33 protein-coding genes (1 of these 33 running past the window's edge) are annotated in these 57,671 nt (G+C 40.6%); 18 read left to right on the top strand and 15 right to left on the bottom strand.

What is annotated here, in order from left to right; genetic code table 11:
- The 11 genes from AC5JM2_RS36175 to AC5JM2_RS36125 form a co-directional block, all read right to left on the bottom strand.
- Positions 1–3,724 carry the 5' portion of a beta-ketoacyl synthase N-terminal-like domain-containing protein gene (locus AC5JM2_RS36175; RefSeq protein WP_495841092.1) on the bottom strand. 929 nt of this gene lie to the left of the window's left edge, so 3,724 of the gene's 4,653 nt are visible here — the first part of the coding sequence; its start codon is at positions 3,722–3,724; its stop codon lies beyond the left edge, outside the window.
- A complete protein-coding gene (locus AC5JM2_RS36170; protein ID WP_495841089.1) occupies positions 3,721–11,406 on the bottom strand; it encodes an SDR family NAD(P)-dependent oxidoreductase in 7,686 nt (2,561 codons plus the stop codon). The genes AC5JM2_RS36175 and AC5JM2_RS36170 overlap by 4 nt, the downstream gene beginning before the upstream one ends.
- Before the next feature lie 60 nt (positions 11,407–11,466).
- Entirely contained in the window at positions 11,467–17,376 is a 5,910-nt protein-coding gene (locus AC5JM2_RS36165; protein ID WP_495841087.1) for a type I polyketide synthase, read from the bottom strand.
- A gap of 17 nt (positions 17,377–17,393) precedes the next feature.
- The gene (locus AC5JM2_RS36160; RefSeq protein WP_495841085.1) at positions 17,394–23,870 is read right to left on the bottom strand and encodes an SDR family NAD(P)-dependent oxidoreductase; all 6,477 of its coding nucleotides are present in this window, start codon (positions 23,868–23,870) and stop codon (positions 17,394–17,396) included.
- A gap of 12 nt (positions 23,871–23,882) precedes the next feature.
- Positions 23,883–32,960 (bottom strand): SDR family NAD(P)-dependent oxidoreductase, encoded by a 9,078-nt coding sequence (locus AC5JM2_RS36155; protein WP_495841084.1) that lies wholly within the window; start codon positions 32,958–32,960, stop codon positions 23,883–23,885.
- Positions 32,961–33,056: 96 nt separating this feature from the next.
- Positions 33,057–33,782: a ferritin-like domain-containing protein gene (locus AC5JM2_RS36150; protein ID WP_495841082.1), complete on the bottom strand. Its 726-nt coding sequence runs from the start codon at positions 33,780–33,782 to the stop codon at positions 33,057–33,059.
- Positions 33,783–33,823: 41 nt separating this feature from the next.
- Positions 33,824–34,510, bottom strand: coding sequence for a ferritin-like domain-containing protein (locus AC5JM2_RS36145; protein WP_495841080.1), 687 nt, complete (start codon positions 34,508–34,510; stop codon positions 33,824–33,826).
- 17 nt (positions 34,511–34,527) lie between these two features.
- Positions 34,528–35,388: a class I SAM-dependent methyltransferase gene (locus tag AC5JM2_RS36140; RefSeq protein WP_495841078.1), complete on the bottom strand. Its 861-nt coding sequence runs from the start codon at positions 35,386–35,388 to the stop codon at positions 34,528–34,530.
- A gap of 203 nt (positions 35,389–35,591) precedes the next feature.
- Positions 35,592–36,659, bottom strand: a complete 1,068-nt coding sequence (locus AC5JM2_RS36135) for a methyltransferase domain-containing protein (protein ID WP_495841077.1) — start codon at positions 36,657–36,659, stop codon at positions 35,592–35,594.
- A gap of 52 nt (positions 36,660–36,711) precedes the next feature.
- The gene (locus tag AC5JM2_RS36130) at positions 36,712–38,205 is read right to left on the bottom strand and encodes a lipase family protein (protein WP_495841075.1); all 1,494 of its coding nucleotides are present in this window, start codon (positions 38,203–38,205) and stop codon (positions 36,712–36,714) included.
- A 342-nt stretch (positions 38,206–38,547) separates the two neighbouring features.
- Positions 38,548–39,228 (bottom strand): ferritin-like domain-containing protein, encoded by a 681-nt coding sequence (locus AC5JM2_RS36125; protein ID WP_495841073.1) that lies wholly within the window; start codon positions 39,226–39,228, stop codon positions 38,548–38,550.
- 1,415 nt (positions 39,229–40,643) lie between these two features.
- Here AC5JM2_RS36125 and AC5JM2_RS36120 point away from each other — a divergent pair.
- Complete coding sequence (locus AC5JM2_RS36120; protein WP_495841071.1) at positions 40,644–40,991, top strand: hypothetical protein; 348 nt, start codon at positions 40,644–40,646, stop codon at positions 40,989–40,991.
- A 91-nt stretch (positions 40,992–41,082) separates the two neighbouring features.
- Here AC5JM2_RS36120 and xisF read toward each other — a convergent pair whose 3' ends face one another.
- Entirely contained in the window at positions 41,083–42,633 is a 1,551-nt protein-coding gene (gene xisF, locus AC5JM2_RS36115; RefSeq protein WP_495841132.1) for a fdxN element excision recombinase XisF, read from the bottom strand.
- Here xisF and AC5JM2_RS36110 point away from each other — a divergent pair.
- The 14 genes from AC5JM2_RS36110 (at position 42,583) to AC5JM2_RS36045 (ending at position 52,559) form a co-directional block, all read left to right on the top strand.
- Positions 42,583–42,945, top strand: coding sequence for a nitrogenase component 1 (locus AC5JM2_RS36110; protein WP_495841130.1), 363 nt, complete (start codon positions 42,583–42,585; stop codon positions 42,943–42,945). The two genes, xisF and AC5JM2_RS36110, sit on opposite strands and share 51 nt — an antisense overlap.
- Before the next feature lie 213 nt (positions 42,946–43,158).
- Complete coding sequence (locus tag AC5JM2_RS36105) at positions 43,159–43,485, top strand: Mo-dependent nitrogenase C-terminal domain-containing protein (protein WP_495841069.1); 327 nt, start codon at positions 43,159–43,161, stop codon at positions 43,483–43,485.
- A gap of 86 nt (positions 43,486–43,571) precedes the next feature.
- Positions 43,572–44,996: a nitrogenase iron-molybdenum cofactor biosynthesis protein NifE gene (gene nifE / locus AC5JM2_RS36100; RefSeq protein WP_495841067.1), complete on the top strand. Its 1,425-nt coding sequence runs from the start codon at positions 43,572–43,574 to the stop codon at positions 44,994–44,996.
- Complete coding sequence (nifN, locus tag AC5JM2_RS36095) at positions 44,996–46,336, top strand: nitrogenase iron-molybdenum cofactor biosynthesis protein NifN (protein ID WP_495841065.1); 1,341 nt, start codon at positions 44,996–44,998, stop codon at positions 46,334–46,336. Before nifE ends, nifN begins: the two co-directional genes overlap by 1 nt.
- A gap of 105 nt (positions 46,337–46,441) precedes the next feature.
- On the top strand, positions 46,442–46,855 hold the full coding sequence (nifX, locus tag AC5JM2_RS36090; RefSeq protein WP_495841063.1) for a nitrogen fixation protein NifX: 414 nt from the start codon (positions 46,442–46,444) through the stop codon (positions 46,853–46,855).
- A complete protein-coding gene (locus tag AC5JM2_RS36085) occupies positions 46,852–47,328 on the top strand; it encodes a NifX-associated nitrogen fixation protein (protein WP_495841062.1) in 477 nt (158 codons plus the stop codon). Before nifX ends, AC5JM2_RS36085 begins: the two co-directional genes overlap by 4 nt.
- Positions 47,329–47,395: 67 nt before the next feature.
- Positions 47,396–47,617, top strand: a complete 222-nt coding sequence (locus tag AC5JM2_RS36080) for a CCE_0567 family metalloprotein (RefSeq protein ID WP_495841060.1) — start codon at positions 47,396–47,398, stop codon at positions 47,615–47,617.
- Positions 47,614–47,931, top strand: a complete 318-nt coding sequence (gene nifW, locus AC5JM2_RS36075) for a nitrogenase-stabilizing/protective protein NifW (protein WP_495841058.1) — start codon at positions 47,614–47,616, stop codon at positions 47,929–47,931. Before AC5JM2_RS36080 ends, nifW begins: the two co-directional genes overlap by 4 nt.
- Before the next feature lie 10 nt (positions 47,932–47,941).
- Positions 47,942–48,742 carry a HesA/MoeB/ThiF family protein gene (locus tag AC5JM2_RS36070; RefSeq protein ID WP_495841056.1) on the top strand — a complete coding sequence of 267 codons (801 nt, stop codon included), beginning with the start codon at positions 47,942–47,944 and terminating at the stop codon, positions 48,740–48,742.
- 377 nt (positions 48,743–49,119) lie between these two features.
- Positions 49,120–49,491, top strand: coding sequence for a HesB/IscA family protein (locus AC5JM2_RS36065; RefSeq protein ID WP_495841054.1), 372 nt, complete (start codon positions 49,120–49,122; stop codon positions 49,489–49,491).
- Between the two features lie 95 nt (positions 49,492–49,586).
- Positions 49,587–49,886, top strand: a complete 300-nt coding sequence (locus tag AC5JM2_RS36060) for a 2Fe-2S iron-sulfur cluster-binding protein (protein ID WP_169266024.1) — start codon at positions 49,587–49,589, stop codon at positions 49,884–49,886.
- Between the two features lie 188 nt (positions 49,887–50,074).
- Positions 50,075–50,326 (top strand): FeoA family protein, encoded by a 252-nt coding sequence (locus tag AC5JM2_RS36055; protein ID WP_495841052.1) that lies wholly within the window; start codon positions 50,075–50,077, stop codon positions 50,324–50,326.
- Between the two features lie 23 nt (positions 50,327–50,349).
- A complete protein-coding gene (locus tag AC5JM2_RS36050; RefSeq protein WP_495841050.1) occupies positions 50,350–51,294 on the top strand; it encodes a heme o synthase in 945 nt (314 codons plus the stop codon).
- A gap of 608 nt (positions 51,295–51,902) precedes the next feature.
- A complete protein-coding gene (locus tag AC5JM2_RS36045) occupies positions 51,903–52,559 on the top strand; it encodes a class I SAM-dependent methyltransferase (protein WP_495841048.1) in 657 nt (218 codons plus the stop codon).
- A gap of 177 nt (positions 52,560–52,736) precedes the next feature.
- Here the strand turns inward: AC5JM2_RS36045 and AC5JM2_RS36040 are convergent, their stop codons facing one another.
- Positions 52,737–53,426, bottom strand: a complete 690-nt coding sequence (locus AC5JM2_RS36040) for a DUF4142 domain-containing protein (protein WP_495841046.1) — start codon at positions 53,424–53,426, stop codon at positions 52,737–52,739.
- A 1,257-nt stretch (positions 53,427–54,683) separates the two neighbouring features.
- On the opposite strand from AC5JM2_RS36040, the gene AC5JM2_RS36035 reads away from it, so the two are divergent.
- The gene (locus AC5JM2_RS36035; protein WP_495841044.1) at positions 54,684–55,055 is read left to right on the top strand and encodes a hypothetical protein; all 372 of its coding nucleotides are present in this window, start codon (positions 54,684–54,686) and stop codon (positions 55,053–55,055) included.
- 153 nt (positions 55,056–55,208) lie between these two features.
- Here AC5JM2_RS36035 and psaK read toward each other — a convergent pair whose 3' ends face one another.
- Positions 55,209–55,475: a photosystem I reaction center subunit PsaK gene (gene psaK / locus AC5JM2_RS36030; protein WP_495841042.1), complete on the bottom strand. Its 267-nt coding sequence runs from the start codon at positions 55,473–55,475 to the stop codon at positions 55,209–55,211.
- A 289-nt stretch (positions 55,476–55,764) separates the two neighbouring features.
- Here psaK and AC5JM2_RS36025 point away from each other — a divergent pair, with 289 nt between their 5' ends.
- Positions 55,765–56,205: a SufE family protein gene (locus tag AC5JM2_RS36025; RefSeq protein WP_210616236.1), complete on the top strand. Its 441-nt coding sequence runs from the start codon at positions 55,765–55,767 to the stop codon at positions 56,203–56,205.
- A 105-nt stretch (positions 56,206–56,310) separates the two neighbouring features.
- On the top strand, positions 56,311–57,219 hold the full coding sequence (locus tag AC5JM2_RS36020) for an alpha/beta fold hydrolase (RefSeq protein WP_495841041.1): 909 nt from the start codon (positions 56,311–56,313) through the stop codon (positions 57,217–57,219).
- 2 nt (positions 57,220–57,221) lie between these two features.
- On the opposite strand, the gene AC5JM2_RS36015 is transcribed toward AC5JM2_RS36020, so the two are convergent.
- The gene (locus AC5JM2_RS36015; RefSeq protein WP_495841039.1) at positions 57,222–57,359 is read right to left on the bottom strand and encodes a hypothetical protein; all 138 of its coding nucleotides are present in this window, start codon (positions 57,357–57,359) and stop codon (positions 57,222–57,224) included.
- Positions 57,360–57,671: the final 312 nt, after the last annotated feature.

The following is a 57,671-nucleotide window of genomic DNA, read 5'->3' as shown; positions in this document are numbered from 1 at the left end:
TAAATAAAGCACTGACATCAGTAAATATGTATTCAGTGCGTTCAGGATCTAGATGGGGAAGGAGATAAGCTGTAGTTCCCCCTGTTCCCGCTCCAATTTCTAGGACACGAATTCCATATTCTTGAGGAAATTGTGCTAAAGCTGCACTGAGAGTTTTTTGCAACGAGGTATTCATGACCTGAGAAAAAGGTGCATCCTGGTACAGTTTAGTAGCAATACTTAAATCTGCTTGAGGAAATAAACTTTGTAAAGGTTCGCATTCCCCCCGCAAGACTGCCACTAAATTAGAACCGCACCGTTCTATAACTGTTAATTCTGCTTCAGCATTTGGACTTTTTTCTAATAAACTCTGGTACAATTTTTGAGGTTGAGGAATTTCTGGCTTTTGGACAACTTCCCATTCTCGATTAACTGAGACAACGACATTAATTTCAGATAACATTTCTAACAATCTGAGCAATAATCTTTGATGGCGCTCGACTATTCCTAATTCTTCTGCTATTTGAATTGGCAAAAATCGCTTTCCTACCTCAAAGTTCCATCCCAAATCGTAAAAAGCTCGTACTACATAATCAGTTGTCAAAACTTCCAACTGCTCTAAAACCTGCCAATACACTTCTAAATCTGGTTGAGCCATTAAAGCATCTAATTGCGGTTGCAGGCTATCCCTGAGGATTACTGGGGTAGTCAGAAGGTAAGAGACAAACTTGAATTTGGGAATTTCTCGTTGATGTTGCTCAATTAAAACTTTAATAATCTCACCGATTAATGGCTGTTCTTGACTGGTAAATTTTCCGGTTTGATACAGAGTATTAGCTAGTTTTTCTGCATCACCTTTAGTTAAAAATTCGGTAATTTGTGAATTTGAACTTTTATGCGCCTGGTTATGAGCAGCCCAGAATCGTTTTCGTTGCCAAGGATAGGTAGGTAGTGAAATATGTTGCCTTTGATAATTTTGATCAAAGTCATGCCAATCTACAGTTATTCCATTAATATATAAAATACCTAAACTATCAAGAATTTGCTGCCATTCTCCTACACCCGAACGCAAACTTGGCAGCCACAATCCGGTATTTTCTGGTAAACAGTGACGAGCCATTCCTAAGAGAGTTGATTTTGCTCCAATTTCTATAAAAATGTCAATGCCTTCCCGCGCCAAAGTCGCTATACCTGCTGCAAATTTAACAGGTTTTTGGATGTGGTTACACCAATATTCTGGGGTAGCGATTTCGTCACCAATTTCGTTTCCAGTTACATTAGAAACTAACCTAACTTGAGGAGGATAAAATAAAATTTGAGCAGCAAATTCCCGAAACTCTGACACCATTGGAGTCATTAATGGAGAATGAAAAGCATGGTAAACGTTTAAAGGTTGGGTTCTAATCCCGTCAGTTTCTAGAGAAGCAACGATTTTAGTTAGAAATTCGGTTTTCCCGGAAATAACTATATTTTCAGAACCATTAATCGCTGCAATCGCAACTGAATTACCATAAGGAGTGATCGCATTTGCTACCTGATCCTCACTAGCAAAAACTACCACCATTCCTCCCTCAAGTGGTAACTCTTGCATTAATCTTGATCTGCAAGCAATCAATCGCAAACCATCAGCTAAACTAAATACCCCGGCTACAGTAGCAGCAACATACTCACCGACACTATGACCGATTACCCAACTTGGTTTAATTCCCCAAGATTCCCATAACTTAAAGAGGGCATATTCCAAAGCAAATAAAGCAGGTTGAGTATAAGCAGTTTGGTCAATTAATTTAGCATTTTTCTCAGAAGTAGGATAAAGAACTTCTAGCAATGGCACATCTAGTAAGGGTTGTAAAATTTCTGCACATTGCTCTAGAGCTTGGCGAAATGTGGGCTGAGTATCGTAAAGTTCTTTACCCATACCAACATATTGAGAACCTTGTCCAGTGAACAAAAAAGCAATATTATCAGATAATTTAGGCTCCAATTTATCTGATAATATTTCTGCTGCTTTAACAGCTAATTGTTGTTGCAACTCTTGAGTAGAAGCGGCAATTAAACTATAGCGGTACTCAAAATGAGATCGCCCTGTATTAGCAGTAAAGCAAATATCTCCTATAGGTAAATCCGCATACCTTTGCAAAAAGCGATCATATTCTTCAGTTAATTGCTGCAATGCTTGGGGAGTTTTTGCCGATAAAGTTAAGATATGTAACGGACGCTCTTGTAGAGAAGCGGAATTTGAGCCAGCGCCGTGCGGGGGTTCCCCAACGCCAGACGCCTGCGGAGGGAAACCCTCCTTCAACGCTGGCTCCCGTTGAGGCGTCTGGCGTCGCCTTTCAACCTTTGGTGCTTCAGCTAAGACAATATGAGCGTTAGTACCGCTCAAACCAAAAGAACTTAATCCTGCTAACCTAGGCTTTTCACCTTTCGACCAAGGGATTGTTTGAGTGGGAATTAATATTGGTAATTTATCCCACTTAAGATGAGGATTGAGTTGCTGGAAATGTAAATGTGGGGGAATTTCTTCATGTTGCAAAGCCAAAATAACTTTAATTAAACCAGCAATTCCGGCGGCGGCTTCTAAGTGACCGATATTAGTTTTAACTGAACCAACGATTAAAGGTTGTTCAAGCTGGCGAGCTTCGCCAAACACATCCCGTAAAGCATCCAACTCGATTGGATCTCCTAAAGCAGTACCAGTACCATGAGCTTCCAAATAACTAATCTCTGCTGGTTGCACTTTAGCACCAGCTAAAGCTTCCCGAATTAAGGCAATTTGGGCTAATTGATTGGGAACAGTCAGTCCGCTACTCGATCCATCATGATTAATAGCTGACCCTTGAATCGTTGCCAAAATCAGATCGCGTTCTTTAATGGCATCCGAGAGGCGTTTGAGCACCACCACCCCACACCCTTCACCCCTAGCCATACCGTTAGCTGCTGCATCAAAAGTTTTGCAGCGTCCGTCTGGAGCCAGAGCTTTTAAGCGACATAGCCCGATTGTGCTTAAGGGTGAGAGCATGAGGTTAACTCCCCCTGCTAAAGCTAAATTGCATTCTCGATTTCGCAAGCTTTGACAGGCGAGATGAACACCAACCAGAGAACTAGAACAAGCGGTATCTAACTGAATTGCTGGGCCTTGCAGACCTAGCAAGTAAGCAATTCGACCAACAGCAATACTACGAGTGATGCCTAAATACGAGTAAGCATCTGAATCGGGGCTTGGGCGATCGCCAGCATTAACCGTAAGTTGGGCATAGTCATCAGTACATAGCCCCATAAATATTCCTGTTTGGCTGCCTTTTAATTGTTTTGGCGCGATCGCCCCTTGTTCTAATGCCTCCCAACAAACCTCTAACAGCAGCCTTTGTTGGGGGTCTATTCTAGCAACTTCGCGGGGAGAAATCCCAAAAAATTGGGCATCGAATTCGTCTACTCGATCAATGAAGCCAGCCTCACGCACGTACATTTTGCCGCCAGCATTAGGATCGGGATCGTAGTAAGCATTAATATCCCACCGATCAGCAGGTACTTCTTTAATTGCGTCTACTCCCTGCCGCAATAACTGCCAAAATCCTTCTGGACTATTAGCTCCCCCAGGAAATCGGCAACTCATGCCCACAATCGCAATCGGTTCGGTTTGTGCGGCTTCGATTTCGCTGAGTTTAGCTTTCATTTCCCTCAGTTCAATCAATGCCTTTTTCATCAATGCAGCTGAATCGATTTGGTCTAAATTGGGCTTCATTGATTTTTCCCCTCTTCGAGCGCCTGTAATTCTTGTGCCAACAGATTGATAATTTCTCTTTCCGAAAGTGCTGCTAATTCAGCTAATTGGTCTGCTTCTGTTTTGTTTTGCTGAGATTGATCGCTTGCCTTTTGAGCTAATTGAATGCCCACTACTTCTGCTGCTAAATACTCGGTTAGTGCGGCAATTGTTGGGTATTTAAAAATAATGGTGGAAGATAGGTTGCATTGTAAACTGATTTGCAAGCGATTTCTTAATTCTATGGAGGTCAGGGAATCCATGCCCATATCGAAAAACCCTTGGTGTGGGTTGATCGCTTTGTTTGATTTTATGCCTAAAACTGTTGCCACTTGAAAGTTAAGGTGTGATTGCAATAATTTTTTCCCTGCCTCTGGGGATGCTTGTTGTAATTGTTCCAGAATCTGGGAAGTTCTCTTTTGACTATCTGTGGCAGTATTGGCAGTGGCTACCCGCAACTCGCTAAAAAATGAAGACTGGCTCCAAGGCTGGCCAAACTGCGACCAGTTGATCGGTACTGCTCCTACTTGTACAGCATCGCTGCACCACAGATCTTCGAGAATATCAAGCATCGCTTGGGGAAGAATGGTACCGATGCCCGTGCCTGCGAAGAGGGATTCAATTTGACGTTGAGCTGCGGCTCCTACTTGAGTTACCGCCCCCCAATTAATGCTCAATCCAGGTAAACCTAGTGATCGCCGATGGTGAGCTAAAGCATCCAAAAAAGCATTCGCTGCCGCATGGTTGGATTGACCAGGATTCCCTATTAAAGCGGCAGCAGCCGAAAAGAGAATAAAAAAGTCTAGGGGCTGGTTTTGGGTTAAGGAGTGCAGATTCCACGCGCCTTCTACTTTAGCTGCCATCACCTTAGCAAACCGTTGCCAAGATAACTGGGGTAGCACTGCATCATCTAGAGTTCCGGCTGCGTGAATAATCCCCCGTAATGGCAGTGAAGGCGGTATTCCCGCTAACACTTTGGTCATTTGTTCAGTCTGGGCAACATCGGCGATCGCTATTTGGATATTGGCTCCTGCTTGCTCTAGTTGATGTAATGCTTTTTGTTGGGATGGTTTCACCCCACTTCGTCCTAAAAGTAATAGATGCTTTGCGCCCTTTTCTACCATCCATTGAGCGACTAGTAAACCTAAACCGCCTAAACCACCAGTAATTAAATAAGTACAGTCTTGATGAAATTTTACAGATTGATCTGATGTATAGCTTGGTATATTAATGATGATTTTACCAATATTTTTAGCTTGCTGCATATAACGGAAAGCACCTTCCACGTCAGTCATCCCAAATGCAGTGTAAGGTAGAGGTTGGAGTTTTCCTAGCTGAAACTCTTCGCATAATTGCTGGCATATTGATCGAGCTAATTCTGGTTGCTCTTGGACTACTTGCATTACATCTACTAGGAAATATGCCACATCAGGTCTGATATTAACTACTTGTGTGAGTGTCCAAGCATCCCGCTTAGAAATTTCTAAAAATCGACCTCCAGGACTCAAAACCTCCAGATTTTTAGCTACAAATCCAGGCGAAGTTAAAGAGTTAAGGATGATATTCACACCTTTGCCATTAGTCATTTCCATTACTTGATCGGCAAAGTCCAGGGTTCGGGAGTTCATAATATGTTTGACTCCCGAAGATTGTACAGCTGCCCATTTACTAGGACTAGCAGTTGCGAAGACTTCTGCACCAGCTTGCAATGCCAACTGTATTGCTGCTTGACCTACTCCTCCGGCAGCTGCGTGAATTAAAACGCGATCGCCTGCCGAGATTTTGCCAAGATGGTACAACGTATAGTAAGCAGTCAGAAAAGCTGAGGGAATAGTAGCAGCAGCTTCAAAGCTTAATCGTTGCGGTTTGGGAATGACCATTGTTGCATCTGTGGTGACGAATTGGCTAAAACTGCCTGGAGTCATCGCCATTACGCTATCTCCCACTTGCAGATCCCTTACCCCAGAGCCTACAGCTACTACCTCACCCGCACATTCTAGCCCTAACTCTCCTACTTCCCCTGGATATAAACCTAAGACACCTAACAAATCCCGAAAATTGAGTCCACTAGCACGAATAGCAATTTCTACTTCACCAGCAGCAGGAACGCGGCGCATCATCGGTTGCAATTGCAAATTTGTGATCGAACCAGGTGCAGTCATAGCTAATTGCCAAGGTTGCCGAGCAAACTTTGGCAAGGGATTTTCTGACTCTTTACGGGTTAATTTTGCTACTTGTCTGATGCCGCCTCGGAAAGCTATTTCTTCCTCTGTTGTGGGATACCAAATTTCTGCTAAAAGATCTTGGGCATTTTGAGCGATACCTTCATCAGCTAAATCTATTCGTATACAATTTAATTCTGGATATTCCAAAGCGATCGCTTTGCCCATTCCCCACAGAGAAGATTGTGCTACTCCCCGCAATGATGGCTTTGAAGAGTCCAAATTTGCCTCTACAGCCTCACGGGTAACTAACCATAAATTTGGTAATTTTTCCCCTGCTATTGCTAATAAAGCTTGCATCAAATGCAAGGTACTCCCACATCCTAAAATCGAAGCTGTTGATAACTCATCTACCCTCATTCCTCCGCTGTTAGCAGCATTTAAACTCCAACAATTAACTATGCCATGTAATTGAGGGCCATCGCGGCTAATTGTTGTCAATAGTTGGTCGAAATCTGGCTTAGAATTGGGGTTAACTCGAAATTCTGTGGGGCTAATCTGACGATAATCCTGATCGCTAAATACTAACAGGCATTCTTCACCGCGAGCGCGCAACAATTTTGCTAATTCTGCACCTACGCCCTGACGATCTGCTAAAACTAACCAGTTTCTCGATAATTTTGTTGTAGGAGTTTGGGCTAAAAATAGCACTTGTGGCGACAAACCACCTGGATTTAAGGTTTCTGTCTGACTAAATCCGGTTTTTGCTAGTAACTCTTGCCATTTGGTTGGTGAGAGTATAGGATAATTTGGTCGCCAATCTAGATCCCTAAACTTCCACCAACCTTCAGTTAACCCAAAAGTTAAATCTATCCAGTTTTCCGCCGTCGTTACTTCCAGTAAAACTAATATGCCTCCTGGTGCTAGTAATTGTCGGACGTGGTTTAAAGTTACTGATAAATCTGCAGTGGCATGAAGAACATTAGCCGCAATAATTATATCGTACTCTGCGGTACTAAATCCTTGAGTTAAGGGATCTGTTTCAATATCTAAAATTTTGTATTTAACAAAAGGGTATTCTCGGAATTTTTCCTGAGCTTGAGTAAGAAAAGTTGCACCGACATCAGTAAAAGTATATTCAGTGCGATCGCTTGGCAGAAATGGTAATAAATAACCAGTTGTTCCCCCAGTTCCCGCCCCAATTTCTAAAACTCTCACTCCCTGAGAAATAGGCAATTTTTCTAGAGCTAAACTAACAGCTTTTTGTGATAAAGTATTCATCGCCACTGCTACCGGCGATGTTTGATAAAGTTTGCTCACAATACTAAAATCCCCATCGGGAAATAGCAATTGTAGTGGCTCAACTTTTCCTGTTAACACTCGATCTAACTGACTACCACAACGAGAAAGCAGGATGAATTCTGCTGCCACAATATCATCTTGAATGACGGAGTTTAAATTAACTTGTGTGGGAATTTTAATCACCCGCCATCTTTCAGATTTTTGCTGTAAATATCCAGCTTCAGTTAAAATGGCTAATAAGCGATTCAGTAACCGATGATAGCAACTAATAATTTCTAGCTCTATCGCAATTTCTAGTAAGTTAAACTCTCGCTCAATCTGCCAAACTAAACCCATTTTTTGGAAAGCGGCTAAGATATATCCAACCGCTAAAGTATTCAGACTTTTAAGTTCTTCTTGATATATTTGTAACTGGCTTTGGATAATCTCTTCATGATGAGCGGCTAATTTTTCACTAATTCTTGTGGGAGTTAACAGAGGAGAAGCCTCGCGATCATCTTGAGAAATGCGCCACCGAATCTGAGGTTGCCATTTAACTTGATAAAGCCAATTTTGCCAATCAGATTTCTTATTTCCTAGTACAGATTGACGATTAGCTTGCTTAAACTGCATTCCCTGTAATTGAGCTACTAATTTACCATCGTTGCTAAATAAATCTATATCTACACTAAGAATAGTTTCGTTATTGTTTAATCGTCTTTCTACCCGAATCCATCTAGGTATATCTGAAGTGTATATCTGTAAAGAATCTAAACCTATAGGTAAATAAGTTTGAGGATTACCCTCTGCAATCAAAGCCGCACCAAAAACCTGTAAACTACCGTCAAGTAATACTGGATGCAGTTGATAGCGATTTATTTCTAGTTCTAATTCTTGACAGAGTTTTATCTCACCCCAAATTGTCTTATCTTTTCGCCATACTCGTTTGATACTTTGAAAGTTATTACCTAAATTAATACCTCTTCTTTTTAATTCTTTATAGTATTTATCTGCTGTTAGTAAAAGTTCGTAATTAATGATTTCGGCTAAATTTTCAGCAATTTTAGTATTGCTATTTTCAGATTCATTTTTAGCAATTTTCCCTGAAGCGTGTAAAATCCATTCTTCTGTTTCTTCATCTAAACTAAAAATTTCAAAGAGATAACTTTGATTTTCTTGATTTTCACTTTCTAGAAAAAATTGATGTGTTTTTTCGCTCCTAGCACTTTCAAATCTTAGCGGCTGTACGATCACTAAATCTGTAATGACTAAATTTTGAGAATGCCAAATTTCTTGACCTGCTTCTAATCCTATTTCCAGATAAGCTGTACCTGGGAGAATGATTTGATCGTAAACTTGATGATCTGCTAAAAAATTTAAGCGATCGCAGCTAAATTTAGATTGAAAACAGATAGCTTTTGATTTAGCTAACAATAATCTTTCATCAAGTAAAGTATTGATGCGATTGCTCGAAGTTTTGGGTGACTCGATTGTCTTCGGAAAATATTCGGCTGATATCCAATAACTTTCGCGCTGCCAAGGATAGGTGGGTAAACATAAACGATTGTGGGGATAGTCGCGCTCAAATTGCAGCCAATCTACTGCCACTCCACTAACATACAAAGCGGCTAAACTTTCTAAAATTTGTTGCCAATCAGATTGTTTAGGATTGAGACTAGTTAACCAGTATAATTTGTCTGTTCCCCATCCTAATTTACCTATTCCGGTTAAAGTTGGTTTTGCCCCGATTTCTAGAAAAGTCTCATAACCTGCAGCAATTAAATGATTTATTCCATCTGCCCACCTAACCGGATTGACAATATGTTTTACCCAATAATCAGCACTAGCAATTTCTTGAGCCGCCCACGACCCAGTTAAATTAGAGAGCAAATCTAACTTAGGAACGGCATAATTAATTTTACTGGCAACTCGCTGAAATTCTGCTAGTATCGGTTGCATTAATGGCGAGTGACAAGCTGAATTAATATCTAAAACTTTTGTTTTAACTCCCATTTGAGATAAAGCCGCAGTTACCTGTTCAATTGCAGCTACCTCTCCAGAAATTACTAGACTTTCCGGTGCATTAAAGGCAGCGATAGATACTAATTCAAAAGGTGCAATTAACTTCTCAATTAATTCTCTATCTGCCCAAACTGCTACCATTTTCCCTTGGACAAGATGCATTAATCGTCCGCGCACGACTACCAATTTGAGGGCATCTTCCAAACTGAACACCCCAGCACCTACAGCAGCTACGTATTCCCCCAAACTGTGACCAATGACTGCACTAGGTTTAATCCCCCAAGATTGCCATAATTGATAAAGGGCGTATTCAATCGCAAATAAAGCAGGTTGAGTATAAGTTGTTTGCTGTAATTTGTCGGGATGAGAATAGAGAATCTCTAATAAAGGCACATCCAGGTAAGGACGTAAAATTTTAGCTATAGCGTCGATAGTTTTCCTAAAAGTAGGTTGGGTTTGATACAGTTCTTGCCCCATACCTAAGTATTGCGAACCTTGACCTGTAAACAAAAAAGCTATCTGGCGAGTATTTTTGCGCTGGTCACGTTCTGGCTTTAGGTTAACAGTTTCGGTGATATATTCTGTAAGTTGTTGTTGCAGGCGATCGCGAGAACTAACAACTAAAGCTAAACGATGCGCAAAGTGGTTTCTACCAATATTAGCTGTATAGCAAATATCTCCTAAAGATGACTTCGGGTTAGCTTCCAAATACTTTAAATAACGTTGAGCTAATTCTGGTAAAGCAGCAGGGTCTTGAACTGATAAAGTTAGTAAGTGCAAGGGGCGTTCTGCGGTTAAATCTGGCGGTTCTAATGTATGTGCTGCCTCTAGAACGACGTGGACGTTAGTACCAGTGAAGCCAAAAGAACTAACCCCCGCAATCCAACGCTGGTTTATTCCTGACCATGATTGCAATTGCGTCGTTACTGTGATCGGCAACCGTTCCCAATCTATTTGAGGATTAGGTTGGTGATAATGCTGGTGGGGAGGAAGTTGCTGATGTTGCAATCCTAAAACCACTTTGATCAAGCCAGCAATACCAGCAGCACCTTCTAAATGTCCGATACTAGTCTTTACCGAGCCAATTTGCAAGGGTTGATCGGACAACCGATCTTTACCAAAAACTGCCCCTAATGCCCCGACTTCAATTGGATCTCCTAAAGCTGTACCCGTACCGTGAGTTTCCACGTAGCTAACTTGGCTTGGCAGCACACCGCCATTAGCTAAAGCTTGCCGAATAACTGATTGTTGAGATGGTCCGTTAGGTACTGTTAACCCGCTAGTCCGTCCGTCCTGATTCGCCGCCGTACCCCGAATCACTGCCAAAATATTATCTTTATCTGCTAAAGCATCCGATAACCTTTTCAATACAATTATACCGCAACCTTCTCCGCGAACATAACCATCAGCTGCCGCATCGAAAGTTTTGCAACGACCATCCGGAGATAACATCTGCGCTTTGGAGCAAATAATTCCGATTTCTGGTGTTAAGATTAAGCTGACTCCTCCAGCTAATGCCATTCGACATTCTCGTTGTCGCAAACTTTGACAAGCTAAGTGAACTGCTAACAAAGATGAAGAACAAGCAGTATTGACCGCAACACTGACCCCAGTTAATCCCAGGCTATAGGATAAACGTCCTGCGGCTGCGCTGGGGGAATTTCCTGTACCCGTATAAGCATCAAGGTATTTTCTATCTGCTAAGTCAGAAATTAAATTTAAATAATCTGTGTTACAGATGCCTATGAATACTCCAGTAGCCGTATTAAGTAATCTCTCTGGTGCTTGGGCAGCATTCTCTAAAGCTTCCCAACTCACTTCTAATAGTAAGCGCTGTTGAGGGTCAAGACTAGTTGCTTCGCGCGGGGAGATGCCAAAAAATTCTGCATCGAAGCCATCCACTTGACTTAAAAATCCCCCTCTACGGGTAGAAATTTTTCCTGGTGTATCGGGATTGGGGTCATAGTAATCGTCTATATCCCAACGTTGTTTGGGTACTTCTGCGATCGCATCCACCCCATTTTTCAACAACTGCCAAAATGCCTCTGGATCATCTGCGCCTCCCGGAAAGCGGCATCCCATACCAATAATGGCGATGGGTTCTGCCTTCAACAATTCTAGCTGAGACGCTACTTGTTGAGCAGCAAACGCCAACTTCATTGGCGACATATTCGACAAGCGTTCAGATAGATCCGGCATTCCAAGACACTCCTGTAAACTTCAGAACTCCAGTTTTTGTTTAGTAAATTTAAGTTGCTTTTACCTTGATTCTTGAGTAAATCTTTGTCCAATTTCTTGATCAGACATTTCATTTAAATCTATCAAAAATTTTTCAAAATTCAAGTCATTGACCAAAGCTTTATTATCATCTTCTCTCACTTCATCCGGAACTGCAACATGAAAAAATTCCAGCATCAAATAATCTACTAAGCTTTTGACGTTGGGATAGTCAAAAGCTAAAGTTGACGGCAATTGCAATTCTAAGCTAGATTGAATACGGTTTTTCAATTCAACCGACGTTAAAGAATCCATCCCCATCTCGAAAAAACCTTTATTATCATCTATTAATTCTACTGTTTTTAACCCCAAAACTTGAGCGACTAGCGTGCGAATATGCTCCATTAGTTTAATTTTTCTTTTTTCTGGAGGAAATTTTTTAAGTTGTTGTAACAATTCAACCGTTGGTGATTGCTGAAGCAGCGAAACTGACTGAAGCTCAGAACAGAAGGATAAATTCGAGTACGAGGTTGGATATTGCGACCAATTAATGGGAATCACTGCTACTTGTACCCCATTGTCCGCTAATAATCTTTCTAGGATTTGTCCTACTGTTTGGGGCGGGATGGTTCCTATTCCTGTTTGCTGCAAATTTTGGACAAGTTGACTGTTAGCAGCAGCTCCTACTTCGGCGACGGCTCCCCAGTTAATACTCAATCCCGCTAATCCTTGGGCACGACGTTGGTATGCTAAAGCATCGAGAAAAGCATTAGCCGCTGCATGGTTGGCTTGACCGATATTGCCAAAAATACTAGTTGCTGAAGAAAAGAGGATGAAATAATCTAAAGGTTGCTCTTTCGTCAAGTGATGTAAATTCCATGAGCCTAATACTTTAGCTGCTAAAACTTGCTCGAATTGCTCCCAAGATAAATGCTGTAACGTACTATCTTCTAATATTCCAGCCGCATGAAATATTCCTTTTAATGGTGGGAGAGATTGTTCGATTTCTATTAATAAATTAGTGCTTTGCTCGACTGATGAAACATCAGCTTGAGCAACTACAACTTGAGCGCCTGCTTGCTTTAATTGTTGAATTTGCGCTTGGATAAAAGGTGTGGCTCTATTTCTACCAACTAGCACCAAGTGTTTAGCTCCTTTTTCTACCATCCAGCGAGCTACCAGCAATCCTAAGCCGCCTAGTCCACCTGTAATTAAATAGGTACTATTTTCCTGGAAATGGATTGAAGATTCCTTAGGGGTAGTTGACTGGCTTCGGACTAACCTAGGTACTTTACGCATACCTTGGCGAAATGCGATTTGATTTTCTGCACCAGGAGAGGTAATTTCTGCTAAAAGTTCTGTAATGCGATCGCCGATCTCGGCTTGAGGATCTAAATCTATCCGAACGCAATTAAGTTCTGGATGTTCTAAACCGATTACTTTTCCCATTCCCCAGATCGGAGATTGGGCAACGGACGAAACTGATTCTAATCCTACTGGTTGTCCGCCTTGGGTCACTAAATACAAAGATGGTAGTTGAGTAAATTTAGCTTTAACTAATCCTTGAATTAGGTGTAAGGTACTGCCGCAGCTTAATAATGCAGCAGCTTTTAAATCATTCTCAGCCGCATCCACACTCCAGCAGTGGATAATTCCATATATAGGTGACAGGCGATTGACGGCTGCGAATAATTGCTCGAATTCTTTTGAATCACTAGGATTAACTTGGAACTGGCTAGCTGCAATCTGTTGGTAATCAGCACCGACAAATACTAAAGTACATTTTTCCCCTTGACGGGACAGGCGGTTAGCTAATTCTTCCCCTATACCTTGGCGATCGCTAAAAATAAGCCATTGTTTAGCTGTCGATAGAGATAATGGTTGGGGAGGATTGAGAGCTAAAAATACCGCTTGTTGAGCTAGATCTTCTCCTGGCTGTTCATCAGCATTAATTGTTACTATTTGTTCCAATCCTGCTAATGATAATAATTGTTGCCATTTTTCTTCCGATAATAAAGGATAATTTTGTCTCCAATCTCGATCTTGGAATTTCCACCAGCCGTCAGTTAATCCAAAAGTTAAATCTATCCAATGTTGCGCTGATGTCACTTCCAGTAAGACTAATAATCCTCCTGGTGCTAGTAATTGGCGGATATGGTTTAAGGTTGTGAGTAGATTTTCAGTGGCGTGTAGCACGTTAGCCGCTACTATTATGTCGTATTTTTCAGGGCTAAAACCTTGCTGGATGGGATTTTTTTCGATATCTAATACTTGATATTTAACAAAAGGATATGTCTGGAATTTTTGGGCTGCTTGACTGACAAAAGCTGCCCCCACGTCAGTAAAAGTATATTCTGTTTGTTCGGGATTTAAAATTGGTAATAGATGAGTTGTAGTACCCCCAGTTCCGGCACCGATTTCTAAGATTCTGACTCCTGCAGATTTCGGCAGTTTTTCTAGTGCTATCTTAACTGCTTGTTGCACTAGGTTATTCATGGCTGACGCTACCGGAGATTCTTGATAAAGTCGGCTTACTGTTAGTGAATTTCTTGAGTCGAATAATAATTCTACTGCTTCGGTTTTTCCCTGCAAAACCGAAGCTAGTTGGCTACTACAACAATCGAGTAAGCTTGCTTCTAAGCCAATTAAATCAAGTTCTAATTTTTCTTCTGGTAAGGATTCAGGAATGCTAACAATTTGCCAATGGTTATCTCTATTCAGTAAATATCCTGATGAAGCTATAATTTCTAACAAGCGATTTAGTAAGCGATTATATCGCGGAATAATCTGCATTTCGGCAGCAATTTCTAGAGTTGTATACTGTCGATTAATTTGCCATTGCCATCCTAATTCTTGGAAAGCTTGCAGGATATATTTAAGAGCTAAAATATCTAATTTTTCGATAGCACTTCTGTAAAGCTTAAGTCGAGTTTGACTTAGCAGTTCAGCTTTGTTGGATATTTTTGCATAGATAGCTTGAGGAGTTAGTAGCCATTGATCTACAGAGCCAAAACTAACTTTTGCTCGCCATTCAATTTCATAAAGCAAATCTTCACTTTTGCTGGCGTTTTTTTCTTGGTGCTGGGTAGCGATTAGTTGCAAAATCTTAGGTACTAGAGTTAGTTCTACCTCTGACAATTGCCCAGTGTTTTTTAGTAGATTAACTAACTTTTCTGGATGGGATGTACTTAAATTAATAATTGATGCTTCATCTTTGTTGGTAATAGTTGTATATGATTTTGTTTTTACCCAATACCTTTGGCGTTGCCAAGGATAAGTGGGAAGAGATAACCGCCGAGATGGATAATCTCGATAGAATTCCAGCCAATCAACTGTGACACCACTAACATACAAAGCAGCTAAAGTGTCTAGGATTTGCTGCCAATCCGATTTTTGCGGATTGAGAGTAGCTAACCACGGAATTTCTACAGTTGACCAACCGATTTTACCGATGGTTGTTAAAGTTGGTTTGGGGCCAATTTCTACAAAAATTTCATAGCCATTTTGGATTAATTGATCTATACCATCAGCCCATCTTATAGGTTGAACAATATGTTTTAGCCAATAATCGGGGGTGGCAATTGATTCATTTGCCCAAGTACCAGTTAAATTAGAGATTAAATCTAAGCGAGGTTCTGAATAATTAATTTGCCGAGCAATTTGACTGAATTCTGCTATAACTGCTTGCATCAGGGGAGAATGAAACGCCCCAGAAACATTTAATTCTTTTGTTTTTACTCCAATTCTTTCTAAATGGGCGACAATTAGATCGATTTGGGTTGATGCTCCAGAAATGACCAAATTTTCCGAGCCATTAAAAGCAGCGATCGCCACAGATGTAAAATCCGCGATCACGTCGCGAATCATTTTTTCTTTTCCCCAAACTGCTACCATTTTACCTGCTTGAGCCTTGTCTTGCATCAAGCGACCTCGATGGGCAATTACTTTTAAGCCATCTGCTAAACTAAATACACCAGCGATGCAAGCAGCTACGTATTCTCCTACACTATGACCCATAACTGCCTGGGGTACAATTCCCCAAGATTGCCATAATTGATAAAGGGCGTATTCAATCGCAAATAAAGCGGGTTGAGTGTAGGCTGTTTGCTGTAATTTTTCTGGACCTGAATGCAGGATTTCTAATAAGGGGATATCTAAATATGAGTTGAGAATTTTCCCACAGCGATCAAGAGCTTGGCGGAAAATGGGTTGGGTTTGATAAAGCTCTTTTCCCATCCCTAAATATTGCGAACCTTGACCAGAAAATAAAAATGCAATTTTCGGTGTTTTTTTGTTATTAATTGCGCCAGAGTAGGTCTTAGCGATGAAACTACTTAACTGTTGGCGCACTTCTTGGTGAGAACTAGCAACAATCCCGAGACGATAAGGAAAATGTGATCGTCCGGTCTGGAGAGTATAGCAGATTTCGCCTAAAGATTGTTGGGAGTCAGTGTCTAAATAATCGAGGTAACGCTGGGCTAATTGTTGCAGTGCGGTCGTAGTTTTAGCTGATAGTACGAACAGATGAACAGGGTGATTTGATTGCGTTAGCGAGGTAGGAAGATTTGGCGCAGCTTCGAGAACAACAAAAGCATTAGTTCCACTGGCACCAAACGAACTTACCCCTGCAATGTGCCTTTGATTGATACTTTGCCAAGGCAGTAATTCGGTAGGTACTTGAATTGGCAAACTTGACCAATTAATTTGAGGATTCGGTTGATGAAAATGCAAATGTGGGGGAATTTGTTGATGTTGCAGGGCAAGTACCACTTTGATTAAACCTGCAATTCCTGCCGCCCCTTCTAAATGTCCAATGTTAGTTTTAACTGAACCAATTAATAAAGGTTGATGGAAAGAACGATTTTTACCAAAGACTGCACCTAAAGCCGATACTTCGAGCGGATCGCCCAAGGCAGTACCAGTACCATGAGTTTCAACATAACTAACTGCATTAGGGGCAATTTTGGCATTTTCCAAAGCTTGATGAATCACCGCTTCTTGTGCTAATTGATTGGGAACCGTTAAACCACTGCTGCGTCCATCGTGGTTAACTGCCGAACCGCGAATAATCGCTAAAATTCGATCTCCATCAGCTATAGCTGCCGAAAGTCGCTTGAGTAAAATGACTCCACAACCTTCGCCTCTGACAAAGCCATTAGCTGTCGCATCAAAGGTTTTGCAGCGATTATCTGGAGATAGCATTCCCGCTTTACATTCGATGGCGCTGGTGACAGGCGAAATAATTAAATTTACTCCCCCTGCTAAAGCTAGATCGCATTCTCCATTTCGCAAACTCTGACTAGCTAAATGCACTGTTACCAAAGAGGAAGAACAGGAAGTATCTAAAGTAATGCTTGGCCCTTGTAAACCTAAAAAATAAGATAAGCGTCCCGATGCAAAACTAATGGCATTGCCAGCCGCTGTATAGGTATCAACTAAAGTAGGATCGTAAGTCAAGTGAGCATAATCTTGATTCATTACACCTACGAATACCCCAGTTTTACTACCTTGAAGGCGAGCAGGTGATATACCTGCTCTTTCAATTGCTTCCCAACTTACTTCTAATAATAATCTTTGTTGAGGGTCAATGCTGTTTGCTTCTCGCGGCGATATGCCGAAGAAATCAGCATCAAATTCATCAACCTGATTTAAAAAACTCGCCCCACGAGCGTAAATTTTTCCTGGCTGATTCGGATCGCGACCGTCGTAAGCGTTAATATCCCAACGTTCTGGGGGAATATCTGTAATTCCGTCTACGCCATTACGTAAAAGTTGCCAAAAAGCTTCGGGAGTATCCGCCCCAGTTGGGAATCGACACCCCATCCCGATAATTGCGAGCGGTTCAGTTTTAGCTTGTTCCATGCTGGTAAGCTGATTTTGCATTTTTTCCAGCTTGACCAGGGCATCTTTCATTAAAGCGCGATAATCTAAACCAGGTGATTGATTAGTCATAATATTTCCGTTTCTTATTAATCCATATTGGCTAGTTTTTCAGCCAATAAACTAGCGAGTTCTTCTTCTGATTGCCCATCAAAGGTAACTGAAGATTCATTTACCCGATAGTCAACTGGGGATTCTGCTATATATTCCTCAGCAAAATTCGCAGATAAAACTTCCTCCGTCAGATATTGGGCTAGTTTTTCCACTGTTGGATATTTAAAAGCCAAGGTTGAGGGTAAATTGCAAGACAAACTGGTTTGCAAACGATTCCTTAACTCTATAGATGTCAGGGAGTCCATCCCCATATCAAAGAAACCTAAGTGGACATCAATCTCGGATGGAGGTAAACTCAGAACGCCTGCAATTTGATTACAGATATGTTCGACTAATAGTGCTCGCCGTTTGTAACTAGCAACTTGCGTTAATTGTTGTAGAAAATCTTCTGGTGGCAGGTTAACTGTGGCGGTTGCTGTGATGAATTCAGCTAAAAATGGGGCTGCTGCCCGTTGAGCCATAAATTTTGACCAATCTATAGATACTGCTCCTACCTGAGTGAAATTGCCACTCAACACCTCCTCCAAAACTTGCAATCCTTCCGTTGGGGTAAAAGTTGTCATTCCTTTCGTTGTCCATTTTTCCTCAAATTGCGGATCAGCAGCGGCTCCAATTTCCGCCCAAGGTCCCCAGTTAATGCTCAATCCCGGTAATCCCATCGCCCTACGATGGTAAGCTAAAGCATCGAGAAAGGCATTAGCAGCAGCGTGGTTAGCTTGACCTGCATTACCCAATAGAGCGGCGACGGATGAGAACATCACAAAATAATCTAAGGGCAAATCTTGAGTCAAACAGTGTAAATGCCACGCTCCAGCCACCTTCGGAGCCATTACCCCCATAAACCGTTCCCAGGATAATTGTTGGATCGTGCCATCATCAAGTACCCCAACTGCATGAATTATTCCTCGTAATGGGGGCAGCGATCGCTTAATTTCTGCTAAAACTTCAGCAACTTGTTCTGATTGAGTCACGTCAACTTGTTTGACGGTGACTTTTGCTCCCATTTCGGCTAATTCTGCTAACTTGATTTCGGCTGATTGTTGCACTCCGCTACGCCCGACTAGTACTAAATGACGCGCTCCTTGTTCCACTAACCATTTAGCTATCACCAACCCCAAACCGCCTAAACCACCAGTAATTAAATAAGTGGCATCTGAGCTAAAGGTCAAGAGTTTTCTATCAGTTAGAGTGGCGCGAACTAATCTAGGCACCCATCGCTTACCGTGACGAAATGCGATGCGATTTTCAGGCTGTACCAATAAAATTTCCGCAAATAAACTTTGGACATCTGCGACTATATCCTCGCCAGATAAATCTACTTGAACGCAATTTAGTTCTGGATGTTCTAGGGCGATCGCTGTCCCCATACCCCATAAAGGAGATTGCACTAATCCCGAACACAAATCATCAGAAATAGGGGCTGTAGCTGTTTGAGTTACTAGCCACAAAGGAGGCAATTTCTCTAAGTTTGCTTCAGCCAAAGCCTGAATTAAATGTAAGGTACTACCACAGCTTATTAAAGCAGCGGCTTCTAAATCAGTGTCAGTAGCATCTAAACTCCAACAATGGACTATGCCATCTATAGATGTTAATTGAACTGCGTTTAATAACTGCTTAAAGTCTTGTTGCTCACGGGGATTAACATAAAATTCATGAGAACTAATTTGCTGATATTTTGTCCCAGCCCAAACTAAAATGCAAGGGTTTGAACGCATTTTTAGTAATTGCTCTAATTCTGGTGCAACTCCTGAACGATCAGCTAAAATCAGCCAATTCTTTGATGCTGCTTGGTCTTGACTAACTAAGTCAGTTTTAGCCAGAATCAAGCTGGGTTGACCAAATTCTTTACCTATTTCTACATCAGCTAAACTAGTACTATTGTTAAATCCATTTTCTGAGAGCAAATCAAGCCATTTTTGAGTCTTTAATAAAGGATAGTTTTTGCGCCACTCAATATCGGTAAATTTCCACCATCCCTCAGTTAAACCAAAAGTAATATCGATCCAAGGTTGAGCCAAGGTTTCCTCTAGTAGGATTAGCAAACCACCAGGAGCTAATAAACTCTTGATATGACCTAAAGTTTGGCTTAAATTTGCTGTAGCGTGGCAAACGTTAGCAGCTACGATGATGTCATATTGTCCGAGGCTAAACCCCTGCAATTCGGGAGCAATATCAATATCTAAAACTTGATATTTAACAAAGGGAAATTCGGCAAAATTCTGTGCTGCTTGAGTAGTAAAGATTGCTGCCGCATCGCTAAAAACATATTCTGTTTTTTCTGGCTGAAAAATTGGCAGTAAATCGGCAGTCGTTCCTCCAGTTCCCGCCCCAATTTCTAGCACTCGCACCCCTAGAGAGCTAGGGAATTTTTTAATAGCTGATTCTACAGCTTTTTGCACTAACCTATTCCAAACTATGGCTACAGGCGAGTGCTGATAAATTGCTCTAAGAGTGTTAAAATCTCCTTGAGGAAATAACAGCTCTAAAGGATCGCATTCTCCTGTTAATACTTGGGGTAATTGACTGCCGCAACGTGCCACGAAGGTTAATTCTGGTTCTGCTTCTGAACATTCAGCTAATATTTCAATTTGGTAAGCTTGGGGGTCGATGAAATTGGGTAATTGAATGACTTCCCAAGCGCGATCGCCTGACTTAATCAATCCAAATTCGGCGAAAACTTCTAGAATGCGGTTGAGCCAACGGTAATATTTTGAGGCTAAATCAATTTTTTGGGCTAATTCTTCTGAAGTAAACTTGTGACCTAATTGCCAGCGCCACCCTAGCCTATCAAAACCTTTTATGATATACGTAACCGCTAAAATATTAATTTTCGTCAAAGCAGCTTCGTAAGTTAATATATCATCTGTAATTTGAGGTAAAGCTAATTCTGATTTGAGATTTTGGTATATTTCTAAAGGAGTCGGAAAATTGAATTGAGAGCCAAAATTTACCTGATTAATCCACTCGATATTGTAAAGTAAATTATTTTTTTTGTTGCTATTAATTTCTAAGAAAGACGTTTGACTAACTGGTTGAAATTGAACTCCTAGTAAAGTAACAATTTCTTTTCCATTGGAATTGAACAAACGTAGATCGTAAATTGGGTAAGATAATTTATTATCAAGCGAGCGCCGTTTTCCTTCGACCCACAAACAGGTATCAACATTACCGTAAACTTGATATTTTTCTACTCCTATTGGTAAATAACTTTGTGCGGCTCCCTCATACATTAATGCAGCTACTATTACCTGCAAACTACCATCTAATAACACAGGATGGAATTGATATTTACTAATTTCTGGGGTCAAAAATTCTGGAAACTCAATTCGACCTCTGACCAAATCGCCTTGTTGCCAAATTTTTTTGAGAGTTTGAAAACTCGCTTTTAATTCAATGCCCCAATCTTGCAGTTGTTGATAAAATGTAGTAATTGATTCTAGCTGATTTTGCCAAATATTCAAATCAATCAGACTTTCTTCTGTCGTTTTTGCAGCTATCTTAACCATTTGACCGCGAGCATGAAGCCTCCATTCTTCAGAAGCTATATCACCAACAATTTCATTGCTAAAAATCTCGAAGCTATAACTATTTTGAGTTTCAGGAGTTAAAATTAACTGAATTTGAATTTGTCCGACTTGGGGGATAACTAATGGTTGTTGAATATGAAGATTTTCAATAGTGAAATCAGAGGAGGACCAAACTGATACGATCGCAGCCAAAGCCATCTCTAGGTAAGCTGTGGTTGGTAAAATTATTCTGTTATAAACCTGATGATCTAAGAGATAACTAGGTTGCGAGCGAGCCAGGTAGCTTTGAAACTGAATTGTTTTTAAAGGTGAAGATAAGCGTTTCCCAATTAAGGGATGTCCCTCTAGTAATAATTGGGGTAGTAAATCATAAGTGGAAGTTTCTAACCAATAACGCTGTCTTTGCCAAGGATAAGTAGGTAATTGTAAGTAGTTGCGAAAATAATGTTGATCGAATCCACGCCAATCTATGCCTACACCATTAATATACAAAACTGCTAAACTATTTAAAAGCTCTTGCCAATCCGATTTTTTTGGATTCAGAGTAGATAACCATTGAATCCGGTCTGATGCCAATAATTTTTTATTAGTTGCTCCTAATCCTATTTCTAAACAAAATTCACTTTTTACAGCAATTATTATATTTATAATAGATTGAATATCAGGATGCTCGTTAATTTCACTATGCCAATAAGATGGATTGGAAATTTCATCCTTAATTAGATTTCCAGTTTTACTAGAAATTAAGTTAATTCGCGGCTGAGAATAATTTAGTTGTTTAGCGACTAAATTGCGAGATGAATTACTTTGAGCAGCAACTAACTTTAATCCATCTTCTAAATTGAAAACTCCAGCTACACAAGCAGCAACATACTCTCCAACGCCATAACCGACAACTAAATTAGGTGTTACTCCCCAGGATTGCCATAGTTTACATAAAGCATACTCCAAAGCAAAAAAAGCAATTCTTGTATAGCTATCTGACAGATTCTGGGGAAAATAAAGAATTTTAATTAATGGTATTTTTAGTTCACGCTCTAAAATTTCAGCGCAGCGATCTAAAGCTTGGCGAAAGACTGGTTGAGTGTCGTAAAGCTGCTGACTAATAGGTAGATTGAATGATAGTTCTCCTGAAAAGAAAAAGGTGACTTTCGGAACTGAGTTTAAGGATACCTGACTTGAGCGCAACTGAGGTAAAGATTGACCTTGAGTAAAAGCAAGTAACTGCTGAGATAATTCACTAGTTGAAGACGCGATCGCGCTGAATCGATAGGCAAAATGCGACCGACCAGTATTAGCAGTAAAACAAAGATCTCCTATAGGTGAATTCGGATACTTTTGCAAAAAGCGATCATATTCACCAGCTAATTGCTGCAAAGCTTGGGGAGTTTTTGCCGTAATGGTCAAAATATGTAGCGGACGATCTTGTTCAAACGCGAAATTTGAGCCAGCGCCGTGCTGCGCCAGTACTTGATGAGGGAAACCCTCATCAAGTACTGGCTCCCGTTGAGGCGTCTGGCGTCGCGTCTCTACATTTGGGGCTTCTTCTAACACCACATGAACGTTTGTACCAGCAAAACCAAAAGAACTTACCCCAGCAATTCGGCGTTTTTCTTCTAGCAGCCAAGGTATTGTTTCGGCAGCAACTTTAATGGGCAATTCTTTCCAAGGGATATAGGGATTGGGCTGTTGGAAATGTAAATTAGCGGGAATTTCTTGGTGTTGCAAACACAAAATAACCTTGATTAAACTAGAAATTCCTGCCGCAGCTTCTAAATGACCGATGTTAGTTTTTACCGAACCAATAATTAAAGGTCTTTCTGAAGGGCGATCTTGACTAAATACTGCACCTAAAGCACCAACTTCGATCGGATCTCCTAAAGATGTGCCAGTACCGTGTGCTTCCACATAATCTACTTGATGGGGAGCAATTTTAGCGTTGGCGAGTGCCTGACGAATTACTGCTTGTTGAGAAGGACCATTAGGTGCAGTTAAACCGCTAGTTCTACCATCTTGGTTAACCGCCGAACCGCGAATTACAGCTAAAATTGTGTTGCCGTCAGCTAATGCGTCTGAGAGTCGTTTGAGAACGATCGCGCCGCATCCTTCCCCTCGCACAAAGCCATCTGCTTTACGATCAAAAGTTTTGCAACGACCATCAGGCGCAAGCATTCCTGCTTGAGCAAAATTGATACTTAATCCAGGTGCTAACAAGCGATTAACACCACCAGCTAGAGCTAAGTTACACTCTCGATTACGCAAACTTTGACAAGCCAAATGTACTGCTAATAAAGAAGAAGAACAAGCAGTATCCACCGCCATACTCGGTCCGTTCAAACCTAATAGATAAGATATACGTCCAGCCGCCGGACTTAACAGCGTACCCGTTCCCGCGTAAGCATCAATACAACTCGGACTAGCTGCCCCAAACAGCCGCATCGCATAATCAAAGGTACTAATTCCAATAAAGACACCAGTGGCACTACCAATGATATTTTCTGGTACTATATTGGCAGATTCTAAAGCTTCCCAGGTAACTTCTAATAACAAACGCTGTTGTGGATCGAGTTTCACTGCCTCACGGGGGGCAATTCCGAAAAACTGAGAGTCAAATTTGTCTGCATTGCCAATAAATCCCCCGTAACGGGTATTCATTTTTCCGGGAACATCTTGATTACTGGAGTAGTAAGTATCAATATCCCAGCGATCGCTCGGTACTTCGGTAATGGCATCAGTTTTATTTTTGACTAATTCCCAAAAAGCTGCCGGATTATCACTTCGTCCTGGCAAACGACAACCCATACCGATGATTGCGATTGGTTCCGTCTTGGTTGATTCTACCGCGTTGAGCTTGGCTTGCATATCTGACAAAGCCATCAACGCCCGCCGCATAGTTGATAAAGATTGATTTGATTCTGAGTTCATCTTTGCCCTTGTTTAATAATTTAAACTGTTTAACTTACTAATCAACAAAGCTTCAAGTTCGTTAGCTGATAAATTGTCTACATCTAATAACTCTGAAGTGGGCTCAATTAATACTGGCTGAGCCGATGATTTGATAGTGGGTGGAGCAGCAAATTCTGGCAATAGCACTTCTGAAATCAAATAATCAACTAAAGCTGCTACTGTTGGATAATCAAAAGCCAAGGTTGCAGGTAAAGAGACATCTAAAGTAGTTTGCAAGCGATTTCGCAAATCAATAGAAGTAAGCGAATCCATCCCCAAATCGAAGAAACCTTTTTGCCAATCTACAGATTCAGGAGAGTTTAAACCTAAAACTTTTGCTACCTGAGTGCGAACACAATTGCCTAATACTTCTCGGCGATCGCTCTGTGGAGTTTGTTGAAGTTGCTGTCGCCAATTAACGGGTTTTGTCGGTGATCGATCCGTTACCGCTACTTGGTGGAAGTTTTCCCAAAACGGGGCAGCACCTCTTTTAGCAATGAACTGCGCCCAATTAATCCCCACTGCACCTGCTTGGATCGGAGGTTGTTCGCATAGATATTCCAATAGTTGCAATCCTTGTTCAGGAGTCATGGAATTAATGCCTTTACTCTGCCATTGTTCGCTAATTTCCCCTTGGGCAGCAGCCCCTACTTCAGTCCAAACTCCCCAATTAATACTCAATCCTGGTAATCCTTGAGCATGGCGTTGATAAGCTAGGGCATCTAAAAAGGCATTAGCCGCCGCATGGTTAGCTTGACCTGCAGAACCGAGTAAAGAAGCAGCAGAAGAAAATAGAATTAAGTCTATCGGGCGATCGCCTATTAATTCGTGTAGGATCCAAGTTCCTGTTACTTTAGGAGCCATCACTTTAGCGAAACGCTGCCAAGATAACTGCTGTAAAGTTCCGTCGTCTAGGACTCCCACTGCATGAATAATTCCTCCTAATGGTGGCATTCTGCGCTCAATGTCTGCAATCACTTGTGTCATACGTTCTTTATCGCAGACATCGGCTTGAATTAGCTCAATTCTGACTTCAGCTTGAGCTAATTTGGCTAATTGATCGGCAAGTTCAGGTTTAACACCACTACGCCCCAATAAAACTAAGTTTTTTACTCCTTTCTTAACTAACCAATTAGCCACTACCAACCCCAAACCGCCAAAGCCGCCCGTAATTAAATAAGTTTTCTCGCTGCTGAAGCGAATCGGTGGCGATTGAAGCGCCTGAGGTTGATTGACTAACCGAGATACATACCGATTACCGTTACGCAAAGCAATTTGATTTTCTGGGGTTGAGGCGTAAATTTCTGCGAGTAAAGTTGTCGCATTTTCCTCAATTGTGATATTTTGGTCTAAATCAATACAGGTACATTGTAATTCTGGATGTTCTATATTGATAACTTTGCCCATTCCCCACAGGGAAGATTGAGCGATTTGAGGGATTGTTTCTCCCGCTATAACTGGTGTCGCCCCTTGAGTAACTAACCATAAAGCAGGAGGTGGGGAAAGTACCAAATCTCGGTCGTTTGCCCTTACTAAAGCTTGGACTAGATGGAGGGTGCTACCGCATCCCCTTTGGGAAGCGGCTGTTAATTCAGTAAGGGTGATGTTGCTGATTGGTGTATCTAAACTCCAACAATTTATGACTGCATGTAAAGGAATCTGTTGTTGGCTGATAGCGTTGAATAGTTGATGAAAGTCTTCTACCTGTGCTGGATTAATGGTAAATTCTTGATTGCCTACTTGCTCGTATTGATTACCAGCAAACACTAAAGTATATTTCTCACCCTGAGATTGCAATTGTTTTGCTAGTTCCTCACCCATACCCTGGCGATCACCTAAAATCAGCCAGTGCTTGTCTGAACTAGCTTGAGCTAAAATCGCTGTTTGTGGGAATAGAGATGTGTCAGTTGAAGTTTCTCCTGGTAAAGATTTAACGCTACTAAACCCCGTTTCTAACAATAATTTTTCCCACTGCTGACTAGACATAAGTGGATGTTTGGGGCGCAGATCGCGATCGCTAAACTTCCACCAACCTGTAGTTAACCCAAAAATTAAATCTATCCACCGCCTCGGTGCTGTTCCTTCTAGCAGAATTAACATTCCACCCGGCGATAACAATTGTCGCGCTTGGTTTAAGCTATGTTTTAAATCCCTAGTCGCATGGAAAACGTTGGCAGCTAAAACTATATCGTACTTTTGAGTGCTAAATCCTTGGAATTTGAGATCGGCTTCAAGATCTAATACTTGATAGCGGATAAAGTTATAATCGCTGAATTTTTCCTTAGCTTTAGCGGTAAATAAAGGAGAAATATCAGTAAAAACATACTCTACTCCTTTGTTTGTTGGTAGTTCTGGCAAAATGTAAGCAGTAGTGCCCCCAGTTCCCGCACCTATTTCTAAAATGCGGATCTTTTCGGCTGAAGTGCGAGATGCTAGTACTGCCGCAAGTGCTTTTTGCACTACCAGATTCATCTCTTTAAAAGTGGCTGAATGCTGATATAGATTAGTTAGATTTGTGAGATCGCTACTGGGGAATAATAATTGTAGTGGATCGCATTTACCCTGTAACACTTCGGCGAGTTTAGTTCCGCATCTTTCTAATAGGGTTAACTCGGCTATGAGGTGAGGATATTGCCTTAATAAATCTGGTAACGATGGCAGCTTTTGTGATTCTGGTGTACTAATTACTTGCCATATCCCGTTATTTTTTGCCAATATCCCTACTTCAGATAACATCTCAAGTAGCCGTTCTAATAGGCGACGATGAGGTTCAAGTACTCCTAGTTTTCTGGTTATTTCTTCTACAGAAAATTGCATCTTTGGAGATAAATGAAAACTCATTTTCTCGAAAGCATCCAGTACGTAGCTAATACTGAAATTCTCAATTTCCGTTAATAATGTATTTTTTTCAATTTCATCTAACGAGGATGAAGGAATAAGCTTGGCAACGGATAAATCAAGGATGTTCTGATGAAATTCTTTCTTGTCTTCCCCTCTCCCTAATCTCCAATTTTGAATTGGGCTGGGTGAATTTTGATTTGATTTAGCTTGCCACTCTATTTGATAGAGCCAATCTTTCCAATTAGTTTGTAAACTACCTAATAAAGCTTGACGACTAGCACGTTTGAATTGTAAACCTTGAACACTAGCAATTAATTCTCCATCAGGAGCGATTAAATCTAAATCAGCAGTGCGGTTGGTTTGTTGTAACTCTTTAGTGGGATGGAGTTTAACGTGACTCCATACATGATCGACTTGAGTGCGGTAAACTTTAAGTTGCTGACAGCCTACAGGTACAAATGGATCATCAAGGCTTTCATTTTGATATAACAAAGCAAAAACTACCTGGAAGCAAGCATCTAACAAAGCCGGATGTAACTGATAATTTTTGACTTCCGAAATATAAACTGATTGTAACTTAATTTCTGCCAAAGCCTCTGCTTCACCCTGCCACAATTGTTGAATATTACGGAGATCGGGTCCATAATAAACCTGCATTTTTTGGTAATAAGTATCTAAGTCAATCTGTTGACTGCATCGAGACTGTAAAGCAGTTAAATTAATTGGTGTTGGCGAATTTAATAAAGTTTCTTTCTGTACTTTTCCGTCAGCGTGTAGCGTCCAATTTTTAGAGTCCAAGTCTGAGGTACTAAAAACTTGAAATTTAGCGGCAGTCTCACTTTCGTGATTTAAAAGTATTTGTAGGTTGTGACCTTGATTTTCTGGTAAAATTAATGCTCTCAAAATCGCGACATCTGTAATTGATATACAGCTAGATTTGAAAACTGCTACCCCAGCCGCTAAAGCCATTTCTAAATAAGCAACACCGAAAACTACCAGAAACTCGTACACCCAATGCTGTGCTAAGTAAGCAGGGCGATCCTTAGTAATATATGATTGAAACCGAATCTCATCACTTCCCGCTAAATACAGACGATTTCCTAAAAGAGGATGTTGGTAGCGCTCAACATTAGTCAAAGCTGGTGAAGCGAGGGTATTTTCTAACCAATACCTTTGTTGTTCAAAAGGATAGGTAGGTAGAGTGATGCGATTATAGGAATAATCTTGATAGAAACCAGCCCAATTAATGTTAACTTGACGCGAATATAGTGCTGCTAAACTCGATAATAATGTTTGCCAGTTAGAACTCTGGGGATGTAAACTGGGCAATCCAACGAAATCGATATAATCTTGATTTACGGATGTTAAACAGCTACGACCCATTGCCAATAAAATGGGTTTAGCCCCACACTCTAGGAAAATGGTTACTTCCTGCTGCTGCAAAGTCTTCATACCCTGATGAAATTGCACTGGTTGGCGCAGATGACGGCACCAATATTCAGGAGTAGTAATGTCAGCCGCCGCCATTTCTCCAGTCAGGTTAGAAACTAAATCTATAGATGGAGTGTGATAGGTAATAGTGGCTGCAACTTCCCTAAAGGAGTCTAGGATCGGGTTCATTAAAGGAGAATGAAAGGCATGAGATACGGATAAATGAACAGCCTTAATTCCTCTAGCTTCTAAGATGCAAACTATGCCTTGCATTGTTTGCGCTTTGCCAGAAATTACTATGCTATCTGGTTGGTTAAAAGCCGCGATCGCTACTTCTGTTGGGTAAGCTGCTATAGCTTGGGCAATCGTACTTTCATCAGTAAATACTGCCACCATTGTTCCATCTTCTGGCAATGATTGCATCAGCTGTCCGCGTTTAGCAATTAGTTTTAACCCATCTTCTAAACTAAATACTCCAGCGACACAAGCAGCAACGTATTCGCCAACACTATGACCGATGACAATATCTGGTTGGACACCCCAAGATTGCCAAAGTTGATATAAAGCATATTCAATGGCAAACAAAGCAGGTTGAGTATAAGCCGTCTGATGGATTAATTGCGAATCTGTATAAATAACTTCTAACAAAGGATATTCTAAATCAGCAGCTAGAATTTCAGCGCAACGGTGGAGGGCTTGACGGAAAACGGGTTGCGTTTCGTATAGTTCCCGTCCCATCCCGATATACTGTGACCCTTGCCCCGTAAATAAAAAAGCAATTTTTTGCTGTTGAAAATGCTGTGGAATTGCGCTTAGTAATTCCTGACGCAACTGGGGTAGAGAATCAGCTACAACCGCTAACCGATAATCAAAATCTGCGCGACCAATATTAGCAGTAAAACATAAATCTGCTAGAGATATTTCTGGATGAGTATCGAGGAAATCAATATGTTTTTGAATGAGTTGTCTCAATGCATTATCGCTTTTAGCAGCAATTTTAAAAATGTGGTAAGGTAACTCTACTTCGGTAATTTTTGATTTTATTGGCGGTGCTGACTCTAAAATGGCGTGGGCATTAGTGCCGCTAAAACCAAAAGAACTAATACCAGCAAACAGGCTAGCTTCTTCTGATTGCCAAACTTGTCCGGCGGTGGGAATTACTGCGGGAATTTGTTCTAAAGTAATGTGGGGATTAATTTGGCGATAATGCAGGTGTTTGGGAATATACTTATGTTGCATTGCCAAAACTACTTTGATCAGTCCAGCAATTCCAGCGGCTGCTTCGGTATGTCCGATATTAGTTTTTACCGAACCGATCACTAATTCTCTAGTTCTATCCTTTCCATACACTGCTTGTAATGCCTTGACTTCCACCGGATCGCCCAAAGGTGTCGCTGTACCGTGAGTTTCTACATAAGAAATTTGTTGGGGAGAGATTTGTGCTGTGGCTAAAGCTTGACGAATGACTGCTTCTTGCGCAAGTCCATTGGGTGCAGTTAAACCGTTGCTAGAACCATCTTGATTGATTGCCGTACCCCGAATAATCGCCTGAATGTTATCTCGATCTGCGATCGCGTCTGATAGTCGTTTGAGAACTACCACTCCGCATCCTTCACTCCGCACATATCCGTTAGCCGTCGCATTAAAGGTTTGGCAGCGTCCATCCGGGGATAGCATTCCTGCTTGGGAAAAGGAAATGCTTAATTCAGGAGATAATAACAAATTTACTCCTGATGCTAGGGCTAAATCGGATTCGCCTCGTTGCAAACTGGCACAAGCTAAATGAATTGCTACTAAAGACGAGGAACAAGCGGTATCAACGGCAACAGCTGGTCCTTGCAAGCCGAAAGTGTAAGCTATTCGCCCAGCTGACATTGCAACTGAATTGCCAGTAGCAAAATAAGTATCAAAATCTTGGTGTTGATTTTGTTGAAGTTGCAACCATTCATAATCGTGGGAAAAAATACCGACAAAAACGCCAGTTGATTTTCCGGCTAGAGTTTGTGGATTTATGCCAGCATTTTCTAAAGCTTCCCAAGTCACTTCTAGTAAAATTCTTTGTTGAGGATCGAGTAAGTTGGCTTCTCTAGGGGAAATTCGGAAAAACGCGGCATCAAATAGATCTACTTGAGAGAGAAAGCCGCCCCATTGACTGCTTATTTTCGCAGGCATTTCCTGCCAGCGTTCAGCTGGAATAAGGGTGATCGCATCTTTTCCTTGACGCAATAACTCCCAGTAGGAATCAAGGTTATCTGCATTTCCCGGAAATCTACATCCAATGCCAATAATGGCGATTGGTTCTAACAATGATTGCCGGTAGTGTGATGCTGAAACTTCGGCAGATGGGGTTGGTTTAAGCTGAATTTCTGGGGCGGCAATTTTTACTGATGCTTTCCCTGATAGTTGCTGTTTAAAATAGTTAGCGATCGCTTCTGGAGTTCCGTACTGAAAAAAGAAAGTCGGTTCTAGTTCTATGCCCAACTTTTGACTTAACAGCGATCTTAGTTCTAACAACTCTAGGGAATCTAAACCTATTTCCATTAAAGGACGTTTAGCATCAAAAGCAGCTTGGCGGCTTTCCCCGATTACGGATAAAACGCAAGTTTTGATGATGGAATAGAAAGATTGTTCCTTAGCGTTGCTAACTGCTTCTAGTTTATTGGTAGTAGCATGATTAATTTTATAATTTTGCAAGTCATATTCAATTAAAATGCCAATTCCCAAATTTTCTGTATCTTCTGGGCGGTAATTGACAATTAACTGTCGAATGGTTGCACCGCGACCACAGTGAAAACGGAGAATGGGATCTAAGCGTTGTCCTTGTTGGTTTTGAAGTTGTACATATTCTGCCATTGTTATCGAGGCATATTGATGATAGTTGCGGCATCGAGTAACCCCAACCACTCGATCAATACTGCCTTTAAGAGCAAACCAATTTAACATAAATTCTAAAAAGGGTTCGCCCAATCCCCGATCCTGCATTTGCGGTAAGATGCTAATTCCTAATAATTGAATAGTCTTCCCCTTTGGTTGGTGGAGGGAAGGAACTGCTGTAAATGTAGTGTTTTCTAGTACCTCTATACCAGCAATTTTTTGGGAATAAATTACCCCAACAATCTCGCCATTAATTTCTAAAACTGCATGCCCATCAGGTTGACGTTCTAACCGTCTTTCCAGTTCTGCCCTTGAACTTCTTAAAGCTTCAGTCCAGCATTCGGCTTCTAATTTAACTAAAGCTGGTAAGTCTGATAAATTTGGTTGTCGAATCGTATAGGATCTTTTTTCAAACCAATTTAGGGTAATGCGTGTGAAGGGAAAAATTTTCGGATATTTGCGTCCAAATTTATTTTTAGGAAACAGTCCTACTTCGGCAGCTGCCATCATAAATACATCAGCTTCTACCAAATGTTGCATGGAAAAAGCTTGATTGGCATCAAAATGTAAGTTTTCACATCGATCTAAGAAAGTATAAACAACTTCTGGATCAAGGCTGTGAACTTCTAATATTATTAATCCGTGATGATTAACAATTTCTGCCCAGCGTTCTAGGTGTTCTACTAAACTTTGAACAGCAGTAGGAGGAGAAATGAGGCTACCCGATTTGTCAACGGAAACACATTGGTAAGGTAAATGCGCTCGCCCCTGTTCTCTAGCGATATCTTTGGTTGGTATAAATGGGCGATCATGATCCAAAAAAGAACGAACGTGCAAAATATTTTCTGGATCTTTAATGCCTAGTTTTTGTAAATCCTCAACTAATTTTACCGGCTCGCCAATATCTCCTTGGAGCGTCAAATGAGGAATTTTGGTTAGGTTGCGCTCGGTTGCTTGTAAAGACTCTTGATTGTAATCGCATCCGATCACCCATAAGGGATATTGATGTAATACTTTACCTCTCGCAGATTTATCTTTAATTGTTTGATAAATTCGTTTAAGTAGCGTTCCATCACCGCAGCCCATATCAGCTACATATTTTGGCTGTTGTTCATAGGGTGTCAGATTAAAAATAGCAATAATAATTTCTTCTAAATCAGCAAAGTATTTTTCATGTTGAAAGCCGCTAGCCACTACATTTAAAGTTCTATCTAAATGTAATTCTTTTCCCGTAACATCCCGTTTAAATACTCTCTTAGAGTCGCCAAATAACAATTCTTTCATTTGGGAAAGCATCGGCTTATATGATGCAGTTATAGCAGTAATTAATACCCTATCTAAAATAAATTGACCAGCTTTAGTGAGGAATAGTTGGTTTTTACGGTACTCACACCATCTTCTTTGCTGAAATAACTCTATTATCTCTGTTTTGACTGGTTCAGGCAGTTTTTTTATCCAATCAATTGAATTCTTAATCGAGAATATTTGATTGAGAGCATTTAAAATAGTTATTAATAAAATTCCATCTAAAAAATCAACCAATAAAGGATCGCTAAGCTGCCACTTTTGGCGAGAGCGATCAAGCCAAGGTCGTAACAAATTTCGCGGTTGTCCTGTTTTTAAGTAAGCCTCGATTGGTAAGGAGAATATGTCAGTAATATCTAGCGGAATTTCTTGATCAGCTTTTGCTTTATCTGTCAAACTATATTTTCCATCTCCATCTACAGCTAGCCAATGGAGCGATCGCAAAATTCGTAAAGCCACTTGCAGATGTCCGCTATTAGCATTCAGCCGCTTTACCATCTGCTCTAAATTTAGGCTACCCTGCTTCTGTAACAAAGCAAACAAACCATTTTTTTTGCAAGCTACGATTATAGGTATAGCTACAAATCCATGAGCATACCGGTTAATAATATCTAACATAGCTCTCCTCAGAAATATTAAATTTCTATATAAAACTATTTTGTTACAGTCTATAAGTCGAATGGCACAAATTACTACCTGAATTGATGCTAGTTGCTAGATCCAGGAATATAAAACTCCCTCTGGCAGTGGCGGAGATTTTTGTCCGCCAAAAATAGCACTGCTGGCAGTGGCTAACGAAGCTTTCACTTGACGAGTCCGCCATTCATCGATCAACTGTTCTACTCCAGATGGACTGAGGCGTTGACCCATAGCTTCGTAGAGATAAGCAGCATGACGAACTTCGTCATTGGCCACGCTCATAATCGCTTTTTTCAAGTTAGCACTCAGGCGATCGTCTTCTGGCAAAACATTGGCCATCCGCACGAATTCTTTACTCGCATCTAGTTCTAAAATGTACAGGCTACCTAAAAACACCATCCAATCAATGGTTTCTGCTGTTAAATCTTTCTTATGGTATCCCTGTAAGTAAGCAGTGTAAAAAGTTCCAGAAGGGGTTAATTCAACACTACTTACTTCCGGCAGTCGTTTAATTTGGTTTTTATCTTCCTGTTCTAAGATTTGCTTGAGGGCATGACCAAAGATTTTGCCGTGACGGTCTTCATCTGCTGCGTGGCTACCCAGGTTCTTGGCTAACCAGGAATTGTTTTCCTTGGTTGCTCTTTGGCTGAGTGCTTTCAGATAAGGAACCGTTCCTGATTCCCCAACTTGATACTCAGCTAAAGCTTGCCGTCTAGTTAACGGATCTCTGATGTTGCGGGCAGATAGATAGGCACTAGCACCAGAGCAAATCAGATATAGAGTGTAGTTTAGTAAGTTCATGCACTTAACTGGTCAATTTGCTAAAAAATGGGGCGGACAGCTCACACCCAGGAATAGAGCGAACCGTCTTGTGGCATAAGCTGGCGTTCTTTACCGATTAATACATCTGTAGCTATAGTTAAGGCTGCTTTAATTTGTTTAGATCGCCATTCAGTTATTAAATGTTCTACAGCAGCAGCGCTCATCTGTCTTTGCATCGCTTCATAGAGGTAAGCCGCATGGCGGGTTTCATCTTTAGCAATGCTAGTTAACCCTTTTTTCAAGTTTGCAGACAGGCGATCAGTTTCTGGTAAAACTCTAGCCATCCGCGCAATTTCTTTGCTCGCGTCTAGCTCTAGAATGTACATACTGCCCATAAAAACTTGCCAGTCTACTATTTGGGGCTGGAGTTGGGAGCGCTCATACCCTTCCAAATATACTGTATAAAAAGGGTTGCGTTTGGGTTTTTCCCAATTTTCTCCAATGTGTTGTTTGAGAGCATAGGCGAATATTTTGCCGTGTCTTTCTTCATCGGCGCTATGAGCAGCGAGTTTTTCTGCTAACCAACTATTGCCTTCTTTTGCTGCTCTTTGACTAAGAGCAGCAAAATAGGGGACTGAACCAGATTCAGCTATTTCTGCTTCAGCTAAAGCATCAGGGCGAGTCATCGGATCGCGGATTAGGTAAGCTGCTAAATAAGCCGATACTCCAGAACAAATTAAGTGAAGTATGTAATCTAGTAGGTTCATCTGCGTTTTAATTTCGACTAAGCAATCTGAAATGAAAAAATCATGTAGCGCAATAAACCTTGGCGGCTTACCCATTCCATTGCTTGGTTAACCAAATTATCGATTTCTGCTCCTATACCTGGGGGTGTTGCTTTCCGCATTAACTGGCGAGTAATTTCATAGCTCGGTAAGGTATTAACCGTGATATCTCGTTGTTGTGACAGAAGAAACCCTGTTTTCTGAGCTAGTTTTTCGTAGTCACTTAAGCTGTAGTTGTAGCGGAGATTACTTTGTCCATAAGTTTGGGTGAGAAAATCTCCCATAAAGAAGTCCAATATACCCAAACCAGGCATCAACATATCTACAGGGATAAAGTCACAAATTGTCAGCCTACCTCCGGGACGCAGCACTCGCCTAGCTTCTTTAAAAAAGAGTTCCCGACTCGGAAAGTGAAAGATACATTCAACTGCTAAAACTACATCAAAAGAAGCATCTGCAAATGGTAGCTTGCAGGCATCAGCTTCGACAAATTCCACCTGATTTGTTTCGGCTGCTTTCACTTGTTGTCTTGCTCTAGCTATTTGCCGATCATCAATATTCACACCTACCAAATTCATCTGCTTAAATCTTTCATTGATGCTGGCGATAGTCCCTCCAAACCCGCAGCCGACATCAAGCACACTTTGATTATCTGCTACCCCTGCTGCTGTAGACATTTGACAAGATAGTTCTTCAGCTGCTTTTCTAAAGTCGTCAACGGAATTATTAGCTAAACTGGTAGACTTCCAATAACCCCAGTGGACATGATGCCCGAAGGCTGTTATCAGATCGTCGTCTTTCTGCTCAATAGAATCTAGAAAAATGTTGAAATAGCGTAGCCTTTTAACCTGGTTTTGCATTCTTTCATCCTCTAGCAGATGTATCCTTGAAATTTTGACAACCCATTTGAAATTGAACTGAAAATTAATCTTACGTGAAATTATTTAGTTAACAGTCATTTATCAATTTCACAACTTTAAACTTATGTTATGGAGCAAATTGGGAGTAGAATTCTACTTCCTTTTAAAGTTTCTACGTCTTGTTGTCTTTAATAGCAGCCAATTTAATTATTTACCAAGCGCTTACCCCAATAAGTCCCAATATTATCAGCATGAACTTCGTCAAATTTATTCTCTTGAAACCATTGGATTACTTCTTGCTTTTTATGACGAAACTGAAATTCAGGAGTAATATCATCAAATAACCAAAAACAAATTGTTTGATAAGTTTCTAATAAATCTAATTTTTCCCAAAATGAAGTAGCTTCGTTTATTTCTTCAAAACTATGATTTTGTAATAAAAACCAATCCATTTTTTGACCAAAATCAAAAAAGTATTTCCAAAAAAATCTCGCCACAATAATCAGAGGCAATATCGCCAATGAATACGTTCTGATCGACCAAAAGCGTAGTTCAGATGGAATTTTATGCCCCATTCCCATAAACACCACATCCCGAACCGCGTAATAAGGAATGTTAGCAGGAGATTCTAGCGGATCAGGGTATAGCCAAATGACCATATCACCATAATTTGAAAGTAAAGAAGCTACATGTTCAAAGGCAGTTTTAGTATTGCTAGTGTGATGTAAAACCCCCATAGAATAAATTTTCCGAAAAGTTGTTTTTTTTAATGGAGGATTCATCACATCCCCTTGGACAAAATGGATATTAGCTACACTACCTGCTTGACGAGCCGCTAAACGTACTGCTTTGCTTAATTCGAGTCCAACTATCTGTGCTTGAGGATTTTTCTGCGCCATAGCAAAGGTCATTTCAGCCGAACCGCACCCAGCATCTAATATCCATTCATTTGGCTGTATGGGACAGACAAATTTAGCTAAAATGTGCTCTATTCTATCCTCTGGATTTGAGCCATAAAGTGAACTTGCCCCTTCAAATTTTCCCGAAAATCGATACTGCCATTGGGATGTAAATCCCTCTAATTCTTGTTGTTGTTGTTCAGGCAATAGCATACAAGGAACTCCCTCAATTATAGGCAATCCAAGTCCGCAGTTCAAACATTGTAAAGAGCCAGAAATTACCTCACCATTTTTAATAGTTTCTCCTGGTTTAAGTTCTATTTCTCCTTCACATCGAGGACAGGCAAGAATTGATAGCAACGACTTTTTCATGATTAACTAGTCGAACAATCTAAAACAGAATGAAACGGTACTGACATAGCTGCTATGTATTGCTGCTAGGGTTTTTAGTAATCTTGTTGCTATTTTGATTTTCGCTCTTTAGTTGATTTCCAATCTTTTCGTCCAAAAATCTTTTAAGGTCATCAATTTCTAATGATAAATCTTCTTGTACAAAATGAGTATAATTCTTTACATTTTCCACAATATCTACCTCTTGCTCTCGAAGATAATCCTGTAAAAAGTCAGACAAGATCCCATTGATTGGTTGCATCAACATTCTGATCCCTGCCTGTTGTTCCTCAAGTAGTTGAATATAAGTATCAAAACCATGAGGGAACGGCATTCCTAACATGAAAGTCAAGGCTCCAGTAAAATCAACTTTGAAGTTTTGAATACCGAAACCTATTACATAATGTGGAATTCCCACAAAAGCATAATCTTCTAAATGATATTCACCCCTAGTAAATCCATTACTTACGAAAAGATTGAGGGGGTACAAAGTACCAAATGGCATATTTTTCTGGAGATCTAGTACGTTTTCTATCCTGTAACTATATCTAATTCCAACAAGATCATTGTAAAAATCAGCAAATGCTTGATTGCCAACTTTAATGCCACCTATAGTGTAACATTTAAGTCGATAAGATAATTTTGGAAAGTCATTTAAATGCTGCTTTAATGAAAGAGAACAAAAATTTGCAATGCAAGCTGCTTGACTATGACCGGTTACATAAATATTAATATGTTCTGCCTTTCTACCTATGATACTTTGACTCCTGCCATCTATAATAAGATTTGCAGACTGAAGATGCTTAATTTTAGATATTAATTCTTGAAAATTAATCTGATTTGAAGAATCATCTACAGGTTGGATTTTTAAATTATCAAGCTCATTTACAGTTACTGTCTGAAAATTATTAATATAGTTTGAGATTAGCCCCAAAAGTATTTGTTCAAACTCTTCTCCAAAAACAATACCACTAGCTGCTGCTAAAGCAACTGCCATTGCAATTTTTTGCTCAAAACTTATTTGTTCATTGTTGATAAAAAAGAAATCCTTTGCTTCAATTTTTGCTAAAGCAATGACTTTAAAAAAGAGTAAAATCTCTTGTTTGATAGATTCATAATCTAGATAAGTTCCCTCCACAACTTTGATCGGTTTTCCATATATATTTCCGATTTCTCCATAATTAATTAAGTTTGAGTTAAAGTCAGATAAAAAGTTTGTTAAGTCTATAGATTGTTGCTGGGTTACAACACTTCCGCGAAAGACGATCGCATAGTGATTTGAATTTTTTTTCTTGAGAATAAATCCTCGTAAATTTCTAATGAAGTTGTGAATACCATAGATAAATTCCCAATCTTCATGTTTGTATGAAGCATTGTAAGTATCTCTAATATCTTGACCTTCAATTCTGCCGAAGCTATCTGGATAAATTTTGAATGCTCGCTTAGACATTTTTGACAGTAAGATAGCTTCATTAAAATCGAAACCTCCTCGTAACACCTTAGGCAGATTAATTGATGCTAGACTCATGATGAGTTAATCTCCTTAACTGTAATAAATTCCTTCTAATTCTTGAAAATGACAAATTTAAAAATTCTTTCGTTATTTTAGTCTCTTCGGTTCATCATTACCACATATAACGAATTTCAGTAGCTTACAAAGTTTTTTATAAGCCTTGTCACATGGACATCTCAGCAAAGTACATGGGCATGAAAAAAGTCTCTCTAATTCAGGACTTCAGGCGATATCGCGCTTGAGAACTCAAAGCGATTGCTCTCAAATAAGTGCTGTTTGGACTTTTATATACGCTTAAAGCCTTATTATTGCGCAAGCTTAGAAAAGTTTGTGAGCTACTGAATTTGAAAACACGCCCTAAGACCAAGAAAAGAGAGAACCATCTTGAGGCATAGCAGGTCGTTCTGAACCGAGAATGAAATCGCCTGTGATTGCTAAAATAGCCTTGACTTGGCGGGTACGCCATTCATCTACCCACTTATCCACAGCAGAACCCATTCGACGTTGCATTCCTTCATAGAGATAGGCAGCATGATACTTCTCATCCTCAGCAATTTTCAACATTCCTTTTTTGAGGTTAATTAGACAACGATTCTCTTCTGGTATAGCATTAGCCATATGAAGAAACTCGCGGCTGGAATCCCGCTCTAAGACGTACATACTACCCATAAACACAGTCCATTCTACAGTTTCAGGCTGTAAGTCTTGTTGTGCGTAGCCTTCTAAGTAAACTGTGTAGAATGGGTTGCGGGGTCTTTCTAGCTTTTCTTGTGTTAACTGTTTGAGAGCATGGTCAAATATTTTGCCATGATTCATCTCATCCATAGCATGGAGAGTGAGATTTTTCGCAAGCCAAGTATCTCCTTCCAAAGTTGCTCTTTTGGTGAGTGCTTCAATAAAATAAGCGGCCCCGTATTCTACTTGTTGAGCCTCTATTAAAGTAGACAGTCGAGTCATTGGATCTCGTATACTGCGAGACTGAAAATACGCAGCTCCTCCTGAACAGGCTATACGAAGTAAATTAGTCAAGAAATCCATAACAAACTCCTTTGCTCAACTCTTTGTACGCTCTCTAATTATACGATATCTAAGTTTTAGATCATCTTACTATCAGCATACAGATGTGATTTTTGTTGGTTTTGTTAAGAAATCCATAACAAACTCCTTTGCTTAACTCTTTGTACGCTCTCTATTTGTACGATATCTAAGTTTTAGATCATCTTACTATTGACATACAGATATGAGTTTGGTTCGTGTTTATCCAACTCTTATAAGTATATTACTGAGTATTTTAACTGCTCTGGTATGAAATCAACATTATTACCGATTTCTTAATCATAAGAAAGGCAATCGCTCCTATTTCATCTTATTTTCTTTCACTTTCAGGAAGCCAAACAAAACACTAGTGTAAAAACAGTAGTAGATTTTTACACATTCACATCAAAAAACTACGAAATTTGACTATTCGTAGGTAGGATGAAGCACAGCACAATTTTATATTAATAATTATACTACATTATTATCTCAGATCTTGCACCTAACCGTATAAGCCCAGACTTAGTTAAAAGCAGCGCAAGAAAGTGACACGATTTTTTTGTCTTTTTTCGTAACAATAAGGGCTTGAGGCAACGCAGGTGAGTGTGAAAAATCAATGTCAACTCGCTTGAAGTAAGGCTTGAGCGCAGTGAGTGCGAAAGTCTCATGCTGCGTTCTTAGGGGAGGGGAGAGCGGTGACGCTCGAACCTTACCCGACACACCGAGTGAACTCGGAATTTTGGAGATCCTGTTGCTGGGAACAGGGCACAATCAGACGGCTGTTATAGGCTGACACTGATGCTAATATCATGTCCGGTTGATTAGTTATAAAAAAAGCAGATCTGTGCAAAAGTCTGAAATTCTCTTTCCCCCTGCTCCCTGCAAAGGTGCAGTTTTTATGATAAGTCTTTAACCGGACATGATATAAAAACCTTTACAGACTTTTACTGAAGCATTTAGAAGCATTCCGTACTGGTGTAGAATTTAGCTTTGTGCGTTGGCTAAACACTCACATCGACGTATTTGCCCCTCACAGAGTTAAGTCTGGCTATGTTTGAGCTTAGAAATTTATCAAGTCCCATTACTTTCAACAAACACTTTGCGTAAGGCTTATGTAGGAAGGCTTGGAGAAGATGGGGTATTTCGGGCGTTGCTGAATCACAATATGAATTATGCGTTAAGCGTAGCTCTGCCGTAGGCAATCGCTTAAAAAATTCTCAATCAGCAGACGTTAATGCGATTAATTTGGAATTTATTGAGATTGAAGCGTTCTTATTGACAAGATACGTTTCCCCTGGAAGCCAGAGCCATTAACCTACATTTCTAGACATTCACGTTTAATTTCATAACTATAACCTTTTTGATTATGATATTCAATGAAAGGTTTAGAATGATTTGATTGAAGATGAAAACGGGATTTGCAAATCGTAGCGCCGTCTATAAATGTCTCTTATAATATCGGAGAACTTAGGACAAATGCACCAACTTTTGGTGACACAAGCCTAAGTAAAACGACCTTGCAAATTTGCAGCCTAAACTCCTATGTCAAAACAAAAAGCTCACAGCTAACAGAAACTTTTGAATTCCCAGCTATTTTAAAAGTAATGATGGAGCCGCTTCAAATGAAACGACGTGAAACACTAGCTGAATTGGTCGCCCGAACAGTGGTTGAATTTGAACAACGTGAACTACAAAATACTCAAGTTTATTATGTTCAATCACAGGGAAAAAGCACTCTCGCGCGTAAATCTAAAAAGGCTGCTTAGTACAAGATTTCACAAGTTCGTAGCGTATTGAACCTCTTCAAGCTTTACCAGTAGGTCATTCAATTCATTACGGTTTTATGAAATTCTGTACTTAGTACATGAACAGCAGTTCAATCGCACTAACCAAGTTGCCATCTACCACTATCTTCTTTACACATCCTTTAAGTAGAGCTTGCTTGTCCTGCTGCTCCAGCCCTTGCCAATATCTCTCGTTTGAAAATGCCATAACAATCCGCTCTTTAGCTATTAGGTATTGTTTGGATGCGTTGTCCAAGGTAGCGATCGCCGTTGCTATCTGCATCCGAATATCTTCTTTGGCTTTTTCAATTGCTGGATTTGATGGCAATGCTTCTAAAGTATTTAAAGACGCCCGAAGTATCTTTACCTCTGGGGATTCCTCTGAAGAATCAACCTCTTGTTCTACCAGTCCAGCTAAACGTTCAGCCTGATGAACTAGATGATTAATCACTTGTTTTTCTAATTCATCTGAAGAAATCATGCGTCCGTTATGACAAGCACCAGTCCGATAAAAACTGCATTGATAGTGATGACGGACAAAACCTTTGCGTTTAACCAATTTCTTACACTGCCGACTATAAGCAGCCCCACAATGAGCGCATTTAACTAAGTTGGCGAATGGGTTGAGATATTTCTGTTCGGTAGCCCATCGGTTGTTCCGATTCTCGCGAATCATTGCCTTGATGCGTTCGTGTTCCTCACGGGTGATAATGGCTTCATCTTCGTGGGTTCCCCATGTTACTTCCCATTCATCGAAGGGTTTGCGATGTCCATTTGAACGAACAACAGTGTTATACAGTGTCCCTCCTGCGTAAACGGGATTGACGAGGATAGAGCGTAACCCAGAAACTGACCATTTTAAGCCAGTGTGCGGATAACGAAGATTCAACGCACCTCCACGAGGTTTGTTGACATTCTCTAGCGTGATTTCCTCTTCTTCTTCCAAGAGGTTCATCCTGGTATCAGTAGCTTTTGAAACTGCGTTTGCTTGAATACCAAAAATATCATGCAGTACTCTCGCTGTTTGAGACACCGTACTTACTGCTAAAAAAGTATTAAATACTACCCTCATCAGGTGCGATCGCGTTAACTCTTCTTTACCCTCAATCAAACAAACACACGGACGGTGATCTCGTTTATACTTGTCACCCTCAACCACATACCCCAAAGGTGCATTCCAGTGGGGTTTTTTATTTGCTTTGCGGGTGTCACGTTCTTTTTTGACTCGCATTGCCAGCATTTTCACCTCATACTTAGATGCTGCCAGTCTCACATCGATTGTTAACTCACCGCCAATACTCGATAAGTCGAATGGCTCATCTAGGGCATATGGCTGTATACCTTTCTTTTTTAATGCATCCATTAAACGATAAAAGGTCATTGATGAAGATGTTAAACGGTCTATCCGAATAAATAGCAGCTTTGACACTTTGCCCGGTGCAGATGCGTTAATATCTTCAATCAACTGTAAAAGCCCTTTACGCTTATCACTGGTACGACTTTCGACATCGTAATATATATGCGTTGCTCCAGCACTACGCAACCGACGCATTTGTTTAATTAACGCACCTTCATCCTCAGCCTGTTCACTAGTCGAAACCCGTGCATAACCCCAAACGTCCATACACCACACCATAGAAGCCTTAGATTTATATTACCTGATAACAAGCGCATTAGTTCTCTGTTGTTCACCGAACCTGTAGACTTGCTCATCGGTAACACTTACGGTAAGTACCTGTGGCGCGACACCAAGACTCCTCTGGTGAGAATTGGCTACCCCATCATGGATCGTCACCATCTGCACCGCTACTCTACCATCGGCTATCAAGGTGTGATCAACTTGCTCAACTGGATTGTGAATACAATCTTCGAGGAAATTGATCGCAACACAAACATTCCTTCTAAGACAGATATTTCCTACGACTTGATTCGTTAGGAATTGTATTCACCTGCGACGTGCTAACAAAGGAAAAGGAAAAGGCAGAAGGATTAAGGTATTGGTTAGTGGTTAGTAGTTAGTAGTTAGCGGTTATTTTTGAGAAAAAGAACTAACAATTAACAACTAGAAACTAAAATGAACCCACGCTCAATTCCTAGTCTCTCTTACCAATTCCTTTTACCTTTTTCTTGAGTTATGGAGTAATGTAATATGAAAACTATAACTCACACTCATAATCACCAGGAACACCATTCACCTACTTCTAGAAAACCAGGATCATTTGATATTTTATATCCTTTGCGTCGTTTGGTGGATGGGTTTCAAGTAAAAAATGCTCGACTTGCTCATCTTTGTTGCCAAATAATTCCTTGCTGTTGCCCCTTTGAGCGAAATCTAAAATTATTTGGACGTACTTTTCATATTCCGCCACTGTGTAAACTCAATCCTTTGTATGACAATTTTGTCGGATTGCGTTTTCGAGCATTATCTTACTTATCTGATGAGTGTGGAGAAGATGTAACAAAATACATTTGCTAATGAGTTCATAATCTATATTTTCTAGTTAATACTCAATTAGTTGAGTATTAACTATTGACTAATTTTGATCCCAATAAAACAGAGAAATGAAAATCACCCAAAGTAAAATTAACGAGTTGCTCACTCAACCTGGGTGCGAACACAATCAAAGCAAGCATGGAGACAAGAAAAACAAGTCCTGCGCGCAACAACCCAAGCCGGGAGCTGCTCAAGGGGGTTGTGCCTTTGATGGTGCAATGATTGCTTTAGTACCCATTACCGATGCTGCTCATTTGGTTCACGGACCGATCGCCTGCTCTGGTAACTCTTGGGGAAGTCGTGGTAGTCTTTCCTCTGGTCCTGTGCTCTACAAAACAGGCTTTACCACTGATTTGGATGAAACCGATGTGATCTTCGGTGGCGAGAAAAAGCTGTACAAAGCGATTCTGGAAGTTGAAAATCGCTACAAACCGACTGCGGTTTTTGTCTACTCCACCTGTGTCACCGCCTTAATTGGTGATGATATAGATGCCGTTTGTAGAGCTGCTGCCAAGAAAACAGGAACTCCTGTTATCCCTGTCAATGCACCAGGATTCATCGGTAGTAAGAATTTTGGTAACCGCCTTGCTGGTGAAGCTTTGCTTGATTACGTTGTGGGTACAGCGGAACCTGAATTCACCACACCTTATGACATCAACCTCATCGGTGAGTACAATGTTGCCGGGGAAATGTGGAATGTTGTGCGACTTTTTGAGAAATTAGGTATTCGAGTTTTGGCGAAAATGACAGGTGATGGTCGTTACAACGAAATCTGTTACGCTCATCGTGCCAAACTCAACGTGATCATTTGCTCAAAAGCGCTGCTTAATATGGCGACAAAGATGGAAGAGCGCTATGGCATCCCCTACATTGAAGAGTCTTTCTACGGTGTAGAAGACATGAACCGTTGTCTGCGGAACGTTGCTGCAAAGTTGGGTGATCCCGATTTGCAAGAGCGTACAGAAAAGCTGATTGCTGAAGAAACTGCTGCTTTGGATGTGGCTTTGGCTCCCTATCGCGAGAAACTCAAAGGCAAGCGCGTTGTTCTTTATACTGGTGGTGTCAAGAGTTGGTCGATTATTTCAGCAGCTCAGGACTTGGGTATGGAAGTTGTTGCTACCAGTAGCAGAAAAAGTACTGAGGAAGATAAAGCCCGAATCAAGAAGTTGCTCGGTCAGGATGGCATCATGCTAGAACAAGAAAGTCCTAAAGAGCTGCTGCGGATCATCAAGGAAAAGAAAGCTGATATGTTGATTGCTGGAGGTCGCAATCAATACACCGCTTTGAAAGCTCGGATTCCTTTTCTACACATCAACCAAGAACGTCATCATCCGTATGCAGGCTATGAAGGAATGGTGGAAATGGCACGAGAACTGTACGAAGCTGTTTATAGCCCTGTTTGGCAGCAAGTACGCAAACCCGCACCGTGGGAAGTTGCTGAATCTGTTGAGCAAGCAGTTTCTTCCTCTTCTGTTCTACAGGAGGTACATTGATGGCGATTGTGACTGTGACAAACTCATCAGTTGCTGTTAATTCTTTCAAGCTGAGTCAACCTTTGGGTGCTGCTTTAGCGTTGTTAGGCTTGAAGGGAATGATACCTGTATTCCACGGTTCCCAAGGCTGTACTGCTTTTGCCAAATCTATGTTGGTGAAGCATTTTTGTGAGTCGATTCCCCTTTCTACCACAGCAATGATGGAAGTTAGCACGATCTTGGGTGGGGAGGAGAATGTAGAACAGGCTATTGTTACGTTAGCCGAGAAGTCAAAGCCAGAAATCATTGGTTTGTGTACGACTGCACTGACAGAAACCAGAGGCGATGATATGCCGCGATTTCTTAAGCAAGTTCGCGATCGCCATCCAGAACTCAATCATCTACCGATTGTATTAGTATCATCTCCTGATTTTAAGGGCACATTGCAGGATGGGTATGCCGCTGCTGTTGAGAGCATCGTTAAGCAAATTGCCCAAAAAAGCGACAAGCAAGATCCTTCTCCCACACAAGTTGTGATTTTGCCGAGTTCTGCTTTCACGCCTGGAGATGTGGAGGAGATAAAAGAGATTATCACGGCTTTTGGCTTGAAGCCGATTGTTGTTCCTGATCTTTCTGCTTCACTAGATGGTCATTTAGAAGATTCTTACAGTGCTATCACAGCTTGTGGGACAAGCATAACAGAACTGCGCGAGATTGGTAATTCTGTATTCACCTTAGCTTTCGGTGAGAGTATGCGCTCTTGCGCGCAAATCTTGCATGAACGCTTTAGCATTCCCTATGAGGTGTTTGGTGAACTGACTGGATTAGAACCAGTGGATAATTTCTTGCAAGCATTGGCAGATTTAAGTGGTACTAGTGTACCAGAAAAATACCGCCGCCAGCGCCGTCAGTTGCAAGATGCCATGCTCGACACTCACTTTTACTTTGGTTGCAAACGAGTGTCCCTAGCGCTGGAACCAGATTTACTCTGGTCAACAGTTCATTTTCTAAAATCAATGGGTGCTGAAATTCATGCAGCGGTGACGACGACTCGCTCTCCCTTGTTAGAAAAACTTCCTATCAATAGTGTCACCATAGGTGATTTGGAAGACTTCGAGCAACTCGCACCTACATCTGACCTGCTTATTGGTAACTCTCACACAGTTGCTGTCGCAAATCGGTTAGGAATTCCTCTTTATCGTCAAGGGTTTCCTATTTTTGATCGCGTGGGTAATGGTCTATTTACTAAAGTTGGCTACCGAGGCACAATGCAGGTTTTGTTTGATATTGGGAACATTTTTTTGCAGGCTGAGGAAGCAAAAATTCAGCACCCGGCAAGTTTGAATGTTTTGAGTTCATAAAATTAAGTCGTCAAGAATTTATGAGTTATGAATTATGAGTTGTCGTAAATGCTTTTTTACTACTCATAACTCATCACTCATAACTAGAGGAGAGGATAATTAAGCATGAAGATTGCCTTTACAACAAATGATCGAGTTCATATTAACCAGCACTTTGGAGGAGCGAAAGAAATTGATGTGTATGAAATAAATGCAGAAGGTTACGAGTTTTTAGAAACTCTTTCTTTTGATGGTGACCTGAAGCTAGATGGTAATGAAAGTAAACTGGAACCAAAAATTGAGGCACTAGCTGACTGTAAAATTGCTTATGTTGCAGCAATTGGAGGTACTGCGGCAGCTCGGTTAATTAAGAAGGGTGTGACTCCAGTTAAGGCACGTTCCGAAGAAGAAGAAATTGCTGAGATTCTTAACAAGTTGGTACAAACTCTTAAAGGTAATCCTCCACCTTGGCTGCGTAAAGCTTTACAGCCAAAGCCCCAAAGTTTTGAAGATGAATTGGAAGAGGAAGCAACAGTATGAGTTTCACTAATAATGTTAACGGAACACGTCCAAGCGAAACCTTAGACTCGCCTTTTCTCAAGGCAATTGTGCAACAGTTCCGGGGTCAAGATACTTACGGAACTTATCGTAATTGGTCTGATGATTTGCTGCTCAAACCATTTATTGTTAGCAAGCAAAAGAAACGAGAAATTTCCGTTGAAGGCGAAATTGATCTGATGACTCAGGCAAGAATTATGGCATTTTATCGTGCGGTTGCTGCCTGCATTGAAAAGGAAACAGGTCTTTTATCTCAAGTTGTGGTTGATTTGAATCATGAAGGATTTGGCTGGGCACTGGTCTTTTCTGGTCGTCTTTTGTTAGCTGCAAAGACTTTAAGAGATGCACACCGCTTTGGCTTTGACTCGTTGGAAAAATTAGCAGAACAGGGAGAAAAGTTTGTACAAACTGGCGTCAGTTTGGCTCAGCGTTTCCCGGAAGTAGGTAATATTTAAAAAAATCATCAGTGATGAAGAGTAAAAAGAATTATTCTCTTCTTTTTTGAGGCAAGAAAGAGGTTTGATGGCACAAGCTGAAGAAACATCGACTATTGAGGATCTGAAAAATCAGATAAAACGCCTTAATAGTAAAGCAGGTCAAATGAAAATGGATCTGCACGATTTGGCAGAGGGATTACCAACAGATTATCAACAACTGATGGATGTTGCTTCCCAGACTTATGAAATTTATCGTCAGTTAGACGAACTTAAGCAACAGGTAAAAAAGCTGGAGCAGGGAAAATGACCTGGGATTATGATCAATTCAAAAAACTTGAAGATGCAGAGGAGTATTTTCAGTTTTTTCAACTCCCCTACGATCAAAAGTTCGTGAATGTAAATCGCCTGCATATTTTGAAAAAGTTTTCTCAATTTATCAAAGAAATTGATGAAAATTATACTGATCTCAGTATTTCAGATAGATTAAGTAAATATTGTGAGGCTTTGGAACAAGCCTATCAGGTCTTTCTTGAATCAACACCCCAGGAACAAAAGCTGTTCAAAGTGTTTAATCAGAAGCCGAAAAATGTAGTCACGCTGACAGAAATCACATCAGATTAGGAGGTAAAAAGTGGTAGACCTAACGCCTACCGAGTTGGAACGCTACCGTCGTCAAATGATGCTTCCTAATTTTGGCGAAACAGCACAAAAGCGCCTCAAATCAGCGACGGTTGTCGTTACAGGTGTAGGAGGATTGGGCGGTACGGCGGCGCTATACCTTGCAGTAGCTGGCGTTGGGCGGCTGATTCTAGTCCGGGGTGGTGACCTGCGGCTTGATGACATGAATCGTCAGATTCTGATGACGCACGATTGGGTGGACAAGCCTAGGGTGTTCAAAGCACAAGAAACTCTCCAAGCCATCAATCCTGATGTCCAAGTGGAAGCAGTTCATGAATATGTCACCCCGGAAAATGTAGACTCCTTAGTGCAATCAGCTGACATGGCTCTTGACTGCGCTCATAATTTTACGGAGCGCGATTTGTTAAATGAAGCTTGCGTACGCTGGCGTAAACCTATGGTGGAAGCAGCAATGGACGGGATGGAGGCTTACTTAACCACAATTATTCCTGGTGTGACTCCTTGTTTATCTTGCTTATTTCCGGAAAAACCTGATTGGGATAGGCGTGGCTTTTCTGTTCTAGGTGCTGTTTCTGGAACACTAGCTTGTCTGACTGCACTGGAGGCGATCAAGCTGATCACTGGGTTAAGTCAACCTTTGTTGTCACAGCTTTTGACAATTGATCTAACCCGGATGGAATTTGTCAAGCGCCGTTCTCATCGCGATCGCGATTGTCCTGTATGTGGTAACAGTGCGCCTTGGAGATACTCGCAATCTCAAGTCATGGAAACCACCAGTGTTGCAAACAAATAATTGTGATCTTGGTGTCTTCATTCATTCCTCTGGGGTTTGCCATACGTTCGTTTCAAGTCAGTGCAAAAATCGTAAATCAGATCTGGCAACTGTTAACAACATTAATTGCCTTATTTTGCCTGAATGTAAGCTTCATTTTTCACCTGTTGTGCCAATTGAAGTGCTGATTGCGTAGGCGTGTTCCTTGCGCGTGTCACGCCACTTGCTCCACTTGGGGAGCCCCCCGTTGAGGGGACTGGCGTGAAACCCCAAGTGGAGCAGTGGCTCCCCTTGGGACGAGCGCCGCTTGTCGCGCTTACATCGCTGTACTCATCACCACTAAACAAATTCACACCTTAAATCACAACAACAACTAATTTTCCCAATTAGGAGGATTGATGACGGTTACTTTGACGGAAAAAGCAGAATTTCGCCTGCGGACATTGCTACAGGGTGCTACCTCCGAAACCAATACACCAGCTAAAGGTATCCGCATCTCTGTCAAAGATGGTGGTTGCAGTGGCTATGAGTATGGGATGGAAGTCATAAGTCAGCCGCAACCAAATGATTTTGTCAGCCAGCAAGGTCATGTACTTGTTTATGTTGATGCCAAAAGTGCGTCCTTGTTAGAAGGGTTGGTTATCGATTTTATCGAGGGAGTAATGGAAAGCGGGTTTAAGTTCATTAACCCTAAAGCAACTGATACCTGCGGTTGTGGAAAGTCATTTAGAACAGCTGACTGTTCTTCTGCAGGTACACCTTGTAACTAAAGCAAGTAAAAGTAAAAATTTATTTTTACTTTTGACTTTCTTACACCCTTGAAGTCATAAAACCTAACTGTACCGCGTGTGAGAAGAATCAAAAAATGGCAACATACCAAGTTAGATTACTCAACAAGAAAGAAGATCTAGATACCACGATTGAAGTTGATGAAGAGACAACTATTGTAGATGCAGCTGAAGAAAACGGTATAGATTTGCCTTTTTCTTGTAAGTCAGGTGCTTGCTCTAGCTGTGTCGGAAAAGTTGTTGAAGGTACAATTGATCAATCAGATCAAAGCTTTTTAGATGACGAACAAATGTCTAAAGGTTTTGCTCTACTTTGTGTGAGTTATCCACGTTCTGATTGCACGATTAAGACTAACCAAGAACCATACTTGGTCTAGTTCATATCTTGTTGCAGTGTTTTCTAGCGTAAGGAATTAATTTCCTTATTTATTTAGAGACGTAGTATACTACGTCTCTAAAACCTTCAAAAAAAGCTACTATAGCAATCTTAAATAATTCGTGAGCAACAAGATACCCGATTTCTTAGAGAAGTCGGGTATCTGAATATTCTGATTTTAATTTATTAATGTTTTCCAAATTTCATCTTACCGGTTCCTCACTAGAATTGCTCAAAAAAGGAGAACGAGGAATCATTAAGTTTTGCAACATTAAGGACGAAAAATCTCTCCAAGAACTGATATCAATGGGGATAACACCAGGAACTAGCTTCACTGTAGAACAGCACTTTCCTTGTTTTGTCATCACAGTAGGAGAAAGACGATTGACACTAACTCAGGATTTTGCTCAAAAAATTTATGTCCGCATTAATGATGAGTGAACAAATCAGGAATTCGTCCAATCATGATTGAGAACACCGCCACACGCCACCATCAGAACTTTCTACAAGTCATTCACAGTTACTATCAACTCACAAAGCCTCGGATTATCCCCCTGCTACTCATGACAACTGCTAGTAGTATGTGGATTGCCTCTCAAGGAAATGTTAACCCAGTATTGCTGCTTGTCACTGTCTGTGGTGGTACTTTTGCTGCTGCAAGTGCCCAGACTATTAATTGTATCTATGACCGCGACATTGATGACCAAATGGAACGTACACGCCACCGACCTTTGGTTTCCGGTCGCGTGCAACCCTCCCATGCTTTAATATTTGCGATCGCACTTGCAAGTCTATCCTTCACCCTGCTTGCTGTGTTTGTTAACCTGCTGAGTGCCTTACTAACAATGTCTGGTATTGTTTTTTATGTGGGCGTCTACACTCACTTACTCAAACGGCATAATCCTGCAAACATCGTCATTGGTGGTGCTGCTGGGGGAATCCCAGCGTTGGTAGGTTGGGCTGCGGTAACAGATACTTTAAGCTGGGCTGCATGGCTGTTATTTGCAATTGTCTTTTTGTGGACACCTCCCCATTTCTGGGCTTTAGCATTAATGATCCGTGATGAGTATGCCAAAGTTGGTGTACCCATGCTTCCTGTTGTTGCTGGTAATGTTGCTGCAACTCGCCAGATTTGGGTGTACTCTTGGCTTCTTATCCCCACTACATTTTTACTTTCCTATCCGCTTCAGGTTACAGGTGTTGTTTACACTTGCATCGCCCTTATACTGGGAGTCTTTTTCATCAAAAAAGCTTGGGTGCTATTGCACAATCCTGATGATAAACAACTAGCACGTTCTCTATTTCTCTACTCAATTTTCTATATGATGTTGCTCTGCGCTGCAATGGTGGTTGATAGTTTGCCTTTGACTCATCAACTCATAATATCCATTTTAGATTTGATACTTTAGATAGAAAATCACACAAAAAAAAGAAAAAGGAAAAAGATAAATATAGGATTTACCTTTTTCCTTTCAAAATTTACCTACTTGCTCATCTCACATCCAAAATCAAACTGAGAATTTGATTGCTCCAGATATTGAGGTTGCAGGAGAAAGCCAGCTACTATCTCTTGCAACTTCAACTATCATGTTAATATTAGCTCTCTCAAAAAAAACTTGTCTTCCGTAAAACTACTAGTAACTTGATAACATCCATAACATCTTTATTGGAATCAAGATTGAGTTTAAGAAGAACAAAGCTTTTTCGCTTCTCAGAAAACCATTCGTTAAGGGCAATAACAAGATGTGTGATCTTAATCACTGCTTAAACTTGCCTACTTTTGTTTTTTACATGTTTAAACCCAACCTTTGAGGGATCAGTGGGTTGCTCCAGTTCCCCTAGGTGGATGCAAACTAATTCGGGGCTTGGACTCCAAGAAATATAGAGAAACAACAGAGTTTTGAGAATCCTCTGGGATTGCTATAGTATTGTTTCAATCAAAGAGCAGATGATTTTTAGATAAGATCTGCTTCTATCTCTATGGGTTAATGGTTCTAATTCCAAACTTGTATATAGTATGTCAGATTTAAACAATTATCAATCTGAAGGTAATATTTTTGAGCGCGATTGGTCTGGATATTATAATGCTGTTGTCGGTCGTCCGCCACGAGACACCTTAGTTGAAGCTTTAGCACGTTTTGATAGTGAAAGTCTTAACCAACACCAGACACCTGTCCTACACTCACGCTTTGCAGTTGATTTGGGCTGCGGTGAAGGGCGAGATACAGTAGAACTATTACGTCGGGGTTGGCGAGTCTTGGCTATTGATGGTGAAGCTGAAGCGATCGCGCGTTTACTAGAACGTCCAGATATTAATCGCCAACTTCTGGAAACTCGCGTTGTTCTTTTTCAAGACGTAGTGCTACCAGAATCAGTAGATTTAGTAAACGCCAGCTTTTCACTACCATTTTGTCCACCGAAATCTTTCCCTAGCTTATGGAAAAAAATTATTTCATCATTACGTTCTGGTGGTCGTTTCTGTGGACAATTGTTTGGTAACCGTGATTCTTGGGCAATTTATACTTCCATGAATCACCATACAACTCAACAAGTAGAAATGTTGCTGCAACCTTTTGAAATAGAAATGCTACAGGAAGAAGACCATCCTGGAAAAACAGCTATTGGAGAAGAGAAACATTGGCATATTTTTCATATTGTTGCTCGCAAAAAATAAGGTTTTTATCATAAAAACCTGCGTCAGGTCAATTGGTAGGTACTGTCTACCCATTTATTACAGCGTATTGCAAGTAAGTGAACTACAATCTCCTGACTTCTGAATTCTGCTGTATGAGATAGACAGTACCCACCGTATCCTTTATCCGTATTGCTGATTAACGCCCTGAGCGTGGAGTTATGGAGTTGCTGAGCCTGGAGTTACTGAGCCTGGAGTTCCTGAGCTAGAACTTCCCGACCCTCCTGTCATATTCTGTGCCATTTGTAGGTGGTCAGCGACAATTGGAGCAATCTTATTTGCAAACGCACTCAAATCTGAGTCTTGTCCCTGGCTGAGATAATTTTGGTAATCAGCCAGAGTTTTGGTATGAGCTTGAACCTGCCCTTGCATATATGCTTGGTCAAAATTTGTACCATTGAGGTTACTCAGTTGCGTCAATAAAGCTTTGTTTTCTTGACCAATATCTTTTGGTAGTTTAAAACTCTTTTTCTGAGCTATCTGCTTGAGTTGTTTGCTCGAATCTGTATGTTCTTTAATCATGCGCTGTGCAAAATCTCTCACCTGTTTGTTTTGAGACCGCTTGAGCGCCAGTTGACTTGTTTGAATCTCTGTTTTGTCACTTTGCGCCGCCTTAGTCATAAATTCCTGGTCTAAAGCAGTAAGCGAACCATTAGGAGTTGTGGTGCTACCAGAAGGACTCGTTGTCCCTGGCGTATTCTGGGAAAGGAGAGATTTACTAGAACTGTTAGAAGAACTAGAGTTGATATTGGCTTGTACCATCCCTGGAAAAACAATCAATGTACTTATACCAGCAACTCCTACAAAAGTGCCAACAAATTTTTTCATTAATTCTTTGTGATTGTACATGATATTTATCAGATGCTTCTATCGCTTATGATGAAAAGATAACTACTGTGATTGCTTTAAACTTCTACCTTAGGAATATCCTCCCCTTCCACCTATAGAGATACTTTCTGACTATTGCAAGCTGTTTTTCTCAGAAATAACTCTCAATTATCTTATTCATTTATCTAGCGAAATTGCTCTAAATCAAGATGAGAAATATTATCAATAATTATTTGGTGAGCTATGCACTAAGACTACTGAAAATCTTTACCTTTTCTAGGCAGATAGATAATAGTAGATATTTTTTATCATCTACTATTCGCATTACTGCTACTATTCATTCATGAATTTATTGATTCTAGTTTACAGAGTTCAAATTGATAGAAGAATCGTATAATTTGATTCTTTTTTTTTATTCTTTGCGCTTATTATAGGTCTAGTTGGAAATATAAATAAAGGAGTGTGAGGTATTCCTTTTTAGATAACGGAGATCATCTAGGTGCTATTGCCGCTTCAACTTATCTACACAATAGAGACTTACAATTATTTTGATGTTGATAAACTCGCTCTCAATACGGATTTAGGTATTGAGAATAAAGAGTTTTAACTGCTTATGCCATCTGTTATGAGTTTCAAGCAAGAAAGTCAGACGTTTAAGGCTGAAAATGTCTTTCGTTGCTAGAACAGATTATTTTGAAGCTCATCAATTATTTATTGAAGATGGCTATAAAGCAACTGTACTCCGAGTTTGTAAAAACAACTAGAGTATCCGCAATTTGACTTATACCAGGGAAGATTTTACCAAATTGTTTGCAACAAAGGTCAAATCAGGCGTTTTCAGAAAAAAGTTATCTCTGCAAAAATTTTCTGGAATATCTTACACTCAGTAGAAAAACTAATACCAACAGAGAATTTTGACGAGATAGAGATTTGTTCAGTGAATAACTGAATAAAAGAATATTGCCTGATTTTAAGGAAAGCGTTTGTGAAAGCAGATAATTTTAGTCACAAGGTCAGTAACTTGTGTCTTAATCAAGCTTTTGCTAGAGATAGTGCTGTCATTTTTTATTTTATTTCCAACTACAAAAATTATCTAAGTGCAATCGAAATTGCTAGTTTTTTAGGACAAAGTATGTATCTATTCAACAGTTATTGGGATATTAGGTGTAGTAGTATTAGCGCTTTCTATGATGACGAAAATCAGTAGTTTTTAGAAAGACGTACTTTATGTATGCAATTGTCATTGAAAAATACTGAGAGTAATTGAGAGACAACGAGATGAAGAGGAAACATTTTTTTCACGAAGAGGATTCACACCCTGTCCAACTGACTTCAGCAGATATTATCCTGCGGCAGCAACTTGAATATTCTATCAGCAGATACTTCTACGAAGGATGCGATCGCGACATCCAAGATTTATTGTCTAATTGTCGGTGGTACGTCACCACTGACATGAGTACTTTGACTTTAGTCATTAAATGTCCAGATCAAGTAACAAATTGGCGTGTGTTACAGAAACTTGTAACGATGGGTGCATTGCTACAGCAAATAGTCAGTAGTGCAAAAATTCGCGTCTGTCCTCCCAAAAATCAAGGAATGCCTTTTGAAATGAGAGTAGATGAACTATCAGTCTACCGAAATTTGGCTTAAGCTGGCTGTGATTGCATAGCAATGCGAGATCTCGCCCCTTTGGCAAGATAGAAGCAAGCGAAGCCAATAAGCATGAAAGAGCCAGATAGTTATGTTATCTGGCTCTTTTGTGTCCAAAAAAACAATCAAGTGAATTCTAAGTTCGGCAACAATCTACAGCCTACCAAGGTTATGTAGCCCTAAAATAACACCAGCACCTAGAACATGACCAAAAGCAGTAGTTGCCAAAAGTGCAGGTACACCAAAACCACCAAAAAACTTGGGTGAAGGAAGTTCTGGACCAACGCTTTGATACTTAATGGTAGATTTGCCAAAGGCAATGGCAGCTATGTTGCACAGGATCATAATTAGTCCGACTATAGGACTCCATTCCAAGGGGGTTCTAGCGAAACTGGTTACTAGTAAAGTAGATGTTAACAACTGACTTTCTCCTTAAAATTGTTAATGAGCAAAATCGAAGATATTCATGTAAATTTAATTATCAACAAATTGAATCCGGTGTTTATTTGTGAATTAATAATTAACATTTATTGTTAATGCTTAATATAAATTTTTTATACTCCTCCTGTCTGGAAAATGGGGAACGCTTAACAGGGAACGCTTAACAGGGAACAAATAGGGCTTTATGCTCACAACACACTCAAGGAGCTATTATTGTGAAGATAATTTAAACTCAAGAAGATGTAGATTTATTGTTCCGACCTCTGTTATGACCTCTACCATTGATTCCTTGCCACCAAGCCTTGCTAAAATCGTCCAACGCTTTCAACGGGCTTCTGACCCCAAAAGACGTTACGAACAGCTTATCTGGTATGGTCAGCGACTCAAGGACTTTCCAGAAGCTGACAAACTACCAGAAAACAAAGTTTCTGGCTGTGTTTCCCAAGTTTATATCACAGCAACTTCAGAAGACGGTAAACTTATATTCCAGGGAGACTCAGATTCTCAATTAACCAAAGGATTAGTAGGGCTTTTGGTCGAAGGGTTAAATGGACTAACCCCTGGTGAAATTGTGCAATTGACTCCAGATTTTATTCAAGAGACTGGTCTAAATGTCAGCCTAACGCCCTCCAGAGCTAATGGATTTTACAATATTTTTAAAACAATGCAAACAAAAGCTTTGGAATTTCAGTTAAACGTTAAGGACTAACATATAGTTAATAGTCAATAGTCGATAGTAGAAAACTATACAACTATAGACTATTGACTTATAAGAAAACTCAAATAGCCAAATCTAATAATAAAATATTTTGTCATGTCAACTAACGTACTATCTGCATCTTCCAAAAGTGAGATTGGTGGAGTTGTTGGAGAATATTTCTGGAAGTGCGAAAACCAACAATTGCGTATTGCCTATGAAACTTTAGGAAAAGGTTCACAGCTATTGCTACTCCCGGCTTTCAGTACTGTTTCGATGCGCTCAGAAATGGGCGAAATAGGCAAGTTGCTTTCTGCTCATTTTCAAGTCGTGGCAGTGGATTGGCCTGGTTTTGGGCAATCTTCACGTTTTGCGGTCAATTATGGACCAGCTTTATATCAGCAATTTCTGAAAGATTTTGTCACATCCGTATTAGATACGCCAGTTGCAGTGGTTGCAGCAGGTCATAGTGCAGGTTACGTTCTGCAACTGGCAAATCAATTACCATCAGTGTTTTCCCGTATAGTTTTGGTAGGTCCGACTTGGCGCGGTCCCCTGCGTGTGATGGGGGTAAATCAGCAAGTTAGAGGGATGGTCAAAGATTTGGTGCGATCGCCTTTCATCGGTCAATTTCTCTACAAGCTCAACACCTTACCTTCTTTCCTCAAGTTTATGTACCGTCGCCACGTCTACGTTAATGCGGCTAAACTCACGCCCGACTTCATTCAGTATAAATGGCGCAATACCCAACAAAGCGGGGCAAGATATGCTCCTGCTGCATTTGTCACTGGTACTCTTGATCCTGTAGACAACCAAGCTGATTTTTTAACACTTGTTCAAGGTTTGTCTATCCCGTTGAAGGTAGTCATTGGAGAATCTAGTCCTTCCAAGTCCCGTGCAGAAATGGATGCTTTGACAGGTTTAAACGGAGTACAAAAAGTCGTTCTTCCTGGTTCGTTGGGAATGCATGAGGAGTACCCACAAGCTGTGGTTGATGCGGTTCAGGACTTTTTATTGTCTACATGAAATTATGGCGGAGCGTCAGCCCTTTGGGCGATCGCCTTAATAGCCCTTACTTCACCAGCGATCGCCCGTTGGATTGATTTGGGCAAAACGAATGATGGCGATACGCTGAGTTTTGACAATAACGGAACCGGGCGAACCATTTTCCACTATCGTGTTTTGACTCGCAGCGGCGCTCAGGTGCGAAAGGGAGTTACTAGCTGGTGCTACCGTGGTCAAGTCAGAAAAAATCCTAATGCTTTTCCAACGAACGATAAGCCAGGGTGGTTCGTTGAGTCAGAAAATGGCGATAGGCTTTTAGCGTCTGCGCTTTGCGCAATCGCACCCTCATTGAAGCAAACTCTCCGGCTAGCCTTAAGTTATTGAAAGCTGTCTGTGAAGGACAATAAACTAAAATACTTATCAATACCTTCGCCAAAAAAAGAGGATAAATATCTCAATCCCAAAACCTCGAC

The organism is Brasilonema angustatum (assembly GCF_059505445.1).
Note: the sequence above shows the minus strand (reverse complement) of the source record. Positions and strands in the feature narration are given on the sequence as shown.

Excerpts from the sequence above, each read along its gene's own strand:
- AC5JM2_RS36050 (WP_495841050.1), top strand. The coding sequence starts at position 50,350 with ATGATTGAGAACACCGCCACACGCCACCATCAGAACTTTCTACAAGTC.
- AC5JM2_RS36170 (WP_495841089.1), bottom strand. The coding sequence starts at position 11,406 with ATGCCGGATCTATCTGAACGCTTGTCGAATATGTCGCCAATGAAGTTG.
- AC5JM2_RS36125 (WP_495841073.1), bottom strand. The coding sequence starts at position 39,228 with ATGGATTTCTTGACTAATTTACTTCGTATAGCCTGTTCAGGAGGAGCT.
- AC5JM2_RS36150 (WP_495841082.1), bottom strand. The coding sequence starts at position 33,782 with ATGAACTTACTAAACTACACTCTATATCTGATTTGCTCTGGTGCTAGT.
- AC5JM2_RS36055 (WP_495841052.1), top strand. The coding sequence starts at position 50,075 with ATGTTTTCCAAATTTCATCTTACCGGTTCCTCACTAGAATTGCTCAAA.
- AC5JM2_RS36145 (WP_495841080.1), bottom strand. The coding sequence starts at position 34,510 with ATGAACCTACTAGATTACATACTTCACTTAATTTGTTCTGGAGTATCG.
- AC5JM2_RS36065 (WP_495841054.1), top strand. The coding sequence starts at position 49,120 with ATGACGGTTACTTTGACGGAAAAAGCAGAATTTCGCCTGCGGACATTG.
- AC5JM2_RS36020 (WP_495841041.1), top strand. The coding sequence starts at position 56,311 with ATGTCAACTAACGTACTATCTGCATCTTCCAAAAGTGAGATTGGTGGA.
- nifW (WP_495841058.1), top strand. The coding sequence starts at position 47,614 with ATGACCTGGGATTATGATCAATTCAAAAAACTTGAAGATGCAGAGGAG.
- AC5JM2_RS36035 (WP_495841044.1), top strand. The coding sequence starts at position 54,684 with ATGAAGAGGAAACATTTTTTTCACGAAGAGGATTCACACCCTGTCCAA.
- AC5JM2_RS36080 (WP_495841060.1), top strand. The coding sequence starts at position 47,396 with ATGGCACAAGCTGAAGAAACATCGACTATTGAGGATCTGAAAAATCAG.
- AC5JM2_RS36105 (WP_495841069.1), top strand. The coding sequence starts at position 43,159 with ATGAAAACTATAACTCACACTCATAATCACCAGGAACACCATTCACCT.
- AC5JM2_RS36140 (WP_495841078.1), bottom strand. The coding sequence starts at position 35,388 with ATGCAAAACCAGGTTAAAAGGCTACGCTATTTCAACATTTTTCTAGAT.
- AC5JM2_RS36060 (WP_169266024.1), top strand. The coding sequence starts at position 49,587 with ATGGCAACATACCAAGTTAGATTACTCAACAAGAAAGAAGATCTAGAT.
- nifX (WP_495841063.1), top strand. The coding sequence starts at position 46,442 with ATGAAGATTGCCTTTACAACAAATGATCGAGTTCATATTAACCAGCAC.
- AC5JM2_RS36165 (WP_495841087.1), bottom strand. The coding sequence starts at position 17,376 with ATGACTAATCAATCACCTGGTTTAGATTATCGCGCTTTAATGAAAGAT.
- AC5JM2_RS36135 (WP_495841077.1), bottom strand. The coding sequence starts at position 36,659 with ATGAAAAAGTCGTTGCTATCAATTCTTGCCTGTCCTCGATGTGAAGGA.
- nifE (WP_495841067.1), top strand. The coding sequence starts at position 43,572 with ATGAAAATCACCCAAAGTAAAATTAACGAGTTGCTCACTCAACCTGGG.
- AC5JM2_RS36025 (WP_210616236.1), top strand. The coding sequence starts at position 55,765 with ATGACCTCTACCATTGATTCCTTGCCACCAAGCCTTGCTAAAATCGTC.
- AC5JM2_RS36160 (WP_495841085.1), bottom strand. The coding sequence starts at position 23,870 with ATGAACTCAGAATCAAATCAATCTTTATCAACTATGCGGCGGGCGTTG.
- AC5JM2_RS36015 (WP_495841039.1), bottom strand. The coding sequence starts at position 57,359 with ATGGTTCGCCCGGTTCCGTTATTGTCAAAACTCAGCGTATCGCCATCA.
- xisF (WP_495841132.1), bottom strand. The coding sequence starts at position 42,633 with ATGGACGTTTGGGGTTATGCACGGGTTTCGACTAGTGAACAGGCTGAG.
- AC5JM2_RS36045 (WP_495841048.1), top strand. The coding sequence starts at position 51,903 with ATGTCAGATTTAAACAATTATCAATCTGAAGGTAATATTTTTGAGCGC.
- AC5JM2_RS36085 (WP_495841062.1), top strand. The coding sequence starts at position 46,852 with ATGAGTTTCACTAATAATGTTAACGGAACACGTCCAAGCGAAACCTTA.
- AC5JM2_RS36130 (WP_495841075.1), bottom strand. The coding sequence starts at position 38,205 with ATGAGTCTAGCATCAATTAATCTGCCTAAGGTGTTACGAGGAGGTTTC.
- AC5JM2_RS36155 (WP_495841084.1), bottom strand. The coding sequence starts at position 32,960 with ATGTTAGATATTATTAACCGGTATGCTCATGGATTTGTAGCTATACCT.
- AC5JM2_RS36040 (WP_495841046.1), bottom strand. The coding sequence starts at position 53,426 with ATGTACAATCACAAAGAATTAATGAAAAAATTTGTTGGCACTTTTGTA.
- nifN (WP_495841065.1), top strand. The coding sequence starts at position 44,996 with ATGGCGATTGTGACTGTGACAAACTCATCAGTTGCTGTTAATTCTTTC.